We start from the raw sequence: 57,671 nt of genomic DNA, 5'->3' as shown, positions 1-57,671 counted from the left end.
ATGACCATCGACCAGCAGGCCGACGAGGCCGCCATCCACGCACTGTTCGAACGTCAGGCCAAGGCATGGCACGACGGCGATGCGGCCGCCTTCGCCTCGGTCTACGCCGAAGACGCCGACTACGTCACCTGGTTCGGCACCCACAGCACGGGCCGCGAGGAAATCCACGAGACGCACGTCCCACTGTTCGAGAAATACTTGAAGAACACCCGATTGGACGGCGAGATCACCGGCTTCCGCTTCCTCACCCCCGACGTTGCGCTGGTGCACGGCAAAGGCGCGGTGCTCAAGGGCAGGCGGCGGCGCACCCTGCGCAACACAAAAGTGCAGAGCACGGTCGTGGTGCGCACCAAAGGGGGATGGCAGATCGCCGCGTTCCACAACACCAAATATCACTGGTTGCTCGCGAAGTTCGTGAGCGCGGCGGACCAGCGCAGGAAGTCCTCGACGGCCGTCGGCTGAGGAGGTAGCCACAATCCGCTGGACGACGGCCGGTAGTCTTGGTGGCTGTTAGCAGCTGGTTGTCGATCTTGGAGGACCCTGTCGTGGCTCTCGTTGTTCAGAAGTACGGAGGATCCTCGGTGGCAACCGCCGAGCGCATCCGGCGCGTCGCTGAACGGATCGTCGAGACGAAGAAGCAGGGCCACGACGTGGTGGTCGTCTGCTCGGCCATGGGTGACACCACCGACGAGCTGCTCGACCTGGCCCAGCAGGTGGCGCCCGCGCCGCCGGCCAGGGAGATGGACATGCTGCTCACCTCGGGTGAGCGCATCTCCAACGCGCTGGTCGCCATGGCCATCCACTCGCTCGGCGCCGAAGCTCGTTCGTTCACCGGCTCGCAGGCCGGCGTGATCACCACCGGCGCACACGGCAACGCCAAGATCATCGACGTCACCCCGGGCAGGCTGCGCCAGGCCCTCGATGACGGACAGATCGTGCTGGTCGCAGGCTTCCAGGGCGTGAGCCAGGACAACAAGGACGTCACCACGCTCGGCCGCGGCGGTTCCGACACCACCGCGGTCGCGCTGGCCGCCGCGCTGGAGGCCGACGTCTGCGAGATCTACACCGACGTGGACGGCGTCTTCACCGCCGACCCGCGGATCGTGCCGGACGCCCAGCGGCTGGACCAGGTCTCCTACGAGGAGATGCTGGAGCTCGCCGCCTGTGGCGCGAAGGTGCTGATGCTGCGCTGCGTCGAATACGCGCGTCGCTACAACGTGCCCGTGCATGTGCGTTCGTCCTATACCGACAAGCCGGGCACCTACGTTTACGGATCGATGGAGGACATCCCCTTGGAGCAAGCAATCCTCACGGGCGTCGCGCACGATCGCAGCGAGGCCAAGGTGACCGTGGTCGGTCTGCCGGACGTGCCGGGCTACGCCGCCAAGGTGTTCCGCGCGGTCGCCGACGCCGAGATCAACATCGACATGGTGCTGCAGAACATCTCCAAGATCGATACCGGCAAGACCGATATCACCTTCACGCTGCCGAAGACCGACGGCGCACGTGCCGTCGAGATGCTGACCAAGCAGCAGGACGAGATCGGCTTCTCCCAGGTGCTCTACGACGACCACATCGGCAAGGTGTCGTTGGTCGGCGCGGGCATGAAGAGCCACCCCGGCGTCACCGCCAAGTTCTGCGAGGCGCTTGCCGATGCCGGCGTGAACATCGATCTCATCTCCACCTCCGAGATCCGGATCTCGGTGCTGGTCAAGGACACCGAGCTGGACGAGGCCGTCAAGGTGCTGCACCGGGCGTTCGAGCTGGGCGGCGACGAGGTCGCTGTGGTGCATGCGGGAACAGGGCGGTAAAAAATGGGCGTACGAGTAGGCGTTGTCGGCGCGACCGGACAGGTCGGCGCCGTCATGCGAAAGCTGCTGGAAGAGCGCAACTTCCCGGCCGACGAGGTGCGATTCTTCGCGTCGTCGCGGTCGGCGGGGACCACGCTGCCGTGGCGCGGCGGTGAGATCGTCGTCGAGGACACCGAGCTCGCCGATCCGTCCGGCCTCGACATCGCGCTGTTCTCGGCCGGTGCCACCATGTCTCGCGTGCAGGCCCCGCGCTTCGCCGCGGCGGGCGTGACGGTGATCGACAACTCGTCGGCATGGCGCAAGGACCCCGATGTCCCGCTGGTGGTCAGCGAGGTCAATCCCGAACAGACCCGCAACCTGGTCAAGGGCATCATCGCGAACCCGAACTGCACAACCATGGCCGCGATGCCGGTGCTCAAGCCGCTGCACGACATCGCGGGGCTGCGCAGGCTCATCGTGTCGAGCTACCAGGCGGTGTCCGGTAGCGGGCTGGCCGGGGTGGAAGAGCTTGCGACACAGGCGCGTGCGGTGATCGACGGTGTCGAGCAGCTGACCCACGACGGCAGCGCACTCGACTTCCCGGCCCCGAACAAGTACGTCGCGCCCATCGCGTTCAACGTGCTGCCGCTGGCCGGATCGCTGGTCGACGACGGCTCCGGCGAGACCGACGAGGATCAGAAGCTGCGCAACGAGAGCCGCAAGATCCTCGGGCTGCCCGAGCTGCTGGTGAGCGGCACCTGCGTGCGTGTTCCGGTGTTCACCGGCCACTCGCTGTCGGTGAATGCCGAGTTCGAGCAGCCGCTTTCGGTGGAGCAGGCCAAGGAGATCCTGGCCAAGGCGCCCGGCGTCAAGCTCGTCGAGGTGCCGACCCCGCTGCAGGCGGCGGGCGCCGACGACTCGTTCGTCGGCCGCATCCGCCAGGATCCCGGTGTGCCGGAAGGCCGTGGGCTCGCGCTGTTCATCTCCAGCGACAACCTGCGTAAAGGTGCGGCGCTCAACACCATTCAGATCGCCGAGGTGTTGCTCAGCAATCGCTGATATTGCTCCGACGCGGCCGTGCGAATCCATGGATTCGCACGGCCGCCGTCGTTGCTAGGCGTCGTAGCTGATCGTGAGTAGGCGTTCGGCGATCGAACGGCCCGCCTGGATCTCGTACGATCCCGGCACCCGCCGCCAGGCGTTGGTGTCTTCGTCCCAGATCTCGAAGGCGCGGTCCGGAATCCGGATCACCGCCTCGACCACCTCGCCGGGTTCGGCTTCGATGCGAGCGAAACCGGCCAGCCAACGCGCCGGACGGACGACCGAATCCGCAACGGGCGCAAGGTAGACCTGCACCACCTCACCGCCGCGGCGCGCGCCGGTATTGCGCAGCCGCACGGTCACCGTCGTTTCTGCCCGGTCGATCGACTCGTATGCCCATGTGGTGTAACCGAATCCGTGTCCGAACGGGTAGGCGGGCGTGGTGCCTGCGCGTTCCCACGCGCGGTAGCCGATGAAGATGTCCTCCCGGTAGACCAGCTGGCCATCGGTCGGGGTGACCTCGGAGACCGGGCAATCCGCCAGTGCGGCAGGCCAGGTGGTCGGCAGCCGCCCACCCGGCTCGACAGCGCCGAGCAGTACATCGGCGAGCGCGTTACCGGCCTCTTGACCGGGGAACCAGCTCAGCAGCACCGCGGAAACCTCGTTGCGCCACGGCATCTCCACCGGCGACCCGGCATTGACGACAACAACGGTGCGCGGGTTGACGGCGGCCACGCGGCTCACCAATTCGTCTTGGCGGCCAGGCAGTTTCAGGCTCGTGCGATCGAAGCCCTCGGACTCGACCTGCTCGGTGGTGGCCACGACGACCACCGCGACGTCCGCGACTCGCGCCGCCTCGACGGCCTCGGCGATCAGCTCGTCCGGATCCCGTCGCGGTTCTGCGTGCGCGAGCGTGAACATGATCGCGGGCAGTGGCGCGTCGGCGAACTTCAACGGCGCGTGGGTCATCGACACGTCGACCGCCGTCCCCGCCGTGAGCTCGATGGCCCCGCGCTCGCTGGTCGATCCGAAGAATGCCTCGAAAGGGTCGGTGCTGGTGAGTGTTTCGTTTCCGTCGAACAGCGTGGTGCCGTCGACGGCGAGCCGGAAGCTGCCGAATCCCTTGGTGCCGAACGTATGCTGCCCCGTCTCCTGCGGCGTGAAGGTGCCGCTCACCTCGACGGTGTGCAGTGCGTCGTAGCTGACGCCCTCGGGTAGTTCGCCGAGCCAGTTGACCGCGCCGTTGGGCAGCGATCGTTCGCCGAGCAACGCGCCGTCGGCATCGAAAACGCGGGCGCGCAGGTCGAATCCGCGCTCCGCCGCGCCGAGGTCGTCGCTCGGGGCGGCGCCGATCGAGTAGGTGAGCGCGCCTGCGGGCAGCGCGGCGGTCAGGCCGTCGAGCGGGGAGACGACGGACGCGGGGAAGACGGTGGCCGAACCGCCGCCGAGAATCCGGGCATCCCTGGCGGCGAGTCCGCTGAGCGCCACGGTGGTCGCGGCGGCGTCGATGGGCAGCGCCGGGCCCTGCTCGAGCACCTGGTTGCGGATCAGCACGACAGCGCGACTTGCGATCTCGCGGGCCAGCGCGAGGCCGTCGATGTCCTCGGGCGGGGTGGTCACCACCGGATCGACGCCGTCGAGCAGGCCGACCCGGGCGGCAAGCCGCAGCACCCGGCGGACCGCGTCGTCGACCAGCGATTCCTCGACTTCACCGTTGCGCACCGCGGCGACGAGGGGATCGCCGAAGACGCCTTGCGGCCCTGGCATCGCGATGTCGAGACCGCCGGTGATCGCGCCGACTGTCGATCGGGCGGCCATCCAGTCGGAGACGACGATGCCGTCGTACCCCCACTCGCCGCGCAGCACTCCGTTCAGCAGCGCGGCGTGCTCGGTCATCGTCGTGCCGTTGACCTTGTTGTAGGCGGCCATGACGCCCCAGGTGCCCGCGTCGTGCACGATCGCCTCGAAGGGCGCGAGATACAGCTCGCGCAGTGCGCGCGGGGAGACGACATTGTTCACGGTGAAGCGGTCGGTCTCGGCGTCGTTGGCCACGAAATGCTTGACGGTGGTGCCGATTCCGCCGTCCTGCACACCGCGCACGTAGCCGGTGCCGATCTGCGCGGTCAGATACGGATCCTCGGAGTAGCACTCGAAGTGTCTGCCGCCGAGCGGTGAGCGATGCAGGTTGACGGTGGGTGCGAGCAGCACCTGTACTTCCTTGCGGCGGGCTTCCTGCGCGAGCAGTCTGCCTGCGCGCCTGGCGAGTTCCGGATCCCAGGTCGCGGCGAGGGCGGTCGGCGAAGGCAGCGCGATGGACGGATCGTCCGCGGTCCAGTACCGCCCGCGCACCCCGATCGGCCCGTCCGACATCACCAGCGACCGCAACCCGATCTCCGGAAGGGCGGGCAGCGACCACATGTCCTGCCCCATCAACAATCTGGCCTTGCTCGGAAGATCGAGTTTCCCGAGGGCCGCCGTCACGGCGTCCTCGCGGGCCACGTCGGCTGGACTCATCATGAACTCCTTTGTCTGCCACTGCCGTTGCCGACCGAGTCGGCGGATACCACTGGTAACTCGTGAGTGCCGGCGGCGGACATGCGCAGGCCTTCGCCGCGCTCACCTAATCAATAGTAGGTGTTGTTATCTCCTCGTTACTTTTATTCGTTCGATCCGGCCGAGTGAGCGCCCGGTCCGAGCAGCGCGACGAAGTCCCGGAACGCGGCTCCCATGTCGACCTCCTCCGGGGCGAGCAACCACTGCGTCTGCAGCCCGTCCAGGACCGCGATCAACAGCGGCGCCACCTGCTCTGGTGTCCGCCCACCGGCCAGCCGATCACCGAACTCCGTCCGCAGCAGCTCGGCGAGCCGCGCCCTGGCCTGCGCGTAGCGCTCGATGAAATACTCTCGCGCCGGGTGCTCGTCGGTGACGCTTTCGCCCGCAAGAACAGTGAAAGTCTGGATAACACCGGGACGTTCGGCGTTGTAGTCGACCAACTGCTCGAGATGCGCCAGCTGCCAACTGTTCGACGGACCGGCCAGAAAAGCGGCCGCGTCCCAGCGGTCCCGCTCTTCCAGCACCGCAACCAGCAGGTGTTCTTTACTCGGAAAGTAGTGCAGCAGCCCAGGTTGGGTGAGCCCGACGCGCTCGGCGACCGCGGCAAGCGAGGTGCCCCGATACCCGCGCTCGGCGATCACCTCCCGCGCGGCCTCGAGGATCGCCGCGCGGCGTTCGGCGGCCTGCGCGGCGCGGCCGCCTCGCTGTTCCTGAGTCACGCGATCGAGCGTAGCCATGGCCGCCGCGCCGAACGGATCGCGGCTCGACACGCGCTCATCCGTCGTGCGAGGTCGCGGGTGTCAGCGGATGCCCGGTGCGCCTGGGCCGAGGCAGACCATGATCGCGCAGCCGGGGGCGGTGTCCCAGAATGGCGGGGCCAGTGGGTAATTCAGGCAGGAGAAGACGTTGCAGCCGGGATAGGCGAAGGGGCCGCCGCCGAAGACGGCGAGTACGAAATTGGCGTCGACGAATTGGCTCGGGTTCAGGCGGATCGGTGGTTCGACGTAGGGGCCCGGATCGGGCATGGGGGGTTCGTCGAAGGCGGCGAAGAGCCTGCGGAAGAACTCGTGGGGCAGTTCCGAGGTGTTCTGGATGATGCCGGTCACGCCGTACTGGCTGGCGTTGCCGTAGAAGCCGGTCCACATCACGGTCAGGTCGAGACTGGGGATGATGAAGGCGTTCTGCATGCCGAGCCCGGCCATCATGTAGACGTCGGGCGGCAGCGACATCGCGAGTTCGGCGCACCCGGGACCGAGCCAGAACAGGTAGCCGTAGCACTTGTTGGCTGTCGACGGCTGGCGCGCTTGCCGCAGGTACTGCTCCGAGACGAGCTGCTGTGCGCCCCAATGCCCTTCGTTGCTGACGAGGAGGCCGAGTTTGGCGAAGTCGTTGGGCGGGATCAGCAAATGCGCGTACCCGTAGGTGTGGCCTGCGCGGTCGCGGGCCCAGTAATAGTCGCCGCGTTCGATGCCGAGCGGGTCGAACAGTTCGCGCTGTGCGAACTGCTGCAGCGGTTCTCCGACGGCGAGTTCCATGACGTAGGTGAGCAGATCGACGTTGCGCTGGCTGTAGCTGAAGACGGTGCCAGGCGGATTGTCCAGCGGTACCCCGAGTGCCTGCACCGCGCTGTTCGGGTCGATCGGAATGACCCCGGTGGCGCCCTCGGTCAACACGCCGACCTTCATGCCCGAGGTCTCGGTGAGCAGGTTCGCCACGGTGATCGAGCGGTGCTCGGCATCGCCGAGTCCGGCGGGCAGGTACCGATCGATCGGTGCGGAGAGATCGAGTTTGCCCTGGTCCCAGGCGATCCCGGCGAGCAGCGAAACGACGCTCTTGGTTGCGCTCCAGATGTTCCACGCCACGTTGCCGGTTTCCGCGTTGCTCGGTCCGGCGCCGATCAGGCAGTTGTGCCGGAACACTTGCACGTTCAACCGGTTTCGGGTGGCGGCGAAGCTCAGCGCGTCCGCAAGCCGTGCGCTGTCCAGGCCGACTTGCTCCGGTTCGGCCGTGGCGAACTCGCGACCGGACGGCACCGCGCAGCGCACCTCGTCGGCGGTACGGCTCGGTGACGCGTGCGCACTTGCGGCGAACACATTCCCCACCACCAGCGTCAGCGCAGCAAGCCCAGCCAGGAACCCAGCAGAACGCCCCATACGCATGAGGCTAGCGCGCGTGGACGGTTCGTACGTGGACAACACTGCGCAACTCGAAATACAAACGCCGCCAGGTCGAAAAACCTGGCGGCGCTGAGCCGCCGGACGCCACGCCAGCGCCACGACTCGAGTCGACGTCCCACAAGCGCCTCTCGGCGGGTGGTCGCTCGTAGCGACAAAGGGGTGAGGCCCGGGGCTGTCCGGACGCCGACAGTGATCATCAACGACTACCCGTCCGGAAGTATTCCGCGGCACGGCAACTGGAGCTCCTCAGTGTTCTCCGTCACATTTTTCCGAGGTTGATCGTGGTGGGCGCGCCGCATCTATGCCGTTGAGCTGGGCGGACACACCCTCGATCCTTTTCTTGACTAATTCCAGAAAAGGAGGAGGATCGTCGGTATGCACACCAACCACACCGATGCGCGGGCGCAGTTGCACGCAGCCGGTCTGCGGGTCACCGCCCCGCGGATCGCGGTGTTGGACGCGGTGGCAGCCACACCGCACGCCGATGCGGATCGGGTGGCCGCCGCCGTTCGGGAATCCCTCGGCTCGGTATCGACGCAGGCCGTCTACGACGTGCTGCGGGCCTGCGTGCACGCGGGGCTGTTGCGGCGCATCGAGCCTGCCGGTTCGGCCGCGCGGTACGAGACCCGAACCGGGGACAACCATCATCACCTGGTGTGCCGCGACTGCGGCACGGTCGTCGACATCGACTGTGTCGTCGGCGCAGCCCCCTGTCTCGAGCCCGGCGACGACCACGGGTTCGCGATCGACGAAGCAGAGGTCGTGTTCTGGGGTTTGTGCCCAGCCTGCCGCAGTTGACGCGGCAGCCGTCCTGACAGCCCGGGTCAGCCCACCCGGGGAAGTGCGCGATGAGCCGAGGAGGCTTCGAGATGACCAAGCCGACAACGACGAACACCGGAACGCCGGTCGAAAGCGACAACGAATCACTCACCGCCGGTGCGCAGGGCCCGATCCTGCTGCACGACCACTACCTCATCGAGAAGCTGGCGCAGTTCAACAGGGAACGGGTGCCGGAGCGGATCGTGCACGCCAAGGGCGCAGGCGCCTACGGCGAACTGGTCGTGACCAACGATGTCAGCCGCTACACCAAGGCCAAGCTGTTCCAGCCGGGTGCGCGGACCGAGTCGCTGGTGCGGTTCTCGACGGTGGCTGGCGAGCAGGGCAGCCCCGATACCTGGCGTGACCCACGGGGTTTCGCGGTGAAGTTCTACACCGAGGACGGCAACTACGACCTCGTCGGCAACAACACCCCGATCTTCTTCATCAAGGATCCGATCAAGTTCCCCGACTTCATTCGTTCCCAGAAACGCTTGCCGGGCAACGGGCTTCGCGACCACACCATGCAGTGGGACTTCTGGACCCTGCGGCCGGAGACCGCACATCAGGTGACCTGGCTGATGGGTGACCGCGGCATCCCGAAGACCTACCGGCACATGAACGGCTATGGCTCGCACACCTATCAGTGGGTCAATGCCGCTGGTGAACGCTTCTGGGTGAAGTACCACTTCAAGACCGACCAGGGCAGCGAGTACCTGACCCAGGCCGATGCCGACCGGATCGCGGGCGAGAACGCCGACTACCACCGCCAGGACCTGTGGGAGGCGATCGAACGCGGCGAGTTCCCGAGCTGGACGCTGCACGTGCAGGTGATGCCGGTCGCCGAGGCCGAGGGCTACCGGTTCAACCCGTTCGACCTGACCAAGGTGTGGTCGCACCGGGACTACCCGCTGATCGAGGTCGGCAAGTGGACGCTCAGCCGCAACCCGGGCAACTACTTCGTCGACATCGAGCAGGCCGCCTTCGAACCGTCGAATGTCGTTCCCGGCATCGGCTTTTCGCCGGACAAGATGCTGCTCGGCCGGGTGTTCGCCTACGCGGACGCGCATCGCTACCGGATCGGCACCAACTACGCGCAGCTGCCGCCGAACCTGCCGAGGGCCGCGGCGGTGAACTCATACTCCAAGGAGGGCGCGATGCGGTACTCCTACAACGACGCCAGCGTGCCGGTGTATGCGCCGAACTCCTTCGGCGGCCCGCACGCCGACCCGTCGCTGGCCCCCGACGGTGGCCTGTGGGAGTTCGACCCGACGATGGTGCGGGCGGGCTACGTCGAGCACGCCGAAGACGGCGACTTCACTCAGGCGGGCACCCTGGTACGCGAGGTGCTCGATGACGCACAGCGAGAACGCCTGGTGAGCAACATCGTTGGCCACGTGCTCGGCGGTGTGCGGGAGCCGGTGCTCGGCCGGGTCTTCGAGTACTGGAAGAACGTCGACCCCGATCTCGGCAAGCGGGTCGAGGAAGGCGTACTGGCCGGTCGTGTGGACGGTTCGACGCCGCCGCCCGCTCAGGGCTGAGCGACAACACATTTCGACACCGAGCGGGTGTGCATCCACTGGATGCGCACCCGCTTCGTCTGTGCCGCAATCCTTTTGGCTCGGAGGCCGCAACAATCTACGGCCAAGTGTAGTAGACCTGGTCGGTGCCGACCAGGGTTTCTGTCATCCGGCTACAGCAGGCCCCACCAATAGAGCACGCAAGCGAGCATCCAGACCACCACGGTTTCCATCGTCGCTCCCACTTTCCTTTGCGCACTTGCCTTAATCATCCGCTATCCCGGCCCATGCGCTACATGATCGGCGCGTCTGTGCGGCTCAACAGTGTCTGACCTGCGGTTTTAACCCTACAAGGTGTTCTTAAGTGCGCGCTAAGCAGCGAACGGCATTGTTTGTGTCAACACCGAGCACGCCGGACGAACCGGACTTCGGTGGGCAAGCCACCACCGGGGGTGGGGAACGAGGCGCGACCTGTCTTCGAGGGGTTGACAGGTCGGGCCTCGGGGAGAGAGTGCTTGCCGGGCCGGTCCACGAGGGGTGACCGGCTCGGCAGGCAGCTCGGGACACCGGACCACGTTTCGCTGGCTCTTCCGGGGGCTGACCGGCAACGAACATCGTGTTGCCACTGCCGAAGGTAACTGCGGGGTGCGCCGCGGGATCCCGGGCTCGACAGGGGCGGCCGGACCGGTTTCGGAGGGTGATCGGTCCGGGTGGAGTCGAATGAGAACGTGTTCTAGACAGAATTGTTGATTTGTCTTACCGTCACTACATGGTGATCGATGCGTCTCGGACCGCGCCCGCCTTCGAGCTCCGCTCCGGCGCGACCTGGGTATCGCCGTGGCCGATGTATGCCGCACTGCGCGAACAGGATCCGGTGCATCACGTGGTGCCCCTCGGCCGTCCCGAGCGCGACTACTGGGTGCTCACCAGGCACGAGCAGGTGTATGCGGCGGCGCGGGACAGCGAAACCTATTCCTCGCGCGACGGGTTGACCGTCGAATACGGCGAACTCGACCAGCTCGGCCTCACCGACAATCCGCCGCTGGTCATGCAGGATCCGCCGCAGCACACCGACTTTCGCAAGCTAGTCGCGCGCGGATTCACGCCGCGTCAGGTCGCCGAGGTCGAGCCGATGGTGCGCCGGTTCGTGCGCGCCAGGCTCGACCGGATCGCCGAGGACGGCGGCGGCGATATCGTCGCGCAGCTGTTCAAGCCGCTGCCGAGCATGGTCGTCGCCTACTACCTCGGCGTGCCGGAGGCGGATCGGCAGCGGTTCGACGGCTGGACCGACGCGGTGGTCGCGGGCAGCATCGACCGCGCTTCGACCGAGGCCGCGCCCGCCTCGATGGCGATGATGGGGTATTTCGCCGAGCTCATCAAGCGGCGCAGAAGCGATCCGGGGGAGGACACGGTCTCGCTGCTGGTGCAGGCGGGCCTCGGCGCCGACGACGCGGATGTGCGTGGGCTCGTCCAGATTCTGGCCTACACCTGGACGATGGTGGCCGGCGGCAACGACACCACCACCGGCCTGCTCGGTGGGGCCGTGCAACTGCTGCAACAACATCCGGAGCAGCGGGCCGCGCTGGCCGAGGACACGAGCCGGATCCGCACGGCGATCGAGGAATTCGCGCGGCTGACCGCGCCGGTGCAGTGCCTGGCCCGCACCGTCACCCGGCCGGTGGAACTGGTCGGCACGCCGATTCCGACGGGCAAGAAGGTGTTGCTGGTGTTCGGCTCCGCCAATCGGGACGAGCGCGCCTTCGGCGCCGACGCGGCCGAGCTCGATATCGAGCGAAATCCGCAGCGCATCCTGACTTTTGGGCACGGGCCGCACCATTGTCTCGGCGCGGCGGCGGCCAGGATGCAGGCCACGGTGGCGCTGGAAGAACTGCTCGATCGGTTCCCGAACTATGTGGTGGACATCGACGCGGTCGAATACGCCACGGGCCCTTACGTCCGGCGGCCGACCACCCTCCCGTTCCGGTGCGCGGCATGACCGGGGACTGGCTGGCCGACGGCCGGGCGGAACTGGCGACCGAGCGGATCCTCGACGCGGTCCGTGCCTTGTTCATCGACAAGGGGGTGAGCGGGGTCGGTATGGCCGAAGTCGCCGACGCCGCAGGATGTTCCAGAGCGACGCTCTATCGCTACTTCGACAATCGGCAGGCGCTGTACGTCGCGTTCGCGGGACGCGAGGCGGGCAAGGTGGTGGAGCGCGTGTGGGGTGATCCGGCACTGCACGCCGCCGCCGATCCGGGCGAGCGGCTGCTCGACGGGCTCACCGCGTTGCTCGCCGAGGTACGCAAGACGCCACACCTGGCCGTCTGGTTCGCACCTGGCAATGCGGGAATCGTTGCCCAGCTGTCGAATTCGTCCGATGTCGTGGACACGCTCGCGACCGGCTTCGTCTCCGGCTTCCGGCCAGATCTCCCGGCGCCCGCCGCGCAACGCCTCGGCCAGTGGGTTGTCCGGGCGATGGTCTCGCTGCTGACCCTGCCCGGCGCCGGCGAGGACGAGGAGCGCGCCATGCTCCGGAACTTCGTGCTTCCCTTCCTCCTCGACCGCGGTACGGCGATCGAATAGCCGTCGAAAGGGTTGCGGCACAGCTTGATCCGCACAGACGACGACCGGACCCTTGCGGATCCGGTCGTTGTCGGCTGCTGGACTAGTTGGCGGTGGTCTGCGCTGAGTAGTCGGGCAGATCGTAGGACTCGGTCTTGGTCATCATCTTCATCATCAGCGGCTTCATCACCTTCGCGGTCATCAGCTTGCTGAGGGTCTGGCCCGCGCGGATGCCGAAGGCGGACTTGGGTGTCATGGCCTTCAGGCCGCCCGGCGGCAACTCCTGCGCCTTGGCGACGAAGGGCCGGAGCACCTCCTCGTACCTGGGCAGCGCGCGCTCGGGATCGGCTGCGTGCGCGGCGATCTCGCCAGCCAGCACATAGGCGCCGATCAGTGCCATCGAGGTACCTTGGCCACCGAGCGGCGAGCCGCAGTACCCCGCGTCACCGAGCAGCGCCACCCGGCCGTGCACCCAGGTCGGCATGTCGATCCGAGCAAGCTCGTCGAAGTAGAAGTCGGCAGACTCGTTCATCGCATCGAGGATGCGGCCCGCCTCCCAGCCTGCGTCGGCCAGGCGCTGCCGGATCAGGGCCTGCTGGGCCGCGACATCGCGGCGCAGCGCGGGATCGGCCTCGGTGCGGATGGTGACCAGCGCCTTGGCGGTGGTGGGGTCGGCATCGGGGCGCAGTCCGATATTGGTGGCGCCGACCACCGAATGCATCGTGAACCAGTGCGGCTCAAGGTCTTCCGGCGTCGGCACCGTGAAGAAGGACATGTACCCGCCGAGGTAGGTGGCGAACTGTTCCTCCGGGCCGAAGGCCAGGCGCCTGGTCGCCGAATGCAGTCCGTCCGCGCCGATCACGATGTCGAAACGCTCGGTCGAGCCCGACGCGAAGGTGACGTCGACGCCGGTGTCGTCCTGCTCGAGGGCGGTGATCCACTCGCCGTAGCGGTAGTCAACCCCGCCTTCGGCTGCGAGCACGTCGAGCAGCACCTGGTTGAGATCGCCACGGGTGATCTCGATGTCGGCGATGTGGCCCTTGCCGTCGAACATCTCGGCGGGCATCCGCACCACATCACGGCCCGCCGCGTCCACGAACTTCATGCCGCGCTCGTCGAGCTGGCGCTTGCGGATGCCGGGCATCAGGCCCATCCGCTCCGCGACCTCGACACTCGGGCCGCGCAGGTCGACGGCCTGGCCACCGGGACGCGGCGCCGCGGTGCGCTCGGCAACGGTGGCGCGGATGCCTGCCCGGAGCAGTTGCAGCGCAACGGCGTTGCCGCCGATGCCGCCGCCGGAGATGAGGACGCGGGGCTGGGAGGTGGCGCGGTTGGTGCTCATGGTGTGTTCCCTTGTTTAGCTCGAATGTCTTAGACATATGTCTACAGCACGTCTTGCACGTTTGTCTAGTACAAATGTGTAAGACGAACGTACAGTGGTGGCATGGGAAACAGAGAAGACCTGCTCGCCGCCGCACGCACCTGCATCTACCAGCGCGGATTCGCCGAGACGACGGCGCGCCACATCGCGAGCACGGCCGGGGTGAGCCTGGCCGCGATCGGATATCACTTCGGTTCGAAGGATCAGCTCGTCACCGAGGCGCTGACCCAGGCGATCGGCGACGGCATCGGAAACGATCTGGAAGCCCTGATGCGCCGCGCAGGCGCCGGGCGGTCGCTGCCCGAGGCGTTCGCGGAAACCTGGTCGGCCATAGGTGAGATTTTCGCGCGGCACAGGGAGGGCATGATTGCCAGCGCGGAGAACATGATTCGGCTGCGCCGCGTGCGGACCGACCGCGAATATCTGGCAGGAATGAACGAGCAGGCGGTCGGTGACATCGCCGCCGTCCTCGGCGAGGTGCATCTTGAATTGTCAGCGGAGCAGGTGCGCGCCGTCGCTCAGCTCTACTTCGTCCTGTTGAACGGGCTGTCGCTGCACTGGCTCAGCGACCCGGCGGGCGAGCTGCCCACCGGGTCCGATCTGGCCATCGCGCTCACCGCGCTCGCGCCGAGTCATTGACGCGCGAGGTAGGCCTTCCAGCCGCCGTACGACGTGATGTCGGTGGCAGTGATCGCGGCGTCATACGTGCAGGCGAAGCCGATCACCGAACGGCCGTCGGACAGCTCGATGCTGGTCAGTGCCATCGGCGCCGGGAGGGCGGCGAGAAAGCTGCCGAGCCCCGCCTCGGCGACCAGGAACAGCTCGCCGAGGATCGGTGCGCCGAGGCCGTCGCCGTGGCGGACCAGGCCGGGTTTCGCGGGCGTTGTATCCAGTGCGGTCAGGCGATAGGCGTCGGTGGTGTAGATTTCCCCGGCGAAGCGCGCGCCGATCTGCTCGAGTTGCCAGTGCAGCGGCTGGCCGCGCAGATGTGCGCCGAACACGGCGAGTTCGACGCCGCGGCCCACCAGCAGCGGCGCGGTGTCGATGCCGAGCAGGCGTGCCGCGAGGTCGACGGCGACCTGGTCGGCGAAGGCGGGCGTCACCAGCATGACCCCGAACGGTGCGCCTGCGGCGGTGGGTGCGCCGGGAATCGCGATCGCCGCCATGTCGAGCAGGTTGCAGAAGTTGGTGTAGGTGCCGAGCCTGCGATTGATGGTGATCGGATCCGCTTGTACCGCAGCGATGCTCGGATGTTCGGTGGTGGTCGGCAACAGCAGTGCGTCGAAACCGTCGAGCAGTGCGACGGCGGCCGCCCGGGCCAGTGCCAGGGTGTTCAGGTCGTCGGCGAAGCCGGGACCCGAAGTGGCACCGGCCGATTCGATGATGGCCGCGACCGTCGGGTCGGCGCCCGCGGGCCGGGTGGCGAGAAAGGCGCCGACCGCGGCATAGCGCTCGGCGACGATCGCGCCGTCGTAGAGCAGCAACGCGGCCTCGAGTAGGCCGGAGATGTCGACTTCCTCGAGCTTGGCGCCGGAATCCGCCATGGCAGCAACAGTTCTGGTGAACGCGTCGCGATAGGGCTCGCTCAGCGCGACGAGGTCGGCCGTGCGCGGGATCGCGATGCGCGGGGCGGCGGGCGCCGCCAGCCGGACATCAGCGGGCCAGCTGCGGCTGCGCGGATCGCGTGGTTCGGGCCCGGACATCACCGCGGCCACTGCCACCGCGCGGTCGAGGTCGGCGGCGAAGACGGTCACCGCGTCGTAGTCGGCGCAGGCAGGTACGACACCGTGCACCGGAATGATCCCCAACGAGGCCTTGATGCCGACAATGCCGTGCAAGGCCGCGGGCACCCGGCCGGAACCCGCTGTGTCGGTGCCGATTCCGATATCGACCAGACCGAGTGCGACCGCTACCGCCGAGCCCGAACTGGAGCCGCCGGAAATCAACGCCGGATCATGCGCGTTGCGCACCGCTCCGTACGGGCTACGGGTGCCGACCAGGCCGGTGGCGAACTGGTCGAGGTTGGTCTTGCCGAGCACGAGTGCGCCCGCCGCGATCAATCGTTCGATCGCCGCCGCGGTCGTCGTTGCGGTGTAGGCGAATTCGGGGCATGCCGCGGTCGTCGGCAACCCGGCGACGTCGATGTTGTCCTTCACCGCCACCAGCACGCCGGCCAGCGCAAGAGCTTCGCCGTCGGCAAGCCGGCGTTCGACGGCCGCCGCCTCGGCGGCGACCTCGTGCTCCGGCCGCAGCGTGATCCACACTTCCGGCCGGTCCACCGCAGCGATCCGCCGATAGGCCGCGGCAACTCGCTCGGTGGGTAGTGCGCTGTCGCCTACGGAGACAGCAGCCGGCGGGGTGGATAGGGACGGCTCGCCTGCGCCCATTCAGTCGACTCCGATCACTGCTAGTGGGGTACCCGGTGCTACTTTCGCACCCGGCGTGGCCATGACCTTCAATACGGTGCCGCTTCCCGGGCTGTGCACTGGCAGTTCGAGTTTCATCGCCTCCAGCACCGCGATCGGCGCGCCTGCCGGAATATGTTGTCCCGCCTCGACTTCGACACGCCAGACATTGCCGATCATCGGCGCCGTGACCACCGTCGCGCCCGCAGGCATGCCTGCGAGCGGATCGTCGGCCTGCGCGGCGACCGGTGCGGCCGCGACGGGACGGTCGAATTCGCCTGCCGCCCGCCACGCGGCCTTCTCCGCCTCGAACGCGGTCGCCTGCTTGGCCTCGAACGCGGCGATCGACTCGGCCTCGTCGCTGAGCAGCCGCAGGTGATCGGCCAGTGCGAAGGTGCCGTCGCTGACCTCCGCATCGAACCGGCCCGCCGCCGCGGCGGCGCGGTGCTCGAGCAGCTGTTCGGCGCTCACCGGTTCCCAGACGATGCGGTCGAAGAAGCGGAACAGCCATGGGGTGCCGCGCTCGAACGGCGCGGACTGGCGGTAGCTCGACCAGATCGGCACGGTCCGCCCGATCAGCTGGTATCCGCCGGGTGAGGCCATGCCGTACACGCACAGGTACTTGCCGCCGATGCCGACCGCATCCGAGGGCGTCCAGGTCCGCGCCGGGTTGTACTTGGTGGTCACCAGGCGGTGCCTCGGGTCGAGCGGAACCGCCAGCGGCGCACCGAGATACACGTCGCCGAGGCCGAGCACGAGGTACTCGGCGTCGAACACGGTCGCGCGCACGTCATCGACGCTGTCGAGTCCGTTGATGCGGCGGATGAATTCGGTGTTCGACGGCAGCCACGGTGCGGTGTCGCGTACTCCGCTGCGATAGCGGTCGATCGCCTCGGCGATGGACGGATCGTCGAAGGACAGCGGCAGCCGGATGGTGCGGCTCGGCACCACCAGATCGGTGGTCGCAGGCAACGCGAGTTCGAGCTCGCGCAGCGTGCCGAGCAGCCGGAACTGCGGCAGCACAGCGGGATCGAAGTGGATGTGCAGCGAGCGCACGCCGGGCGTGACGTCGAGAATGCCGGGCAGGCCGGTGTCGGCCAACGCCTCGGCGAGCGCATGCACCCGCATCCGCAGGCCGAGATCGAGCACCATCTCGCCGTATTCGACCAGGATGTTGTCGTCGCCGCCGCGCAGGTAGGCGACTCGCGGTCGATCGGACACGCCATCGATCGCACCGAGGATGCCGCGATCACGCAGTGCCGCACGCGGATTCGGGACGAGGGCGGTGGTGCGTGCGGTGTTCGATGCGCGCAGCGCGACCGCGTCGTCGTCGGTGACCGGGACGAAGCGCAGGGTGTCGCCCGGCCGCAGTTGACCGAGCTTCCAGCGGTGCGCCGAGACCACGGTCAGCGGGCAGGCGAAGCCGCCGAGGCTCGGTCCGTCCGGGCCGAGCAGGATCGGGGTGTCACCGGAGACGTTCAAAGCGCCGACGCTGTACGGGTTGTCGTGCAGGTTCGACGGATGCAACCCGGCGTCGCCGCCGTCGGTGCGCGACCAGGTCGGCGCGGGGCCCTCCAGCCGGATGCCGGTGCGGTTGGCGTGGCTGCCGACGCGCCAAGGGTGCGTATAGAACTGGGTCATGTCGGCGTCGGTGAAGTAGGCGGGGGAGGTCTGCGGACCCTCGCCGACCGCCAGCTGCCAGTCATGGGTGAAGTCCGGCCGATCCTGCGGCGGCACCTCGGCGGGTACGCCGAGCGCGTCGGGCGCGGTCGGTGCGATGCCGAGCACGTCGCCCGCCTGCACGGCCTTGCCGGTGGCGCCGCCGAAGCCGCCGAAGCCGAACGTGGCGGCGCTGCCGTGATAGTGCGGGGCGTCGATGCCGCCGCGGACCGCGAGATAGGTGCGCAGGCCCGCGTCGTCCGGCGTGCCGATATCCAGCACCGCCCCGGCGGCAACGGTGATCGGTCGCCACATGTCCACTGGCAGATCGTCGACTGTGATCGGTGTCGGAGCGCCGGTCACGCACACCACGGTGGTTTCGGAGAAGCGCAGTCGCGGGCCGTGCAGCGTGCACTCCAGCGCGGGCAGGCCGACCGGGTTGCCGACGGCCGTGTTGGCGAGGGTGAAGGACAGATCGTCCATCGGCCCGGACGGGGGAATGCCGACCTGCCACAGGCCGATTCGGCCCGGATAGTCCTGGACGGTCGTCATCGTCCCTGCGCGCAGCACGTCGAGGCGATGGCCGACCGGACGGATGTCGGCGAGGGTGGTCGTGCTGTGGTCGGCCCCGAGCACCCGGGTGTCCCGCGCTGCTTGGCGCAGCTGCGGCAGGTTCGTCTGCACGCCGTAGATCCGGGAGGCCGCCAGCGCCGTGGTGAGCCGGGCGAAGGCGTCCGCACGGCTGTCGCCGACCGCGATCACCTTGGCGAGCAGCGGGTCGTAGTACGGGCTGACCTCGCTGCCGGTGCCAACCCAGGTGTCCACGCGGACACCGGCGGCCTGCGCCTGCGCGGCGATGTCGGCCCCGGTCCGCGTCTCGACCGGGAAGGTGGCTGCCGTGATCAGCCCGGCGCTCGGCCGGTAGTCGTGTCCAGGATCCTCGGCGTAGACCCTCGCTTCCACCGCCCAGCCGGTGATCGGCGGTCCGCTCTCCGGCTGTTCGTCGACCATCGACGTGTCGCCGCCTGCCAGCCGCAGCATCCACGCGACCAGATCGACACCCGTGACCGCCTCGGTCACCGGATGTTCCACCTGCAGACGGGTATTCATCTCCAGGAACGACGCGGTGCGGTGCTCGGTGTCGTAGACGAATTCCACCGTTCCGGCCGACCGGTAATCCACCGACCGCGCGAGTTCCCGAGAGGCCGAAAGCAATTGATCGGTCAGCGCGGTGCCGAGGCCGGGTGCAGGCGCTTCCTCGACGACCTTCTGGTTGCGCCGTTGCAGCGAACAGTCCCTGGTGCCGAGGCTGACCACGCGGCCGTTGCCGTCGCCGAACAATTGCACTTCCACATGCCTGGCCCGCGCGACGAAGCGCTCCAGGAAGACCCCGCTCGACGCGAAATTGGTGGCGGCGAGCCGCTGGACACGCTGGTAGGCCGCCCGCAGCTGGTCGGCACCGTGGCAGGCCTGCATGCCGATGCCACCGCCGCCGCCGACCGCCTTGAGCATCACTGGATAACCGATCCGCTCGGCCTCGGCCACCGCATGCTCGGCCGACTCGAGCAGGCCGCTGCCGGGAATGAGCGGAACGCCGACCGCCCGTGCCGCTTCCCGCGCGGTGTGCTTGTCGCCGAAGATGCGCAGCTGTTCCGGTGTCGGGCCGGCGAACCGCACGCCCGCCGCACCGACCGCGGTGGCGAATTCGGCGTTCTCCGAGAGGAATCCGTACCCGGGATGGATGGCGCCAGCGCCGGTGGCCAACGCCGCCTCGATCACCAGATCGGCGCGCAGATAGGACTCTGCCGCCGGCCCCGGCCCGAGACGCACTGCGACATCGGCGGTTTCGACGTGCGCCGCTCCGGTGTCGGCGTCCGAATAGACGGCGACCGTTTTCAAGCCCAATGCCTGCGCCGACCGCATGATTCGGCACGCGATCTCGCCACGATTGGCGACGAGCACAGTATCGAATTCCAGTCTCACTGCTTGCCCCTATTCAGTTGAGTGTTATTCGGCGGCCATCGCCGCGATGGCGCGGGTGACCCGTTCGAGCACCACATCCAGCGATTCGCCGATATGGGTGTGTAGCAGCCGATAGGCGAGTGAAAGATCTTCGGCCAGTACGGCTTCCAGAATGCCGAGATGTTCGGCGATGGTGGTTTCGATGCGATTGTTGACCATGAAGTCGTACATTCGGACGTGCCGGATCCGGGAATTCACCGCCTGCAGCGCCCGCACCATTTCGGCGTTGCCCGCCGCGGTGAGCAGCGTGACGTGGAATTCCTCGTCGCGAACCACGAATCCCGGCTCCTGGACCGGCGGGTCGTCGCGCAGTGCCAGCCACGCGGTGCGCTCGCGCTCGAGCAGCGCGCGGTCGTGGGTTACCGCTGGATTGGTCATTGCCCGCTGTATTCCGCCGAGCTCCACCGTGATTCGCAGTTCGTACAGATCGCGGATCAGTGGAATGCTCGGGCGCACCGGGCTGAACCCGTAGTCCTCGCGCTGCAGCAGACCGTCGGAGCAGAGCACCGTCAGTGCCTCCCGAATCGGCGTGCGCGATATGCCGAATCGCGTCGACAGTTTCGGCTCGGTGAGGCGCTCGCCGAACTTGATATCGCCGTTCATCAATTCGCTGCGCAGTGCCGCGTACACGACGTCGCGGAGCGGCTTTCCCGCGGCTTCTTCCAGGGTGGTCGCCCGTGTCGACATGCCTGTATACGCTATGGAGCTTGCGTTTCAGCGATGTGACGAGATGTTAGCAAGGCGTAAGGGTCTGCTCACCGTGCAGGCATCGCGCCCGTCATCGGCCAGCTTCCCCCGCTCACCACGTTCTGCGAGGTCAAGACCGGTAGGTACGTGCGAGCCACATCGATCATGTTGTCGGCCAACCCCCCTTGGTAAACGGCTGGAACGGGCGCACACTCGTATTTATCGGTGTTCGTAGTAGGAACGGGGGGCTGATGAGGATCCAACCGCGACAACAGCTTCTAGAACTCTGGCGCTCGGTGCTCGCCGCTTGCTATGACAAGGGGACCTGGCACTGGGGCGGTCGCGACGGCACCAATTCGATCAGCGACACCGAACAGTTGCTGTGCCTGCTCTATCCGGCCACCGAGATTGGTGCATTTGCACTAGACCAGCCCGATGATATGGCCGACGATATTCGCGCGGTGCTTGCTCCGCTCGGTGAGGCGACGCGGATCGGCGGCGCCCTCGTCGGTGTGCTCGAGGATTACTTCTCCCGCCACACCAGCACCGAGGGGGAACCGATCTTCGCGGCGGGCAGCTATCTGCGCTCCGCCGACGGCCGGGAACCGAGCGCCGAACAGTACGAGCTGGAAGTCGTCGACGCGTACTCCATGTCGCTCACCCTGTGCATCGCGGCGCTGAGATTCCTGCGGATCTTCAAGCGATTCATGGACAAGGAGGTGCGGCGCGAGGCCAAGGACCTCTCCGCCCGGATCCGGGTGCTGACGCCGCAGGTCAGCGTGCGGCTGACCGCCGCGATGACCGGCCTCGTGCGCAGCTTCGTGGTGCATACGCCGAACCCGAAGTCGGCGCAAGGCCAGGCCATTCTCGGCATGCTCAATCAGGTCGGCGCCGCCGACGAGACGGTGATCGACGGCATCGCCCGCAGGCTGGACCGGGTCCGGGTGCAGATGGCCAACGACGTGAAGCTCGGCCAGACTCCCGATATCGACCTCGCGGACGAGCTGTTGCTGTTCGAATGCGGCTGGAGCTGGGGCATCGACCAGAAGGCCTCGCCGATCGACTTCGTCCGGTCCAAGATCGGTGACCAGCCCGGCTACGCGGCCTCCAGACCCGACCTGTACTTCACCATCGTCGCGCTGGACGGCATCAACGACCTCACCTCCCGCCGCACCAGAGAAATGGACCTGCTCAACGACGAGCAGCGCCAACTCGCGGACGCGCTCGAACTGCGCTGGGACCTGACCCAGCGGTACTGGTCCACCGTCGCGCGGTACGGGCCAGGCCGCTGGCCGCTGGAGGATCTGCCGTGGCGCACCTCGGATGGTGAAGAGTCCGACTATTACACGCTCGCGGTCTCGGCAATGGTGTTGCAGGACTTCGTGAATCGGCAGGCTACCGACGAATTACCGCAGGTGGTAGCGGTTTTCGATCAGCTGGCCAGGCGTGGGCGGATCATCAGCAGGCTCACCTCGGGTGACCCCGCCGCGGTGCTGCACTATCCGGGCGTCCGGGTGCCGATGCCGGGCAGCGCGGACATCGGTGGCGGTCCACCGCTGGTCTGGGTGGTGCCCGACTTCGCGACGATGCTGCTGAAGCGGTCGCTGCAGGCCTGGCAGCTCTCCGGCGACGTCGCCATGCGGGACCGCTTGATGTCGATGGCCGAGCTCACCATGGACCACCTCAGCAGACGTCAGATCGGCTTCGGCGCGGCGACCGGGCTGTGGGACGACGCGGAGCAGGTGGCGAGCACGCAGTGGCCAGGCATGCTGGCGACCGAGGACGTCGGCCCGCGCGACGGCGCGGTGCAGGCCTCCTGGTATCTCACCGAACGCATCGTCGAATGCCTGGTCTCGGCCGATCGAAACTTCCGTGAGCCACCGCTGGCGATGCCGTCGATGATCAGCCGAGCCATCGAAATGCGCAGTGAGGCAGAACATCTGCTCAATCAGGAAATGCTGGAGGTCGGCGACCCCGATGTCTCACAGGCCATGCTTTCGCGGATCGAACAGCAGCTCGACGAGGCGCGCAGGCTGCTGAACGAGCAACCAGCCACCGCGTTCAGCCTGGCCGAACAGGCGCTGCTGCAGTTGTACGAGCTAGCTTATGCGCGACGCGACGCGATGAGGTCGTGAGCCGATGTTGGTGTTCTCGACCTCGGACAAGGGTGGCACCGGACGCTCGGTGACCAGCTGCAATCTCGCGTACCGACTATGCGTGAGTGGCCGCAATGTCGCCTACGTCGACTTCGACTTCGGATCGCCGACGGCAGGCGCGCTGTTCGAGATCAGCGCCGTGGAACGCGGCACGGCGCACCAGGACGGCCTGCATTCGTATCTGCTCGGCGAGACCGGCGTCGCCACCAGGATCGACGTGCGGACGGCGTCGGACCGGCCCGCGCTACGCCGGTTGGGTCCGCGGGCGGGCAAGCTCGTGTTGTACCCGGGCGACGAGGGTGGCGCCGAATTCTTGACGGCCGAAAACGCGGTCGTCACCCGGTGCGCCGAACTGCTGCTCGCGCTGGAGCAGGAATTCAAGGTGGTGCTCGTCGATCTGAGCGCGGGCCGCTCGGTGGCGTTGGAGCTGGTGTTGAAGGCCACCGCGATGCCGCAGCTGCGCTCGTTCACCGCACGCTGGTTGATCTTCCACCGCTGGACCCGGCAGCACATTCTGGCGGCAAGTGGGCTGGTGCACGGACCGCACGGGCTCACGCAGGCGGGCAAGGAGTGCGGGCACGATCCGCTGGAGTTGCTGGAATCGGTCCGCTATGTCCGCACCGCGGTGCCGAACCCGACCCCGGCCGCGCCCGGCGGCGTCGGCAGGCCGGCACAGGCTGCCTGGCTGATGGAACAGAACGCCGCGCTCAAGCGGCTGGCCTCGGCGAACCAGCTCGGGGCGAGCAGCCTGCTCGGCGAGACGCCGATGGAGCCGGTTCTGCAATGGCGTGAGCAGGTGATCATGGATATGGACGTGGACGCGAAGATTGCCAATCCGGCCACCACTGCGGCGTATACCGAGCTGGCCAGGCGCCTGCTGGACGCCGCGACCTGGGAGAGGTTTTGACCGCTGTGAGGGACGTCGTCGGGTATAGCGAGGAGACCGAGCGGGTACGGATCGATCAGGTGCCGCTGTCGCACCTGTCGATCGAGGTCGGCCATTTCTACATGAACGAGATCGCCAACGACATGGATCAGGTGGTCCGGGAGTTTCGCCGGATCGTGCCGCTGGTCGAGGCGTTCATCGCTTCTGCCCGTGTGCAATTCGGTCCGCGGGCGCGGGTGAGTACGTGCTACCTGATCGACGACTACTTCCAGCCGGACACCGACCCGCGCGAGATCCTCGGCAAGTTGCTCACCGCGGCGGACGAAACTGGTTTGCGCATCGACTATTTGGCGCGCGAGTCGGGCTGCTGGGAGACCGATCCGTTCGTCGACGGCGTGCCGTTGGACGAGCCGATCCGGCTCGCCGAGATGGTGGCCGCCAGAATCGTTGCGGAGCCGGAGATTTCGTCGTCGACCGGCCGCAGGCCGCCGACGGCGGAATCCGGGTGGCTGTGCAACGGGCGGCGGTCCTCGCTGGACGAACCGGCACAGGCGATGCGGGTGCAGCCGTATCGGCCGCCGGAGGAGTTCGGCAGGCGCGAGCATTCGATCTTCCTCGACGTGCAGTTGTGGAGTAAGCGCACCGAGATCGTCAACGGGCACAGCGAGACCTACACCAAGTGGTCGTGTGCATTCCTCGCCTCGGTCTGGCATCTGCTCCGGCTCGGCATGCTGCGCTACAACGGTGCGTCCGTGGTGGTTCCGCAGCCTTGGCAGGCCGGAGACGGCTGGCCGACCCGGTGGCGCGAGGTACCCGCTGTGGTGCAACTGAATCCGCGCGCCACCCCGTTCGCCGCCTACAAGACGCTGTCGATGCTGCCGAAACGGTATCTCGGCATTGAGCATTCGGTCCGGGTGATCCTTGATCACATCGATCTCGACGGCGATGTGGTCGATCAGATCATCACTCTCGGCGCCTACGACGAGGTACCGGTGACGGTGTCGCGCAAGGTCACCGAGCGGCTGAATCACCTATTGCTCGACGGATCCTGAGTGATGGGGCCGTCCACCACTCCGCTGATCGCCCTGGGCGAGGTGCGTACCTGCTTGGTACCCGCGTCCGCCACCCTGCACCGAGCCGAAGCGAGTGAACTGCTGGCATTGGTCCCCGGTCGGCGCGTGTTATGGCGGCAACGCCCTGGGACGCTTGCCGTTTCGCCCGCTTCGCCGGTCGGGGTCGACTGCGAACTGGTGCTGCCCGACGCCGCGCCTGCCAGGGTGGTCGGCACGGTGGCGGGCCGAGCCGTCGTGACCGGCGGCCGGGTGCTGCAGAGTTCGGTACGCACCCAGGTGATTCGAGCGGCCGAGCGACGGCGCCAGACCTGGTCGCACTATCTCAGCCGGGTCGGGGTGACCGAGGTGATCAGCAAGATCGGCGACCGGGTCGAGGCCTGCGACGCGCTCGCCGACGGCTATCTCGACGGCAAGCCCTCGTCGGACACCCTCGACCTGGCCTCGATCAGCGAGCGCCTGCTCGCCCGCCTGCGCGCCGACCCGAAGCTAGATCAGCAGGCGCCGCTGCAGGCGGCCACCACCCGGCTGCGGTGGGCGGCGAAGATCGGCGGCGCGGTCGGCCCGAAGCTGCGGCTGCGGCTCGACGACGAATCGGTGCGCTCCGCGTGGATCATCGTGCGCACCGAGAAGGATCTCGAAGCCGCGCAACGTTTTTGCGAGGATCTCGCGGTGCACGACTGGCTGCTGACGGTCGGCGACGCGGCCATCGAGGAGGCGGACCGGTTCCCCGCGTCCAGCCGGGAGCAGCTGGAGATCCTCGCTGCGGTGCTCGAGCACCTGGGCCACCTGTGGATGCCAGGCGCGCACACCCCGGCCGACCTGCGCGGGCTGTGGAAGGACCTGCAGTCCGATCCCGGCTTCTCCCGGCAGTGGACCGCGCTGATGGGCCAGGTGCGCGACCGGCTCCGGGTGGCGCAGTGGGACCACCTTGCTCGAGGCGTGCGGGTCAGCACCACCGAATGGTGACCGAAAACCCTTGTCCAGCAGCGCTATAGACGGAACCAGCGGCGGACAAGCAACGCGAAGAACACCGAGAGCGACACCGTGCCGACCCACGATTCGGTGGCGAGCAGGGCCCGCCCGCCCTCGGCCAGGTCCGCGGTGTCGCCGAGCCCCATCGGATTCAGATAGCTGGTCATGCTCATGTACAGCGTGTCGCTGACCGAGCCGTGCTCGAACAGCAGCAGCGCAACGCTGAACAGCGCCAGTTGTACGGCGATCCAGCCGAGCAGCCGGAACGGCTTGTATCCGTAGCCGCACAACAGGTCCGAGAGTTGCGGGCCGATGCGCCGCCAGCCGGGCGGGGTGGCCTGGCAGCGGGCTCGTGCCTGCCACAGCCCGCAGCGGTCAACGGCATCCATGTCTTCGTTCAACCGGTGCAGTGACGCCGCCCGACGGTAGGCGAGCACCGCGTGCGCGGGCAGTCCCAGCTCGCGCAGTTGCGCGCCGAGCTGCTCGTATACCCCTGCCAGCAGGGTGTTCTGGGTGCGGCTCAGGCGCAGCGGCCCGCGGGATTCGACCTCGGCAGCGAGCAGAGCGGCGATGACGTCGACCACCGCGCGCCCGTCCTCGTCGAGGGCGGGACTCGGTGGGGCGGCGTCCTTGGCCTCGGCGTAAAGATGGCTGAACACCAGGCTGTCGCCGCGGCGCCGGGTGCTCGGCGGGTCGTATCGGCCGAGCACCGCTTCGACATCGGCGTTGAGCGAATCCAACAGCGCCTGCTCGCCCGGCGCGCCATTGCGGCGATGCACGACGCGGTACTCCGCATCGGCGTATTTGGCCGCGCGCCGGACGATGCGGGTGGCGGTCGACTCGACGAACTCCGAACGGGGTTCGGGTGTTTCGTGGTCGGTCATCAGCTCCCCCCGCGTTTCGGGCAACGCGCCTGGGTCAGCGTGCCCCAAACACCTTGGTGGTGGTCAGGCACCGCCCTTCTCGGGCGTCGTCGGTTCACGCCGTGTGGGCGGCGTGGACGTCGGTTCTCGCGTCGTTCGGGCCGGTTTCACCGACACCGCCAGGGTATCGGTCAGCGCCTTCCCGTCGGCGAGCATTGGTAACCCGGCCTCCTGCTTGGGGGTCCGGGGATCGAGGAGGATCTTCAGGCTGGATGATCGGCCATGCGGCGAGGTTGACCGCTGCGTTGTGGTCGCGGTCGGCGCGAAACCCGCACCCGCAGGCGAATATTCGATCTGCGAGAGTCAGCCCGGTGTTCACTGCCGTACATGCCGAACAGCGTCTGCTCGACGCGTACCAGCGGCCAGCAGTGACGATCGTGCCGCTGCGCCACTGTTGTTTGTAACGCAACAGGCGCGCGAACTCAGTCCATCCGGCATCGCTGATCGCGCGTGCCAGAGAGCGGTTGCCGAGCATGCCTGCCACATTCAGGTCCTCGATGACCAGCCGGTCGTGGGTTTTGACCAGCTGATTGGTGACCTGATGGAGGAAGTGACGGCGAATATTGGCGACACGGTGATGATGGCGGCCCAGCGCTGCGGCGGCATCCCTGCGGTTGGTGGATCCTTTCTGCTTGCGCGACAACGATTTCGCCAGTCGCCGTTGCTTGCGCAACCCGACAGCTAGGGGCTTGGGCGGGTTGTCGACCCGGGCGACTTCGGTGCCTTCGGCGGTGGCGGCGACCAGAAACGCCGAGAGCCCGCGGTCGATCCCCACCCAGCCACCCTCATCACTCACACGGGGTGCATGGTGGTGTGCGGGGTGCAGGTCGGCAGCCTGCGTGGTCACGCTGATCTGCCAGCGACCTGCCCGATAGATGAGGGTGGTGTAGAGGATTTTCGCGCGCCCGCTCACGAGCAGGCGCCGCAGGCGGCGGGTGTCTTCCCGTACCCGGATGGTGCCCAGACCGGGCAGAGTCACCGATCGGGCAATCCCATTACTGCCGACACGGATCGCTGCGCGCCCGGACTTAGCGGTCTTGCTACGCAACCGAAACGATACAGTGGCGATGTTCTTCTTCTTGAAACGAGGAAACCCGACCTTCTTGCCTCGGCGTTTGCCGGAGCGGGAGTTGAAGAAGGCAGTCAATGCGCGGCCGCAGTCGACAGCGGCTTCCTCGAACACCTGCTGGCACACTTCATTACGCCACACCAGACCAGTCACCTCGATCTCGGCGACCCCGCCTCGATCGACGGCGATCGCCCGGCCCGCCGCCTCGGATTTCTTCCACGCGTTGAAGGCGTTGATGAGGCTGAACCCGGTCCACGGTACCGGCAGTTCAGGATCGGTTTTGCGTTGATCTAACGCGGTTTTCACCAAGTTCAGGCACTTGTTGAACGCGAACCGCGCGGCCCCGGCGTGCCGGGCAAGCACCTGCTGCTGCTCGACGGTGGGGTCGAGGCAGTACCGGAAGGTGGTGTGACGGCTCATCACCGCGGAGTGTGGCACAGGCCACCGACAATAACGACCACCTCAGCAACCGATACCAGCTACGACAACTGAAATTTCCAGACACGCTGTCAGACGACGTTGAGCTTCGGTGCGGGCGTAGATTCGCGCCGCCGCAGTCTTGGACAGTGGACAACGCCTCAGTGGCCGAGCTTGTACTCGAGCACGTCGCGCGGTTCGCCCTTACCGAAGTAGTGCTCCTCGTGGGCGGTCCACTGGAAGCCGAGCCGCTTGTACAGGTTGTAGGCGGACTGGTTGGTCGGGCGCACAGTGATGAGCACACTGTGCATCTCGTGCCGCTTGCACAGGTCGATCGCTTGTTCCAACAGGGTCGAGCCGTAGCCGCGGCCGCACCGGTTCGTGGTGACCGCCAGGCTGAGCAGCCACGCGCGCCGATCCGGGGTGAGCGCGACGAGCACGTGACCGAGCACGACGCCGTCGACCTCGGCGATCAACCAGTTGGCGCCATGCAGATCGAAGAGTTGGCGCAGCGCGAAGTAGGGATAGGACTGAGCGCCGAAGCGTTCGGTTTCGATGGCGGCGACGTCAGCGAGATCGGACAGCGCTGCGGTCCGGTACACAGGTGTCGGTGACGTCGTCGCGATGTCCAATGTGCTCCCTTGTGCGGTGACACGGGTCATGACCACAGAGTAGGCGTTTGCTCGCGCCGTTGAGGCACGTCGCCACGCACTGTCCGGATCGGGGTAGTTTAAGCCGCTTCGCGGGGTTGTGGCGGCCGTACGCCGCACCTGCCTGCACGAGTCAACTCCGGCAGCGTCCGCCCAGCTCGGTTGCCGATCATTTGCCATCGGCCGTTGGCTGCGTCAGGGCTCAGCTGGCCGCGCTCGGTACCCGAATATGTTGCGCCGTCACCGTATCGGCGTCGGCGCTCGCCAAGATCCCCACCACTTCGGTGATCTCTTTCGCGTCGTTGAGCCGCCCGAGCGCGCTGTCCGCCGCCTGCTCATTCGGATCGTTGGCGCCGACACTGACCGCGTTGACGGTGATCCGTCTCGAGCCGAACTCCGGCGCCAACCCGAGCGTGAATTCCGCGATGGCACCCGTTGCCGCATCGTGCACAGCACTGCCCGCGGCATCCACGCCCGCGACGGTGATCACGCGTCCGCCGTCCGCCAGCTGCGTCGCCGCCAGCTGCGCACCGTGAAAGACCGCCTTGACCGGTGTCGTCACGCCGAGCTCGAACTCCTCGTCGGTGATCTCGCCCAATGCCGTGCTGATCGCCGCGGCAGGGGTGTGCACCAACACGTCCCAGTGCCCGTACTCCTCGAGCACCGCCTGCACCAACTCCTCGTACTCGCCGCGGTCCCCGAGGTCGGCCGCCAGCGCCACCGCTTGCCCACCCGCCCCGGTGATCGCCTCGACCACGTCGGCCGCCCACTCCGGTGCATGCGGATGCTGGACAACCACCTGCGCCCCCTGCGCCGCAAGCGCGACCGCAATGGCCTTCCCGATCCCGGTGTGCGCATCGGTGACCAACGCCGTCTTCCCCGCAAGCGGACCGGTCGAGTGCATGCCATGCCTTCCCGTTGTGCGGAAATCGACTACCGCGGACCCACATTCGCCGCTCAGCGACCGGCAGAGCCAGTATGCATCCCGTTGCCCACCCGCCGATACAAGAAAGGCCCCTGGTGTGGACCAGGGGCCTTTCTGTTCGTCTCAACCACGAGTCGGGGTGACAGGATTTGAACCTGCGACCTCTTCGTCCCGAACGAAGCGCGCTACCAAGCTGCGCCACACCCCGTGAATCGAACCTGGAGTAGCTTACAACAGGGTGGGTGTAGACGTTAAACCGGCTGTTCAGAGGGGTATCGCGACGCGATACCGCTGGGCAGGCTAGTTGTCGTGGGGGCGGATGCTTGTGAAGATGCGCTTGGCGGTCTCGGCGTCGACGGCGTTGGGGACACCGGTGTCGGCGGTGATCACCATGACGAAGCTGCCGTTGTCGGTGGGGTAGGCGACGGTGTAGACCGAGTACGTGGTGGCGCAGCCGGGCTTGGCCTGGGGGACGGTGCCCTTGGTCTCCACGAACATGCCGTGCTGCGAACCGTCCAAGGAGTTGAGCGGGACAGGGGCGGACGGGTGGCCGTCGGTGGAGGCGAGGTAGGCCAGCTGGGCCGTCTTGGTGCCGAGATCGGTTGCCGCCGCGCCGGTATTGCTGTCCTTCGAGCCGGTGAGGAACGAAGAGGTGCGGGTCGAGCCGGGGCAGTAGCCCTTGCCCTCGCTGGCATACCCCTTGCCCGCCACCGCGTTCGGTGGCTCACCGAATCCGCCGATGACGGTCTCGGGCGCCACCGTCCAGCTCGCAGGCACGTCGTAGGCCGCGCCGCGGTCAGGCGCGACCACCACCTGGTAGCCGGGGATGGTCGGAGTTTCGTTGCGGCCGTTCGCATTCGTGGGCGGCGCGGCCGAGGTGGTCTTCGACGGTGTCGGCGCCGCGCTCGCGCTCGGGGTCAGCGCGCTCACCATGGACGGCGAATTCCGTTGCGAGTCAGAGTTGTCCGAGCCACGGTTGGTCAGCAGTACCGCGGTCACCGCGCCGCCCGCCACCAGCAGCACGACCAGTCCGATCAGCAGCAGCGCCTTGCCGCGCCCACCCGAGGGTGGTGTGCCGCCCTGCGGCAGCTGCTGGGGTGGCACACCGTAGGCGCCCTGCTGTGCATACCCGGGTGCCTGGCCATACGGCTGCCCGTATTGCGGTGCGGCGTAAGTGGGTGTCTGCTCGAGCGGCGGAACCTCGCCGTAGTGCTGCCCGGGTGCCTGCTGCCATTGCGCAGCCGGATCGGGCTGGCCTAGTCGAGTGGCGTTGGGATATCCGAGCAGCGTCGGTGCGGCATTGCCCGGTTGGTTCGGCTCCGGCGTCCCGAGGCTCGGCTGCCACAGGGCCGCCGGGTCACCGACGGTGGGACGCGGCTGTGCCAGCAGCGTCGGATCCGCCTGTGCGGGTGCCTGCCACTGCGGTGCCTGCCCGCCGGGCTGCTGCCACTGTGCGGTCGGAGCGGGCTGCCATTGATAGTTGGGGGCTGGCGCTTGCCCGCCCGGCGGAGCTTGCCCAGGCGGGACCCCTGGCGTCTGCGCGTGCCCGCCGACAGCCCTCGGAGCTTGTCCGCCAACGGTTCCGGGTGTTTGTCCACCGACCGGCCCTGACGGTTGGCCACCGAGCCCGCCAGCGGTCCCCGGTGCTTGTCCGCCAACGGTTCCTGGTGCTTGCCCACCGGCAGCCCCTGGCGCCTGAGCGCTCGGCTGCCACTGCAAGGTCGGGTCCGGGATCGCGGAACCCCCACTCGGCTGCCACTGCAGCGTCGGGTCCGGAGTCGCGGCACCCGCGCTCGCACCCCACTGCTGCGGCGTCGACTCGCCCACGCCAGGCCACGCGACCTGCTGGTGAAATCCCGAGTCCCGCTTCCACGGTCGCTGGGATGCGGACTCAGCGCTCTGCGTGGCCGACCCGTCGGGATCGGACGACTCTGCGCCGGATGACTCTTGCTGGTATGGGTGCGTCGCACGGGGCTGACCCAGAACGGTCGGGTCGTTGCGCCGGTCGTCGAATCCACTCACAGTTGTCCCCTGCCTGACACACGTCTCGGCACGCGACCTTAGCGGGCGACGGCCTCCGATGTGGACACGCCCTGGCCGGTGTCGGCCACAGGCCGCTGCGGGGGAGCCGCGACCAGCGTCAACAGCGTCGCCTCCGGGCGGCAGCAGAAACGGTAAGGCGCCCACGGCGAGGTTCCGATGCCCGCCGACACGTGCAGCTGGGTGTGCTCGCCCCACATCGACGGGCCCTTGACCCGGGACCGATCGATGCCGCAGTTCGTGACGAGCGCGCCGTATCCGGGCAGGCACAGCTGACCGCCGTGCGTGTGCCCCGCCATGACGAGGTCGTAGCCGTCCTCGGCGAAGCGGTCGAGCACGCGCGGTTCGGGCGAGTGGGTCAGGCCGATGCGTAACTCGGCCAAGGGGTTCGGCGCACCGGCGATCGTGTCGTAGCGGTCCCGGTTCAGGTGCGGGTCGTCGACGCCCGCGGTGGCGATCCGGATGCCGGACACCTCGAGATCGCGGCGCACATGCGTCAGGTCGAGCCAGCCGCGCTCGGTGAAGGCCGCGCGCAGGTCCTTCCACGGCAGCGGGGCGCCGTAGGTGCGACGGTGGTCCTTCTTGAAGTACTTCATCGGGTTCTTCGCCACCGGCGCGAAGTAGTCGTTGCTCCCGAAAACGAAAAGCCCCGGGCGGGAAAGCAATCCGCCGAGGGCCTGGACTACCGCGGGAACCGACTTCATGTGCGAGAGGTTGTCACCGGTGTTGATGACCAGATCCGGCTCCAGCCGGTCCAGCTCGCGCAGCCACTGCTGCTTGCGCTGCTGGCCGGGCGTCATGTGCAGATCGCTGATGTGGAGCACCCGCAGCGACGTCGACCCCGGTGCGAGGACCGGCATGGTGGCTTCGCGCAGAACGAAGGCGTTGCGTTCGACCAGCGAGGCGTAGCCGATTCCGGCCACCGCCGCCCCGGCGGCTCCCAACGCGGTCGTGCGGACAGCAGCGGTCGAGATCACGGGCATTTGCCCAGCATAGGTGACCCCGTTGCGGAACGCCGAGTGTGTTTACGCACAGGCGCCTGGACAAGGCCTGACCAGCGCGTGCGCCGGGACGTGCGCCGGCGCCCGGCACGCCGAGTCGGCACTGCCGTAATCGGCAGTAGGTGCGCAAATGTGGTGGGCGCGGCCGAATGAACCGGCTACCGTGACCTCATGTCGGAACTCAAAGCGCAACTGCGGACGGACATGACCGCCGCGATGAAAGCCAAGGACACGCTGCGCCTTTCCACGCTGCGGATGCTGCTTGCCGCGATCCAGACCGCGGAGGTCGCCGGCGCGCAGGCGCGTGAACTCTCCGATGCCGACGTGATCGCCGTGCTGCAGAAAGAGGCGAAGAAGCGCAGCGAGTCGGCCGAGATCTACACCCAGGCCGGGCGCGGTGAGCTGGCCGCCAACGAGCACGCCGAGGCGCGCATCATCGACGAATACCTGCCGACCCAGCTCAGCGAGGCCGAGGTGGCCGACGTCGCCGACACCGCGATCGCCCAGATCGCCGAGGAACTCGGTGAACGCCCCGGCATGCGCCAGATGGGTCAGGTCATGAAGGCCGCCACCGCGCTCGCCGAGGGCAAGGCCGACGGCTCCAGGCTCTCCGCGGCCGTCAAGGCCCGGCTGTAGCCGCCTCTCCGAGTTTTCTGGCCAGACTCAGGTGCGGTAACGGCGCCGTTGGCGACCGGCGGCAAGAGGGGACTGCGTTAGCCCGTACCCGACGAGTTACCCATGTTCTTGCGAGATCAGTGGGCTGAAGAACCACCGACCCGGGTGCAGTGGCACCCGGGTCGGCGGCATTTTCAGCGGGGGATGGGGATCGGAATGGGGATGGGCGGCAACAACGGTGGCGGTGGCAGCCCCGGGATGCCTGGCAGTGGTGCCGGGCCGGGCGGCGGTGCGGCGCGTTGGGTGCCGTCACTGACGTAGAGCGTGATCACCGAGCCAGGGATGGCCGAACCGTTCGGCGCCGTGCCCATCACGGTGCCCTTGGCTTGCGCGCCTGGTCCGGTCACCGGCGTCACCTGGAAGCCTGCCCCGACCAATGCCGCGGTCGCCGCGCCCTGCGTCATTCCGACGACATCGGGCACCTGGGCGTTGTTCGAGCCGCGCACGTACTTGTCGTCCAGCGGTGGCAATCCAGGCGGCGGGAACCGCCCGATCACCGGTTTGATCGCGTTGAACCAGCTGCGCGCCGGTTCATTACCACCGAAAAGGGTGCCGTCGCCGCAGTTTCGCAGCGGGAACGAGCAGATCTCGGCAGGCGTCGGGCTGTCGCCGTAGATGTAGTTGGCCGCGGCCAGCGAGTTGGTGAACCCGACGAAGGCCGAGGAGCGGTGGCTTTCGGTGGTGCCCGTCTTGCCGGACAGCGGGAGGTTCCAGCCGGTCGACTGGGCCGCGCCGGCTGCGGTGCCGCTGATGTCGTCCTTGCTCATCGCGTTGGCGAGCGTGTTGGCGAGACCGGGCTCGACGACCTGCTCGCAGGCCTGCTGGGTCAGCGGCACCTGCTTGCCCTGGCGATCGACCACCTCTTTGATCGGGTTCGGCGGGCACCATTTGCCGCCGGAGGCGAGGGTCGCGGCCACGTTGGACAGTTCCAGCGGGTTGATCGCGACCGGTCCGAGGGTGAACGAGCCGAGGTTCTGTTCCTTGATCATGTCGGCGAGGCTCTGGTTGCCGTGGCCCGAGCTGCCCGCCTCGGTGTAGGAGCGCATGCCGAGCCGCACCGCCATGTCGACGGTCGGCGTCACGCCGACGGCCTGAATCAGCTTGACGAACGCGGTGTTCGGCGAGGTCGCCAGCGCCTCGGTGACCGACATCGGCGACTTGTACTTGCCAGCGTTCTCGACGCAGTAGGTCGCGGCCGGGCAGCCGCGCGCGCCACCGTTACCCATGCCCTTGGCCTCGAAGCGGCCCGGCACATCGAGTTGGGCGTTGATGCCGAGGCCCTTCTCCATGGCCGCGGCGGTGGTGAAGAGCTTGAAGATCGAGCCTGCGCCGTCACCGACCATCGAATACGGCTGCGGCTGCACGGTCTCGTTGGCGTCGCGGTTCAGGCCGTAGGTGCGGCTACTGGCCATCGCGATCAACGGGTGCGAGTCCTGACCGGGTGCGACCACGGACATCACCTGGGCGATGTTGTCCAGGTTCGGATTGGCCGCGTCGGTCACCGACCGCTTCACCGAATCCTGCACCGCGGGATCGAGGGTGGTCCTGATCAGGTAACCGCCCTTATCGATCTGCTCCCTGCTGATGCCAGCGTTGGCCAGGAACTGCAGCGCGTAGTCGCAGAAGAAGCCGCGGTCCATGGCGGCGATGCAGCCGCGCGGCAGACCCTTCGGCTCCGGCAGCACCCCGAGCGGCTTGGTCTTGGCCTCGCGGAATTCGTCGGCGCGGCTCGGGATGTTCTGGATCATCGTGTCCAGCACCGTGTTGCGCCGGGCAAGCACGCCTTCGGTGTTGGTGTACGGGTTGAGCTTCGAGGAGCTCTGCACCATGCCCGCGAGCATCGCGGCCTGCGAGATGTTCAGCTCGGACGCGTCGACACCGAAGTAGGTCTGCGCGGCGTCCTGGATGCCGTAGGAGGAGTTGCCGAACGGCACCAGGTTCAGATACCTGGTGAGGATCTCGTCCTTGGTCAGCTCCCGGTCCAGGGTGAGCGCCATCCGGATCTCGCGGATCTTGCGGGCGGGCGTCGTCTCGATCGCGGCCCTGCGCTCGGCGTCGGTCTTGGCGACGACCAGGAGCTGGAAGTTCTTGACGTACTGCTGGTCGAGCGTCGATGCGCCCTGCTGCACCTCGCCGCTGCTGGTGTTGGTGAGGAACGCGCGCAGCGTGCCCTGCCAGTCGACACCTTCGTGCTCGGCGAAGCGCCGGTCCTCGATGGAGACGATCGCCAGCTTCATGTCGTTGGAGATCTTGTCGCTGGGGACTTCGAAACGGCGCTGCTCGTAGAGCCAGGCGATCGGTGAACCACTCGCGTCGACCATCGTCGAAACGGCGGGCACGGTGCCCTCAACCAGTTCCGAGGACACGTTGTCGACGGCATCGGCGGCACGGTTCGAAACGAACCCGAAGCCACCGGCGAGCGGGAACAGCAACCCCGCGATAAGCACGGCGGCCAGCAGGCAACTGCCGGCCAGCCGCGCGAGCGTATGTGTGATCGGCACGAACCCCAGACTACGGGGTGGGCTTCGCGCGTTCTCTTCAGCGTTTAACCCGAGTCGATTCATCCGAGCGAATGGGCGTGTCGCGCGGGCGAGTCTGGCGTGTCGCGGGACGGCACGCCGCGAATCCCCCGGACCGGCCGCCGCTCGAGCGATTTTGCAGGGACGGACGTACCAAAAAATCCGGGGACGGTCTTGCGCTAGCCCCATACCTTTACCTAGATTGAGAACCCAGTGTGATAGAGCTAACACTCAAAGTGGAATGTGGTGCAGTTCGCAGCGGGGTTTGGGTTGCTGCGACGCTGACACGCGATTCTGGAGCGCCGTTGACCCGGTGTTCGGACTGCAAAGGGGCACACCAAATGCACATGACAACCCCCATCGCTCGATTGGACGTGGAGCAGGCCGAAGCAAGGATTGCCTGGGTAGCCCAGGCCCGATGCAAGGAAGTAGATCCCGATCAGTTGTTCGTCCGCGGCGCTGCGCAGCGCAAAGCGGCGACGATCTGCAGGCACTGTCCAGTGCTGATGCAGTGTGGTGCCGACGCGCTCGACAATCGAGTGGAGTTCGGCGTGTGGGGCGGTATGACCGAGCGGCAGCGTCGCGCTCTGCTCAAGCAGCATCCGGAGGTGACCTCCTGGGCCGATTTCTTCCAGGCTCAGCGCCAGCATCAGGTGGCTATGTAAAACCTACCGAAATTCGGAACTGAGCCTGCGAAAGCGGGCTCAGTTCCGTTTTACGCCGTTATTTCCGTATGGACATATAGCCGATGCGTCTATGTATCAAGCAGATTTTCGGTGCGCGGCGAGCTGTTCGCCGACCACGCGGAGCGCGGACAAATCCGACACTTCGAACGGCAACGCGGTCACCGCGACGATCGGCACCCGCGGGTGCGCGCCGGTGAACCGGTGCAGCAGATGCTGTTCGCGCTTGTCGGTCGCGACGCGGCGGGCGTGGATGCGCAACACCGCCGCGGTGAGCGGATCGGTGTCGGCCATCTGCTCGGCGGCAGTCAGCGCGTGATCGGCCGAGAGCGAACTCAGCGCCGGATGAGTTCGGTTGAGCACCAACCCCGCCAGCGGCATCCGCTCGGTCGAGAGCCGGTCCACGAAGAACGACGCCTCGCGCAGCGCGTCCGGCTCCGCGGCAGCGACCACCAGGAAGTGGGTGCCCGGCTTGGAGAGCATCGCGTAGGTCCGGTCCGCCCGATCCTGGAAGCCGCCGAACAGCGAGTCCAGTGACTGCAGGAAGTTCGATGCGTCCTTGAGCATCTGGCCGCCGACGATGGTGGAAACACCGCGCACCGCCAGGCTCATCGCGCCGGTGACCAAGCGGGTGACGCCGCGGCCCGGCGCCATGATGACCCGGATCATCCTGCCGTTCAAGAAGTTCCCGAGCCGCTTCGGCGCATCGAGAAAGTCCAGTGCGTTGCGTGACGGGGGAGTGTCGACCACGATCAGGTCCCACTCCTTGCGCCCGGCCAGCTGCCCGAGCTTCTCCATCGCCATGTATTCCTGCGTGCCGCCGAACGAGGACGCGACGGTTTGATAGAAGGGGTTGGCGAAGATCTGCTCGGCCTTGTCCGGACTGGTGTGCTCGAGCACCATGTCGTCGAAGGTGCGCCGCATGTTCAGCATCATCGCGTGCAGCTCGCCCTTGGCCTCCGGGCCGAGTGGCACCCGCTGCGGAGTGTTGCCGAGGTCCGCGACGCCGAGTGACTGAGCCAGTCGCCGGGCCGGATCAATGGTGAGTACCACAACCTTGCGGCCGTACTCGGCCGCCCGCAACGCGATCGCGGCGGCGGTGGTTGTCTTGCCGACACCGCCGGAGCCGCAGCAGACCACCACCTTGGCCGTGCGGTCCTCGATGATCTCCGAGATGTCGAGCGGCCCCGCGACTATCGGTGTACTCACTTCACTTCACTCCCTGCGTACTGAGGTGCTCGGCAAGTTCGTACAGCCCACCGAGATCCATGCCCTCGGGCAGCGCGGGGAGATACATGCGGGACACGTCGACCTTCGAGAGCTCGCTCGCGCTGTCGTCCTGCGCCTGCAAAGTCGCAGCGTGCTCGACAGTTTCGGTGATCAGGCCCTGGAAATCGTTGTCCGGCAGTGTGATTCCCGCCGCAGCGAGTCCCGCGCGGACGGCGTCGGTGTCCAGCTCGCCCTGCGCCGCCTCGGCCCGCAGTTCGGCGGGCAGCTGGCCCTCGGTGGCGCGATTCACGATCACCGTGCCGATGCGCAGGTCCGCCGCCTTCAATTCCGCGATGGCGTCGGCGGTTTCCTGCACCGGCAGCGCCTCGAGCAAGGTGACCAGGTGGATCATCGTCTGATCCGAGTGCAGCAGCTTCGAAACGCCTTCGGCCTGGCCTGCGATCGGCCCGCCCTTGGCCACCTCGAGCATGGCCTGGGTGACATCGAGGAAGCTGGCGATCCGGCCGGTCGGCGGGGCGTCGACCACGATCTCGTCGTAGACCCGCTTGCCCGCCTTGTCCACCCGGACCACGGTCTCCTTGATCTTGCCGGTCAGGATGACGTCACGCAGACCAGGCGCGATGGTGGTGACGAACTCGATGGCGCCCATCCGGCGCATCGCCCGCCCCGCGAAGCCGAGGTTGTAGAACATGTCCAGGTATTCGAGGAACGCATGCTCGATATCCAGCGCGAGCGCGACCACCTCGCCGCCGCCGTCCGCGGTGGCGATCCTGGTCTCGGTGGGCGGCAGCGGCGGCAGATCGAACAGCTGGGCAATCGACTGCCTGCTCTCCACCTCCACCAACAGCACCCGGCGGCCACCGGCGGCCAGGGCGAGTGCCAGCGCGGCGGCCACCGTGGACTTGCCTGTGCCGCCCTTTCCGGAGACATAGTGCAAGCGAGCCTTTTCCGCGCGCTTCGGCCACCCTGTTTCCAGCCCTGGCTCGGCTGAAACAGGCACTGCTGTTGGTACTCCCACGCTCGCGAGCCTATAACCCGTTCTGAGATCGCGCCCGAGGGATCCGGTTGTCGACCGGATTTGCGGGCGATCTGTACCAGACAGTGAGACGGTCGCCGTCGTCGCCCGACCGAGGGGGCCGCGAACCACGCCGCGCCCGCGCGGCCAATAAGCTCACCCCATGAGTGATGCGAGCTTGTGGGAGTACGCGACCGTGCCGCTGTTGACGCACGCGACGAAGCAGATTCTCGATCAGTGGGGCGCCGACGGCTGGGAGCTGGTGACCGTGCTGCCCGGCCCGACCGGCGAACAGCACGTCGCCTACCTCAAGCGCCCGAAGTAAGGAGACGGCGATGACCGCAGTGACCAACTGGGAGAGCAACCTAACCCGCCTCGGACTGACCCTGCCTCCGGTCGCGGCACCCGTGGCCGCCTACATTCCGGCGATCCGGACCGGTTCGCTGGTCTACACCTCCGGCCAGCTGCCGTTCGTGAACGGTGAGCTGTCGGCCGTCGGCAAGGTCGGCGCCGAGGTGAGCACCGAGGACGCGAAGGAAGCCGCGCGCCTGTGCGCGCTCAACGCGCTGGCCGCGGTGCACGCACTGGTCGGGCTCGACGCGGTGGTGCGCATCGTGAAGGTGGTCGGATTCGTCGCTTCCGCACCGGGATACAACGATCAGCCGATCGTCATCAACGGCGCGTCCGAATTCCTCGCCGAGGTCTTCGGCGATGCGGGCGTGCACGCCCGCTCCGCCGTCGGCGTCTCCGAACTGCCGAAGAACACTCCGGTCGAGGTAGAAATCATCGCCGAAGTGAAGTAATTGCTTGCCGGGCCCGCGGCACCCTTGGCGCCGCGGGCGTCGGCTCGCTGATCGCACGCGAGGAATATGGGCATGGCTCTTGAACATCCCGCCTACGGGCAGCTACGACAGGTAACCCCGACGGCAGCGGTGCTGCTCGCGAACAATCCAGGGCAGATGACGCTGGATGGCACCAACACCTGGATTCTGCGCGCGCCGGGCCGATCGGACTGTGTGGTCATCGATCCCGGGCCGAAGGACAAGAAGCACAGCGCGCGGATTGCCGAGGTCACCGGCGGCGATATCGCGCTCACCCTGATCACGCACCGGCATCACGATCACACCGGCGGCATCGACAAGCTGGTCGAGCTGACCGGAACTCCGGTGCGCGCCAAGGAATCCGGCTTTCTGCGCGGTTCGGACACGGTACTGGTCGACGGTGAGGTGATCGAGGCGGCAGGCCTGCGGATCACCGTGCTCGACACTCCGGGCCACACGGGTGATTCCGTGAGCTTCGTGCTCGACGACGCGGTGCTGACCGGTGACACGATCCTCGGCAGCGGAACCACCGTGCTCGATTCGACCGACGGCACCCTGGCCGACTATCTGGTCTCGTTGGATCGACTGGTCGAGGCCGGTGCGGGGAAAGCGCTCCTGCCCGCGCACGGTCCGGACCATCCCGATCTGGAACCGGTGGCCCGCTACTACATCGCACACCGTCACGAACGTCTCGATCAAGTGCGGGAAGCGCTACAGGTGCTCGGCCCGAACGCGGGCGCGATGGCCGTGGTGCGCCGGGTCTACGCCGATGTCGACAAGCGACTGTGGCTGGCTGCCCGCAGTTCGGTGCAGGCCCAACTGGAGTACCTGCGCGCCGAGGGTTAGCGGGCGTATCGCTGGCGAACCAGCACTGCCGGATTCAGCGCCTGATGGCGATGAGCGCAGGCCCTGGGCGGTGACGCGGCGCTACCGCCTCCGGGCCTGACGCGCTCATGGCAGTGCAGCGCTGAATCCAGCAGTGGTTCGGGGAATCAGCGAGCGCGCCGGGCGAGGCGCTCGGAGTCGGAGATGAGCACGCTCTTGCCCTCCAGCCGCAGCCAGCCGCGATGCGCGAAGTCGGCGAGCGCCTTGTTCACGGTCTCGCGAGATGCGCCGACGAGCTGGGCGATCTCTTCCTGGGTGAGGTCGTGGGTGACCCGAAGCGCGCCGGCCTCCTGGGTGCCGAACCGCTGCGCGAGCTGCAGCAGCGCCTTGGCGACCCGGCCGGGGACGTCGGTGAAGATGAGGTCGGCCAGGTTGTTGTTGGTGCGACGCAGGCGCCGGGCGAGGACGCGGAGCAACTGCTCAGCGATCTCGGGGCGCTGGTCGATCCACGACTTCAAGGCGTCCCGATCCATCGTGACGGCGCGGACCTCGGTCACCGTTGTCGCGGTGGAGGTACGCGGGCCTGGATCGAAAATCGACAGCTCACCGAACATGTCCGACGGGCCCATGATGGTCAGCAGGTTTTCCCGGCCGTCCGGGGACCGGCGCCCGATCTTCACCTTGCCCGAGGTGATGATGTACAGCCGATCACCCGGTTCACCTTCGTTGAAAATGACATGACCACGTGGAAAATCCACGGGCTGCAATTGCTTGGCGAGGGCGGCCACCGCAGTGGGCTCGACGCCCTGGAAGATGCCTGCTCTGGCGAGGGCCTCGTCCACTTATGTGCTCCTTATGGGAAATGGCTCTGTACTGGACCGAAAGCGACTCGGCCAACAGCGCAGTCTACGCGGCATGATGACAGCGTAGTGACAGACACCACGGAACGTGTGGATTGCGTGGCGCAGCGAGAAACCGTACCAGTATCGCCGCTGCGATGTTTGCGGGTCCCTTGCTGGTCACCGGAGCGACCGACCGTCTCGTCGATCAGCTCGCGCGTGCCACATCCAGCTCCTCGCCGCGGGCACGGCGCTTGCGCATCCGGGCGACGGCGGCGGGCAGGCCGAGCCTCGTCAGCTCTTTCACTTCTGCGTTGCTTGCTTTGTCCAGGTACTGCTGAACCTCTTCGTCGGGTTCGAGAAGTTTGCGGAGCCGGTTCTCGACCCGCTCCATACCCAGTGCGAACAGCATCAACAGCACTGGGAAGAGCACCACAGCGAGTCCTTGCATACGGAGGAGTAAACACGGTCTAGGTCTCAGATGGAACACGGCAACCGAACTGGACGGGCAACGTTGGCCCGCCGTTCCGTATGGTGGACAGGTGCGTGTCACCCCCTCCACAGCCGCCGGGAACGGGCGGGCGCCCGCCGTCGAGGCGACCGATGCGCAACCTGCCGTGGTTGCCGCTCCGAAACGGAAATCCCGCGCGCGACAAGCGGAAACTCAGCTCGGACTAGTCCGGCGAGCGCGCCGGATGAACCGCACTCTTGCCGCCGCTTTCCCGGACGCGCACTGTGAGCTGGACTTCACAACGCCGCTCGAATTGGCGGTCGCGACAATACTTTCCGCGCAGTCCACGGATGTGCGGGTGAATCTCACCACGCCTGCCCTGTTCGCGAAGTACCCCGACGCCCGCGCCTACGCCGAGGCGAACCGCGCGGAGCTGGAGGAATACATCCGATCGACCGGCTTCTTCCGAAACAAAGCAACCTCGCTGATCGGCCTCGGACAGGCACTGCTGGAACACCACAACGGTGAGTTGCCTCACACCATGGACGAACTCGTCAAGTTGCCCGGCATCGGACGCAAGACCGCGAACGTCATCCTCGGCAACGCGTTCGGTGTGCCCGGCATCACCGTCGACACCCATTTCGGCCGCCTGGTGCGCCGCTGGGGGTGGACCACCGAGGAAGATCCGGTGAAGGTCGAACACCTCATCGGCGAGCTCATCGAGCGCAAAGACTGGACGATGCTGTCGCACCGGGTGATCTTCCACGGGCGCCGGGTGTGTCATGCGCGTAAGCCGGCTTGCGGTGTCTGCGTGCTCGCCAAGGACTGCCCGTCGTTCGGGGCAGGGCCGACCGATCCGGATACCGCGGCCGAGCTGGTGAAGGGTCCCGAGAAGGAGCATCTGCTCGAGCTGGTGGGCCGGTGAGGCAACTGCCGGTTGCTTGGCGATGGGCGTTGGCGGGGTTGATCGCGGTGGTAGCGCTCGCGGCGGCGCTGTGGCCGCGCGGCCGTGACGCCGAGACCCCCGTCGAAGCGACCGCGGCGGATACCGCAGTGTCCGGCCAGCAACGCGCTGCGGCCGGGCTCGCGGCCTGCCCGCAGCCTGCAGCAGGCAGCACCGGCGCGGGACCGCTGGCGGGACTGGCGGTGAACTGCCTGGCAGACGGCGGATCGCTCGATCTGTCCGCCGCGCTCGCCGGTAAGCCGGCGCTGCTGAACCTCTGGGCGTACTGGTGTGCGCCGTGTGCAAAGGAATTGCCGTATTTGCAGCAGTTCGCCCAACGGGCCGGAAACGCGATTACCGTGCTGACCGTGCACAGCGACCCCGAGGAGGCCAAGGCGATATCGCGGCTGGTGGGACTGGACGTGACACTGCCCGGCGTGCTCGACGCCGCCGCGCGGGTGCGCACGGCCGTCGGTGCGCCTGCGGTGCTGCCGATCTCGGTGCTGGTGCGGGCGGACGGTTCGGTGGCCAAGGTCGTGGTTCGCGCGTTCAGCGGGGTGGACGACATCACGGAAACGGTCGCGCAGGAGCTGGGGGTTGCTGCGTGAGCATCCCTGTGCCGCACGATATTCCGAAGTGGTTGAGCCGGGCCACCGAGCCTGCCGCCGACGCGTCGGACACGCTGACGTTGGCGCGGGCGCTGCGCCGTGCCATGTCCCTGACCTCGACACCACGCCAGGCTGCGGTCCTTGTGCTGTTCGGCGGTGCCGCTGAGGCCGATCCGGATGGGCTCGGCGGGCTACCCGCCGACGCGGAGGTGCTGCTCACCCAGCGCGCGGCCACTCTGCGCCAGCATCGCGGCCAGATCGCGTTTCCCGGCGGCGAGGTGGATCCGGGTGACAACGGACCGATCGACACCGCGCTTCGGGAGGCGTGTGAGGAGACCGGGCTCGATCGGTCGGGCGTGGAACCCCTCGCGGTGCTACCGAAGTTGTTCGTGCCGCCGTCCCGTTTCGACGTGACGCCGGTGGTCGCCTACTGGCGCACGCCGAGCGAGGTGCGGGTGGTGGACGAGAGCGAGACCGAACGGGTGGTGCGGGTGCCGCTGGCCGAGCTGCTCGATCCGGCGAACCGCTTCCTGGTCCGCGGCAGCCTCGGCTACCAGAGCCCGGCCTTCCTGGTCGACGGCATGTTGGTTTGGGGACTCACCGGCGGTATCCTCGCAGGCATCTTCAAAACCGCTGGCTGGGAACAGGATTGGAACCACGACGACGTCCGTGATCTGGAGACCGCGCTTGGCGACCTCGGAATGACCTTATGAGCACCGAACCGAGCGAGGTGGATTCGTGAGTTCGTCTGCCTGGCTCGATATCGCGGTGGTGCTGCTCGCACTGCTGGCCGCGTCCTCGGGATGGCGTCAGGGTGCGGTCGCGTCCGCACTCGCGTTCCTCGGCGTTGTCCTCGGTGCGGTCGCAGGCATCCTGATCGCGCCGCACATCCTGGTCCACGTCGACGAGGGCCGTGCGCGCGTGCTCACCGGCGTGCTGCTGATCGTGCTGCTGGTGATCATCGGCGAGGTCGCGGGCATGGTGCTCGGCCGCGCCGCGCGCAGCGGCATGCGACATCCGTTCACCCGCAGTGTGGACAGCGTGGTCGGCGCCGCGTTGCAGGCGGTGGCCGTGCTGGTCACCGCGTGGTTGCTCGCGTTGCCGTTGGCCACCTCGTCGCAGCCTGCGATCGCCACCGCGATCAACGGCTCGCGTGTCCTCGCCGACGTCAACGAGGTCGCGCCGAACTGGCTGCGCAGGCTGCCCAACGAATTCTCCAAGCTGCTCAACACCTCCGGCCTGCCGGACGTGATCGGCCCGTTCGGGCGGGCCCCGATCGCGGCCGTCGAGCCGCCGGACGGCAGCGTGCTCGCCAGCCCGGTCGCCGCCTCGCTGCGGTCGAGTGTGCTGCGCATCCGTGGTGTCGCGCCGAGTTGCCAGCGGGCGCTGGAGGGTTCGGGCTTCGTGATCGCACCCGAGCGGATGATGACCAACGCCCACGTGGTGGCAGGCACCACCAGCGTGCAGGTGGACAGCGCACAGGGCGCGCTGGATGCGACCGTGGTGTTGTTCGACCCGTCGAAGGACGTGGCCGTGCTCGCGGTGCCCGGCCTCGCCGCCCCGGTGGTGCCGCAGGCGCCGACGCCTGCCCGCTCCGGTGACAGCGCCATCGTGCTCGGCTACCCCGGCGGTGGTCCGTACACGGCCAGCGCGGCGCGCGTGCGGGAGACGCTGGATCTCACCGGTCCGACCATCTACCGCAACGGCACGGTGGAACGTCAGGTGTACACCGTCCGCGGTCAGGTCCGCGCGGGCAATTCCGGTGGGCCACTGGTGGATACCAAGGGCGAGGTGCTCGGCGTCGTGTTCGGCGCCGCCGTCACCGACGACGACACCGGCTACGTGCTCACCTTGAACGAGGTGCGCGCCCAGCTCGACGCCGCGGCCGGATCGAACGTTCCGGTCGGCACCGGAGCCTGCGTGCTCAGCTGATGATCGAAGGCGGCCTGCTCATCGCGGGCCGTCTTCGACTCAGGGCTACGCCGATCGCTCGGAATTGTCGGCTCGCACAAGGACAGTCGAACCGGTCGAGTCGTCAGCGGAGGGCGTTCAGGCCAGCAGCTTCGCCAATTCCGCCGTCACCGCGTCCGGATTCTCCTGGTGCGCATAGTGGCCCGCGTCAGAGATGGCGACCAGGCGGCGGTCCGGCGAGAGGTGATGTCCACGCCGGAAGGTGCCGTTGAGCACATAGCCGTCGAGATCGCCGCGCATGGCCAGCACCGGAATGCGGATCGGCTCCCGCATGGTCGCCATGAAGCGGCGGCCGTCCGGGCGCCACTGGCTGCGAAACGCCCAACGCTGATACTCCAGCGCACAGTGCGCGGCGCCGGGAATCTGGATGGCCGAACGCATCCGCCGCGCCGTGTCGACGAATTCGGCGGTGCCGGACCAGGATCCGCTCACCCGCTGGCGCAACAGCCGCTCGACCTCGAAGCCGCCGCCGGCGGTGAGCAGGTGCTCGCCGTAGCGGGGCAGCTGATAGCGCAGGAAGTTCGGCAGCCAGACCGCGCGCTGGCGCCGGTTGCGCAGCACCGCGCTCTTGAGTGCCGCCGGGTGCGGTGAACTCACCACGCCGATCGAACTGACCAGTCGCGGGTGCAGCACGGCGGTCGCCCAGCAGACCAGTCCGCCGTCCGCATGCCCGACCAGCGTCGCGTCGGCATAGCCGAGGGCGCGGATGAGCCCGGCGATATCGCCCGCCAGCGTCCAGCCGTCGTAACCGCGCGGCGGTTTGTCACTGTCGCCGTAGCCGCGCAGGTCGACGGCGACCGCGCGGTAGCCCAGGTCGGCGAGCCCGGTCAGCTGATGCCGCCACGTCCACCAGAAGTCGGCGAAGCCGTGCAGCAGCACGACAAGTGGGGCGTCGGTGCGGTCGGGCGCCGCGTCGACGACGTGGAATCGGATGCCGTTGGCATGAACGTCCCGATGCGCCCATGGGCCGTCGTAACGGACGCTGGAGGGATCAGGAATGAAGTTCGACGACACGCCGAGGCAGCCTAATAGTCGAGGTATCCGCGCGCGAGCGAGCGGTTACGAGGTGGGCTTTTCCAATGCGGGCCGCTCGTGCGCCGCGGCGCCGAAGCCGTGCGGCAGCACCGCCGCGGTCGCCTTGAGCGAATCGATCGTCTTCTCGGGTGCGCGCAACTTCTTCACCCGCAGATAGCCGAGGAACGCGAGCAGTGCCGTCGCGAGGATCATCAGGCCGAACACGATCAGGAACGCCGCCCAGCGAGCCAGCCACACATCGAGCAGTTCGCCGAGGAAGAAGAAAAAGAAGAAGGTGCTGAACAGCAGGACGGTCAGGGCGAGGATGAAGTAGACGCTGCCCTGCAGGCCCTTCTTGATCTCGCCGGTCACCTCCGCCTTGGCCAGCGCGACCTCGGCACGGACCAGGGTCGACATCTGTTCGGTGGCATCGCGCACGAGGCTGCCGATGCTGGCGCTGCCTGCGGGATTGGCGTCGGACAAGGGAATGGAGGTCACCGTACGACCGCGCTGCGCGTCGTTCCCGTTACCGCCGTGTGTGAAACTCACTTGGTCGACCCTTCTCCCTGTCCCGGCACTGCTTCGGCTCCGTTCGATGTGCGGCGCTCTCGGTCCCGCAGGCTACTGCCTGCCGGTATCTCGATCACGCCGTTGTCTTCCCGTTCTAGCGCACGCGCGTCCTGCCGTGCCTGGTGGACACGCCCACGCCGCAACAGTAGCGCCGAACCGGCGAGCGACGCCGCCATTGAGGTGACCAGCACGGCGGCCTTCGCCAATTCGACTGCGGAGCCATCTCCGACGTCGGCCAGCGCGAGCTCTGCCACCAGAAGGCTAACGGTGAACCCGATCGCGCCGAGCACCGACAGGGCGAACATGTCGCGATAGCCGAGTCCGGCGGGCCGCTTCGCGATGCCGAACCGGATTGCGAGCCAGCTGATCCCGAAGATGCCGAGGGTCTTGCCGAGCAGTAGCCCGAGAATTACTGCGAGCGCTAGCCTGTCGCTGAACAGCTCGCCGAACACCCTGCCGTCCAACGGAACTCCGGAGGCGAACAGCGCGAACAGCGGCACGCACAGTCCGGCCGAGATCGGCTGGATCAGGTGCTCCAGCCTGGTGGCGGGCGCCTCGTCCTCGCCTGGGTCGGGCCGCACCCTGGTGAGCAGGCCGAGCACCACGCCTGCCATGGTCGGGTGGATGCCTGCCTCGTGCAGCGCGTACCAGGCCACCAGCGCGATCGGGAGATAGAGCCACGGCCCCCTGATCCGCTTGTGCTGGGCCAGTGCCCATCCGGCGAAGCAGGCGAGCGCCGCGAGCAGCCACAGCAGCGACACCGTGGTGGTGAACAACACGGCGATCAGCACGATCGCCATCAGATCGTCGACCACCGCGAGGCTGAGCAGGAAGACCCGCGCGCTCGCCGGAATGCGTGAGCCGGTCATGGCGAGCACGGCCAGCGCGAACGCGATATCGGTGGCCACCGGAATGGCCCAGCCCCGATCCATCCCTTCGACGCCGACGCCGACCGCCATGGCGATCAGCGCGGGAGTGACCACGCCGCCGACCGCGGCGATGATCGGGAGCGCGGCCCGCTTCGGGTCGGCCAGCTCGCCGACGACCAGCTCGCGTTTGAGCTCCAGTCCTGCGACGAAGAAGAAGATGGCGAGCAGGCCGTCCTTGGTCCAGTCGGCCAGCGTGAGGTCGAGGTGCAGCGGCGGGACGGCGAGGACGGTCTCGGTCATGGTCACGTAGCTCGCGCCCCACGGCGAGTTCACCCACAGCAACGCCGCGGCGGCCGCGATGAGAAGGAATGCACCGCCGACAGTTTCCGTGCGTAGATAGCGGGAGAGTTCCGAGCGCACTTGCGTGATCACGGGGAACCTTTCGGCAGGGTCGGTCATGGCTGCGACCGCACCTGCCACCGATTCGGCGTTCATGGACACGACCGCATGCCGACCAGACTTCCCGGCACACCTTACGCAATCCTAACGGGTAAGGCCGGTGACGAATCACGCCACCGGCCTTATTCTGTCGCGCAGCTGTGTCCGCGCCCCCTGCCAGGGGTTACGCCTTGGTTGCCCGAATCGCCTCGAAGACATTGGGGTCGACCAGGGTCGAGGTGTCGCCGAGCTCGCGGCCCTCTGCGACGTCGCGCAGCAGGCGACGCATGATCTTGCCGCTGCGCGTCTTGGGCAGCTCGGGCACCACGTGGATCTCCCTCGGCCGTGCGATCGGGCTGATCTCGCGGGATACTTCCGCCTTCAGCTCGTCGACCAGTGCCGCGCCGGTGTCCTCGGCCTCCGCGGTGAGGATGACGAACGCGACGATGCCTTGACCGGTGGTGGCGTCACTGGCCCCGACGACCGCGGCCTCGGCGACGCCGGCGTGGCCGACCAGTGCCGACTCCACCTCGGCGGTGGAGATCCGGTGCCCGGACACGTTCATCACGTCGTCGACCCGGCCGAGCACCCAGAGGTCGCCGTCGGTGTCGAGCTTGGCGCCGTCACCGGCGAAGTACCAGCCTTGGCTGGCATAGCGTTCCCAGTAGGTGGCCCGGTAACGGTCCATGTCGCCCCAGATGCCGCGCAGCATCGACGGCCACGGCTGGTCGAGCACCAGGTAGCCGTTGGCCTCGGTTTCGCCGCGCTGCACCGGCTTGCCCTCTTCGTCGACGACGAGCGCCGAGATGCCCGGCAGCGGCGTCATCGCGGCACCGGGCTTGGCCGCGGTGACACCGGGCAGCGGCGAGATCATGATCGCGCCGGTCTCGGTCTGCCACCAGGTGTCCACCACCGGTGCGGTGCCCGCGCCGATCGTGTCGCGGTACCAGCGCCAAGCCTCCGGGTTGATCGGCTCGCCCACCGAGCCGAGCAGCCGGATGCTGGACAGGTCGTGCGCGGCCGGAATCTCCTTGCCCCACTTCATGAATGTGCGCACCAGTGTCGGGGCTGTGTAATAGATGGAGACGCCGTATTTTTCGATGATCTGGAAATGACGGTGTTCATCGGGGGAATTGGGGGTGCCTTCGTAGACGACCTGGGTGGCGCGGTTGGCCAATGGTCCGTAGACGATATAGCTGTGTCCGGTGACCCAGCCGATGTCGGCGGTGCACCAGTAAATGTCTTGTCCGGCTTTGTGATCGAAGACGTTGTGGTGGGTGTAAGCGGCCTGCGTGAGGTAACCGCCGGAGGTGTGCAGGATACCCTTGGGCTTCCCGGTGGTGCCTGAGGTGTAGAGGATAAAGAGCGGGTGCTCGGCGTCGAACGCCTGCGCCTCGTGTTCGGGGGCGGCCTGTGCGACCGTTTCGTGCCACCACAGGTCGCGGCCCTCGGTCCACGGCACCTCGATGTTGGTGCGGCGCACCACGAGCACATGCTCGACGCTGTGCGGCACATCGCCGTTCGCGTACAGCGCCTCGTCCACGGCAGCCTTGAGCGGTGCCGCCTTACCGCGTCGCCACTGGCCGTCGGTGGTGATCACCAGCCTGGCTTCGGCGTCGTCGACCCGCTGGCGCAGCGCGGTGGGGGAGAAGCCCGCGAACACCACGGAGTGGGTGAGCCCGAGCCGGGCGCAGGCCAGCATCGCGACGATGGCCTCGGGCACCATCGGCATATAGAGGGCGACGCGATCGCCCGCTTCGAGGCCGAGTTCGGTGAAATAGTTTGCGGCACGGCTGACTTCGGCGAGCAGCTCGGCGTAGGTGATATCGCGCGAGTCGCCGGGTTCACCTTCCCAATGGATGGCGACCTGGTCGCCGTGCCCGTCGAGCACGTGCCGGTCGACGCAGTTGTAGGCGACGTTCAGCTTGCCGTCGACGAACCACTTCGCCACCGGCGCGTCGTTCCAGTCCAGCACCTGGCGCCACGGCTGATGCCAGTGCAAACGACCGGCCTGCTCGGCCCAGAACGCGTCGCGATCGGCCGTGGCCTGCTCGTACAGCGCGGCACCAGCGTTCGCCGCCGCCGCGAACTCCGCGGTCGGCGGGTACGAGTCCCTGTGGTCGGCGGTTTCGGTCATCTCGTTTCTTCTTTCCACGTAGCCTGAGTCCACGAACCAAACGCAGCAAGTTCGACAGTAAACAACTGTGACCTACGCCGCGTCCGGTGTGTCCACCGGGTTTCGGAACTGTCACGCCGTTGCGCGATCCGCGACGGAGCGGCCGATCCGGCGGACAGACTGGATGGCCTCTTTGAGACAATGTTCCGGCGGATAGGTCCTTTTCGCGCGATGTTTTTCGTGTTTCGGTCATGTTGCCGGATTGGTAACAAGTGGAATGAACCTTGGTCAATCCGATGACATAGCCCTGTTCGGTGGTTACTCTCCGAGTCACCCAAGGCGGTTTGTGCCGGCATGCGCCTGGTGACCTCACGCGCGTGCCGTCTGTTCCGCCCTTGTCGAAATCGGGAGAACGCGTTGAGATTCAACAGAGCAATGGCGCTGACCGCAGCGGTACTGTTGGCCACAAGCCTCGGTCTGGCGGCGTGCTCGTCGGGCGATAGTGCCGACTCGAGCATCGTCACCACCGGCGGTGGTGAGCCGCAGAACCCGTTGGTGCCCACCAACACCAACGAGAACATGGGCGGCCGCGTCGTCGACCGGTTGTTCGCTGGGCTGAAGTACTACGACGCCAGCGGTGTTCCGCACGACGAGATGGCCGAAAAGATCGAGACGACCGACCGGAAGAACTACAAGATCACCATCAAGCCGGACTGGAAGTTCTCCGACGGCACCCCGGTCAAGGCCAAGTCCTTCGTCGACGCGTGGAACTACGGCGCACTCGGCACCAACGCTCAGTTGCAGAGCTACGTGTTCACCCCGATCAAGGGCTTCAAGGAAGTCTCCGCGGAAAAGCCGACGGCACAGACCTTGTCGGGCCTGAAGGTGGTCGACGACCGCACGTTCACCGTCGAGCTGGAGTCGCCGTCCATCGACTTCGAGACCGGCCTCGGCTACGCGCCGTTCTACCCGCTGCCCGAGGCGGCGTTCAAGGACATCAAGGCGTTCGGCGAGAACCCGATCGGCAACGGCCCGTACAAGTTCGCGAGCAACGGTGCCTGGCAGCACAACGTGCAGATCGACCTGGTGCCGAACCCGGAGTACAAGGGCGGCCGCCCGGCCAAGAACAAGGGCCTGCGGTTCGTGATGTACCAGTCCTTCGACACCGCCTACCAGGACCTGCTTGCCGGCAACCTGGACTCGCTCGACACCATTCCGGACAGCGCGCTGGCGTCGTACGAGAAGGACCTCGGCGATCGCGCGATCACCAAGCCCACCGCGCAGAACCAGAAGGTCGGCATCCAGCAGAACGTCCCGCACTTCGCGGGCGAAGAAGGCCTGCTGCGGCGTAAGGCCATCTCGATGGCCATCAACCGGGAACAGATCTGCCAGAACATCTTCCACGGTTCCCGCGTCCCGGCCAAGGACTTCACCGCAAGCACGTTGCCCGGCTTCAACGGCAACCTGCCCGGCTCCGAGGTGCTGAAGTACAACCCGGAGGAGGCGAAGAAGCTGTGGGCCCAGGCCAACGTCATTTCGCCGTGGTCGGGCACCTTCGAGATCGCCTACAACTCCGACGGCGGCCACCAGGCCTGGATCGAAGCCACCGCGAACAGCATCAAGAACACCCTCGGTATCGAGGCCATCGCCACCGCGTACCCGACGTTCAAGAACATCAGGGACCTGGTGAACGCCAAGACCATCGGCAAGGCCTTCCGCTACGGCTGGCAGGGTGACTACCCGACCATGCTGCAGTTCCTCACGTCGAACTACTACAGCTACTCCGACACCAACAACGTCGACTACAAGAGCCCCGAGTTCGACAAGCTGCTCGATGACGCCCTGGCCGCGCCGACCCTCGAGGAGTCCTACAAGATCGTCGCCAAGGCGCAGGCCCTGATGCTCAAGGACATGTCCGACATCCCGATGTTCGAGTACATCGCCAACGCCGGTCGGTCGGACAAGGTCAAGAAGGCCGAGCTCGCCTGGAACGGACTGTTCGACTTCGAGAACATCGAGAAGTAGCCGCTGATGCGCCGCGCCTCGAGCCGAGGCGCGGCGCATCACTGACTCAGGAGGCGAAATGGCCTGGTATGTCGTGCGGCGTCTGCTCCAGATGATCCCTGTGTTCCTCGGAGCGACGCTGCTTATTTATGCCCTGGTCTTCCTTGTTCCCGGCGACCCGATCTCCGCGCTCGCAGGCGACAAGCCGATGACCCCCGCGGTGGAAGCGCAGCTGCGTGCGCGCTACCACCTCGACCAGCCCTTCTTCATGCAGTATCTGCTGTATTTGAAGGGCATTCTGACGTTCGATTTCGGTACTGCCTTCTCCGGAAGGCCGGTTCGCGCGGAGCTGGCTCGGGCGTTCCCGATCACGATCAAACTCGCCTTCATGGCGCTGTTCGTCGAAGCCGTCTTCGGCGTGATCTTCGGCCTGATCGCCGGCCTGCGCAAGGGCAAGCTGTTCGACTCGTCGATGCTGGTGATCAGCCTGATCGTGATCGCCGTCCCGATCTTCGTCGTCGGCTTCCTCGCGCAGTACCTGCTCGGCGTGAAATGGGAGATCGCCCCGGTGACCGTCGGCGGCAACGCGAGCTTCGGCGCGCTGATCGTTCCCGCGTTCGTGCTCGGCTCGCTGTCGTTCGCGTACGTGCTGCGGTTGACCCGAAACTCGGTGGCGGAGAACATGTCCGCCGACTACGTCCGGACCGCGACGGCCAAGGGACTCAGCAGGCGCCGGGTGGTCACCGTGCACATCCTGCGCAACTCGATGATCCCGGTGATCACCTTCCTCGGCGCCGACCTCGGGGCGCTGATGGGCGGTGCGATCGTCACCGAAGGCATCTTCAACATCCCCGGCGTGGGTGGCACGCTCTACCAGGCGATTACCCGCGGCGAGCCGCCGACCGTCGTCTCGTTCGTGACGGTGCTGATCGTCATCTTCCTGATCTCGAATCTGTTCGTAGATCTGCTCTACGCCGCACTCGACCCGAGGATTCGCTATGCCTGACCTCGACAAAGGACAAGGAATCGACCTCGCGGAGAGCGCGGCCCGCGGCAGGCAGACCTACTTCGTCGCCCCACCCGACGAGGTCGAGGTGCTCGCGACCGACATGGTCGTCGACGCAGGCTCGCCGACCAGCATCTGGACCGATGCGTGGCGGCAGCTGCGGCGCAACCCGATCTTCATCGTCGCGGCGTTGATGATCCTGTTCGTCCTCGTGGTTGTCATTTGGCCAGGGCTGTTCACCAGCCAGGATCCGCGCTACTGCAACGGCGATTTCAGCATGCATCCGAGCAGCGCGGGTCATCCGTTCGGCTACGACAAGCAAGGCTGTGACATCTACGCCCGAACCGTCTACGGGGCAAGGGCTTCGGTGATGGCAGGCGTCGGCGCCACGATCTTCTTCGTGCTGATCGGCGGCGTCCTCGGTGCACTTTCCGGTTTCTACGGCGGGCTGCTCGACTCGATCGTGTCGCGCGTCGCCGAGATCTTCTACGCCATCCCGCTGATGCTGGCGGCGATCGTGGTCATGCAGCTGCTCGATTCGCGGACCATCTGGACCGTGATCATCATCCTGTCCGCGTTCACCTGGCCGCAGGCCGCGCGGATCGCCCGCAGTGCGGTGATCCAATCGAAGAACAGTGATTACGTCACGGCCGCAAAGGCATTGGGCGTCTCGCGAATACGCACGCTGATTCGGCACGTGCTGCCGAACTCGGCGGGTCCGCTGATCGTGGTCACCACGCTCTGGCTCGGCGTCTTCATCGTCACCGAGGCGACGTTGTCCTACCTCGGTGTCGGACTGCCGCGCACGATCGTGTCCTGGGGCTCCGATATCGCGTCGGGGCAGAAGGAGATTCGCACCTCCGCGATCCTGTTCTACCCCGCAACGGCGTTGGCGCTCACCGTGCTGAGCTTCATCATGCTCGGCGACGCGGTGCGCGACGCCCTCGACCCGAAGGCGAGGAAGCGATGACCGCGCCACTGCTCGAAATCAAGGACCTCAACGTCTGTTTCAGCTCCGAGGGCAAGAAGATCCCCGCGGTTCGTGACGTGAACCTGTCGGTGTATCCGGGCCAAACCGTCGCGATCGTCGGCGAATCCGGGTCGGGCAAGTCCACCACCGCGCACGCGATCATCGATCTGCTGCCCGGCACCGGGCAGGTCACCTCGGGCAACATCCTGTTCGACGGCAAGGATCTCGCGAAGGTGTCCAAGAAGGACGTCATCGCGGTCCGCGGCAGCGGCATCGGATTGGTCCCGCAGGATCCGATGTCGAACCTCAACCCGGTGTGGAAGATCGGCTTCCAGATTCAGGAAACGTTGGAGGCCAACGGCATCGCCAAGGGCAAGGCGGCCAAGCAGCGCGCCATCGAACTGCTCGAGGAAGCGGGCATGTCCGACGCCGCGCGACGGGTGAACCAGTATCCGCACGAGTTCTCCGGCGGTATGCGCCAGCGTGCGCTCATCGCCATCGGCCTGGCTTGCCGGCCCAAGCTGCTGATCGCCGACGAACCGACCTCGGCGCTGGACGTGACGGTGCAGCGTCAGATCCTCGACCATCTCGACGGTCTCACCAACGAGCTCGGCACCGCGGTACTGCTGATCACCCATGACCTCGGACTTGCGGCCGAGCGGGCCGAACACCTGGTGGTGATGTATCGGGGCCGGGTGGTGGAATCCGGTCCTGCCCTGCAGATTCTGCGCGAACCGCAGCACCTGTACACCAAGCGGCTGGTGAACTCCGCACCCTCGCTCGCCTCGCAGCGGCTGTCCTCGGTGAAGCAGCGCATCGAGATCCGCGAGCAGGCGGTGCAGGTCGCCGAGCAGCTGGTGGCATCGGACGCGGAGCTGGCCGCGGCTCCCGACGACGTCGTGGTGACCGAGAACCTGACCAAGGCCTTCAAGATTCGCGGCAACGCGCCGTGGCGGTCGACGGATTTCACTGCGGTGCAGGACGTCTCGTTCCGGCTGCGGCGTGGCACCACGACCGCGATCGTCGGCGAATCCGGCTCGGGCAAATCGACGGTCGCCAAGATGATCCTCGGCCTGCTCGAGCCGACGTCGGGCAAGGTGGTGTTCGACGGCAAGGAAGTGGCGAAGCTGGATCGCAAGGGCGCCTTCGCGTTCCGGCGCCGGGTGCAGCCGATCTTCCAGGACCCGTACGGCTCGCTCGACCCGATGTACTCGATCTACCGCACCATCGAGGAGCCGTTGCGCACGCACGACATCGGCTCCCCGAAGGAGCGGGAGGCGACGGTTCGAGAGCTGCTCGACAAGGTGTCGCTGCCGTCGACGGTGATGCGGCGCTATCCGAACGAGCTGTCCGGCGGACAGCGTCAGCGCGTGGCCGTTGCACGTGCGCTGGCACTTTCGCCCGAGGTCGTGGTGTGCGACGAGGCGGTCTCCGCGCTCGACGTGCTGGTGCAGGCGCAGATTCTGCGGCTGCTCAACGACCTGCAAGCCGAGCTCGGCCTGTCGTATGTGTTCATCACGCACGACTTGGCCGTCGTCCGGCAGATCGCCGACGACGTGCTGGTCATGCAGAACGGCAAGGTGGTCGAGGCGGCCTCCACCGAGCAGGTCTTCGACAATCCCCGCGAGGAATACACCCAGCGTTTGCTGGATGCCATTCCCGGCCGGGATCTGTTGGCAGGCTAGCGAGTCGGTGGGCTCAGCAGCCTACCGAGTAGTGACGTGGCAAGCCCCGGCCCGCTGGGTCGGGGCTTGCCGCGCATTCAGGACGATGGGCGCCAGGGCGGGCAATGGCCGATCATGCGACGCGGGCCAGGTGCGCGAGGATCGCGGGGATCACGTCGTCCCACTGATGGGGCGGCGGGACCTCGTGTCCCGCCTGCGCCATCGGCAGGAATCCGGCACCGGGAATCGCTGCGGCCAAGGCCTTTCCGTGTTCGATCGGGAACAGCGGATCCTCCGCGCCGTGCAGCACCAGGGTCGGTGCGGTGATGGTGCCGAGCAGGTCGCGCCACGGTTCGCCCGCATCGACCAGATACGGATTGGTCAGCTGGGCCGCGATATCGGCGGCCCGATCGAAGACCAGGCCCGCCGCCTCGGCGCGGTGTTCGGCGTCGAACGGGTAGCTGCTCGCGGCGAACGGGCGCTCGGCCTCGACCAGGTACTCGATGACCGCCGCGCGATCCGCCCAGTCCGGCACGGGCGGCTCGTTCGTGAAGAACGCGCTCAGCTCTGCGGAAATCCCTGGCAGATCGGGGCTTTCGTGGCCGGGACCGCCGGGTGTCGACGCCGTCAGCGTCAACGAGGCGACCCGATCGGGGTGGTGGATGGCGGTGAGCTGGGACACCGCAGACCCCTGGGACATGGCGATCAGATGTGCCCGCGGCGCCTCGAGCGCATCGAGCAGTCCGATCGTATCGGCGACCATGTCGGTGAGCCCGTAGCCCGGCGCGCCGACCGGGAAGGTGCTCGACCGGCCCGCGTCCCTGCTGTCGATCCGGATGGCCTGCCAGCCGTCGGCGACCAGCCGCCCGATGAACTCGGCGTCCCACGCGAGCATGGATTCTCCAGCGCCGTGCAGGAACAGCACCGGTGTCCCACCCGATTCGCCGAAAGTTTCGGTGCAGAGACGGATTCCATTGACCTCGAAAATCCGCTCGTTACTGCTCATCTCGCACAACCTCCCGCTAACTCAGATGTGACGCGAACCGTATCCGGACATTCGTTACATGTAAATAGAACCCCCTAGACTTGGGGGCATGCCAGAAACCTCGGCGCACCGGCGTTCTGACGACGGCTGGGCGGCCTACCGACGACTACGCCTGCTCGTTGATGCCGAGATCGCCCGAGACCTGGAGCGGGACACCGGGCTTTCGATGCCCGACTACGAAGTGCTCACCGCTGTCGCGGAATTGGCGGCCACCGAGGCGTGTGTGCGAGTGAGCGGCCTTGCCGCGCACATGTATTGGCCGCACAGCAGGCTGTCCCGTCAGCTCGGCCGGATGGAACGGCGCGGCCTCATCGCTCGCGAGCCGTGCGAACGCGACGGCCGCGGCCAGGACGTCCTGCTTGCCGCAGCAGGGCGGCAGGCGCTGGACGCGGCCACCCCGGCGCACCGCGAGTCCATTCGGCAACGATTCACCGACCTGCTGACCCCCGCACAGCTCACGGCCATTGCCGGGATCGAGCAGACCATCGAGCGGCACCGCACCGCGGGCTCCTGACCTCCGGAGTCGACGAGCCCCTGGGTTACCTGCGGGTGCGCGCAAGTAGCCTCGTATGCCGTGACCGATCCGCTCCAGCCTCTCGTCGATCTCCCCGGTGTCCGCGCCGCCGCCGACCGCGCCCGCGACGCGCTCGCCGAGGTGCACCGGCACAAG

At 67.2% G+C, this 57,671-nt stretch carries 49 protein-coding genes, 1 tRNA gene and 1 pseudogene; 27 read left to right on the top strand and 24 right to left on the bottom strand.

Annotation, left to right across the window (positions count from 1 at the left end; translation table 11 throughout):
- The 3 genes from NA11_RS31215 (at position 1) to NA11_RS31205 (ending at position 2,849) form a co-directional block, all read left to right on the top strand.
- Positions 1-462 carry an SgcJ/EcaC family oxidoreductase gene (locus NA11_RS31215; protein ID WP_069165622.1) on the top strand — a complete coding sequence of 154 codons (462 nt, stop codon included), beginning with the start codon at positions 1-3 and terminating at the stop codon, positions 460-462.
- Positions 463-545: 83 nt separating this feature from the next.
- Positions 546-1,811 (top strand): aspartate kinase, encoded by a 1,266-nt coding sequence (locus NA11_RS31210; RefSeq protein ID WP_069165621.1) that lies wholly within the window; start codon positions 546-548, stop codon positions 1,809-1,811.
- A gap of 3 nt (positions 1,812-1,814) precedes the next feature.
- Complete coding sequence (locus NA11_RS31205) at positions 1,815-2,849, top strand: aspartate-semialdehyde dehydrogenase (RefSeq protein WP_069165620.1); 1,035 nt, start codon at positions 1,815-1,817, stop codon at positions 2,847-2,849.
- Between the two features lie 54 nt (positions 2,850-2,903).
- On the opposite strand, the gene NA11_RS31200 is transcribed toward NA11_RS31205, so the two are convergent.
- The 3 genes from NA11_RS31200 to NA11_RS31190 all read right to left on the bottom strand — a co-directional run bounded on the left by NA11_RS31200 (position 2,904) and on the right by NA11_RS31190 (position 7,537).
- Positions 2,904-5,345, bottom strand: a complete 2,442-nt coding sequence (locus NA11_RS31200) for a glycoside hydrolase family 3 protein (RefSeq protein WP_069165640.1) — start codon at positions 5,343-5,345, stop codon at positions 2,904-2,906.
- A gap of 143 nt (positions 5,346-5,488) precedes the next feature.
- Entirely contained in the window at positions 5,489-6,103 is a 615-nt protein-coding gene (locus tag NA11_RS31195) for a TetR/AcrR family transcriptional regulator (RefSeq protein ID WP_245746288.1), read from the bottom strand.
- An 81-nt stretch (positions 6,104-6,184) separates the two neighbouring features.
- The gene (locus NA11_RS31190; RefSeq protein WP_069165619.1) at positions 6,185-7,537 is read right to left on the bottom strand and encodes a serine hydrolase domain-containing protein; all 1,353 of its coding nucleotides are present in this window, start codon (positions 7,535-7,537) and stop codon (positions 6,185-6,187) included.
- Positions 7,538-7,936: 399 nt separating this feature from the next.
- On the opposite strand from NA11_RS31190, the gene NA11_RS31185 reads away from it, so the two are divergent.
- The 4 genes from NA11_RS31185 (at position 7,937) to NA11_RS31170 (ending at position 12,480) form a co-directional block, all read left to right on the top strand.
- Complete coding sequence (locus NA11_RS31185; protein ID WP_069165618.1) at positions 7,937-8,359, top strand: Fur family transcriptional regulator; 423 nt, start codon at positions 7,937-7,939, stop codon at positions 8,357-8,359.
- Positions 8,360-8,430: 71 nt separating this feature from the next.
- Entirely contained in the window at positions 8,431-9,918 is a 1,488-nt protein-coding gene (locus tag NA11_RS31180; protein WP_069165617.1) for a catalase, read from the top strand.
- Positions 9,919-10,666: 748 nt separating this feature from the next.
- The gene (locus tag NA11_RS31175) at positions 10,667-11,893 is read left to right on the top strand and encodes a cytochrome P450 (protein ID WP_069165616.1); all 1,227 of its coding nucleotides are present in this window, start codon (positions 10,667-10,669) and stop codon (positions 11,891-11,893) included.
- Positions 11,890-12,480, top strand: a complete 591-nt coding sequence (locus NA11_RS31170; protein ID WP_069165638.1) for a TetR/AcrR family transcriptional regulator — start codon at positions 11,890-11,892, stop codon at positions 12,478-12,480. Before NA11_RS31175 ends, NA11_RS31170 begins: the two co-directional genes overlap by 4 nt.
- An 82-nt stretch (positions 12,481-12,562) precedes the next feature.
- Here the strand turns inward: NA11_RS31170 and NA11_RS31165 are convergent, their stop codons facing one another.
- Positions 12,563-13,801, bottom strand: coding sequence for an FAD-dependent monooxygenase (locus NA11_RS31165; protein WP_069165615.1), 1,239 nt, complete (start codon positions 13,799-13,801; stop codon positions 12,563-12,565).
- A 102-nt stretch (positions 13,802-13,903) separates the two neighbouring features.
- Here NA11_RS31165 and NA11_RS47090 point away from each other — a divergent pair, with 102 nt between their 5' ends.
- Complete coding sequence (locus tag NA11_RS47090; RefSeq protein WP_069165614.1) at positions 13,904-14,479, top strand: TetR/AcrR family transcriptional regulator; 576 nt, start codon at positions 13,904-13,906, stop codon at positions 14,477-14,479.
- Here NA11_RS47090 and atzF read toward each other — a convergent pair.
- From atzF to NA11_RS31145, 3 genes are all read right to left on the bottom strand, one after another.
- Entirely contained in the window at positions 14,473-16,227 is a 1,755-nt protein-coding gene (atzF, locus tag NA11_RS31155) for an allophanate hydrolase (protein ID WP_069165613.1), read from the bottom strand. The genes NA11_RS47090 and atzF overlap by 7 nt on opposite strands.
- The gene (gene uca / locus NA11_RS31150) at positions 16,228-19,827 is read right to left on the bottom strand and encodes an urea carboxylase (protein ID WP_069165637.1); all 3,600 of its coding nucleotides are present in this window, start codon (positions 19,825-19,827) and stop codon (positions 16,228-16,230) included.
- 84 nt (positions 19,828-19,911) lie between these two features.
- Positions 19,912-20,613: a GntR family transcriptional regulator gene (locus NA11_RS31145; RefSeq protein ID WP_069165612.1), complete on the bottom strand. Its 702-nt coding sequence runs from the start codon at positions 20,611-20,613 to the stop codon at positions 19,912-19,914.
- Between the two features lie 251 nt (positions 20,614-20,864).
- On the opposite strand from NA11_RS31145, the gene NA11_RS31140 reads away from it, so the two are divergent.
- The 4 genes from NA11_RS31140 to NA11_RS31125 are packed head-to-tail and all read left to right on the top strand — an operon-like array spanning position 20,865 to position 25,694.
- Positions 20,865-22,748 carry an SCO2524 family protein gene (locus NA11_RS31140; protein WP_069165611.1) on the top strand — a complete coding sequence of 628 codons (1,884 nt, stop codon included), beginning with the start codon at positions 20,865-20,867 and terminating at the stop codon, positions 22,746-22,748.
- A 4-nt stretch (positions 22,749-22,752) separates the two neighbouring features.
- A complete protein-coding gene (locus NA11_RS31135; protein ID WP_069165610.1) occupies positions 22,753-23,676 on the top strand; it encodes an SCO2523 family variant P-loop protein in 924 nt (307 codons plus the stop codon).
- Positions 23,677-23,681: 5 nt separating this feature from the next.
- Positions 23,682-24,707 (top strand): SCO2522 family protein, encoded by a 1,026-nt coding sequence (locus NA11_RS31130; protein WP_084655217.1) that lies wholly within the window; start codon positions 23,682-23,684, stop codon positions 24,705-24,707.
- Between the two features lie 3 nt (positions 24,708-24,710).
- Positions 24,711-25,694 (top strand): SCO2521 family protein, encoded by a 984-nt coding sequence (locus NA11_RS31125; RefSeq protein ID WP_069165609.1) that lies wholly within the window; start codon positions 24,711-24,713, stop codon positions 25,692-25,694.
- Positions 25,695-25,717: 23 nt separating this feature from the next.
- Here NA11_RS31125 and NA11_RS31120 read toward each other — a convergent pair whose 3' ends face one another.
- From NA11_RS31120 to NA11_RS31090, 7 genes are all read right to left on the bottom strand, one after another.
- Entirely contained in the window at positions 25,718-26,584 is an 867-nt protein-coding gene (locus NA11_RS31120) for a hypothetical protein (protein WP_069165608.1), read from the bottom strand.
- 94 nt (positions 26,585-26,678) lie between these two features.
- Entirely contained in the window at positions 26,679-28,112 is a 1,434-nt protein-coding gene (locus NA11_RS31115; protein WP_141717937.1) for an RNA-guided endonuclease TnpB family protein, read from the bottom strand.
- Positions 28,113-28,270: 158 nt separating this feature from the next.
- Complete coding sequence (locus NA11_RS31110; protein ID WP_167837767.1) at positions 28,271-28,771, bottom strand: GNAT family N-acetyltransferase; 501 nt, start codon at positions 28,769-28,771, stop codon at positions 28,271-28,273.
- Between the two features lie 190 nt (positions 28,772-28,961).
- Positions 28,962-29,663 carry an SDR family NAD(P)-dependent oxidoreductase gene (locus NA11_RS31105; RefSeq protein ID WP_069165605.1) on the bottom strand — a complete coding sequence of 234 codons (702 nt, stop codon included), beginning with the start codon at positions 29,661-29,663 and terminating at the stop codon, positions 28,962-28,964.
- A gap of 155 nt (positions 29,664-29,818) precedes the next feature.
- Positions 29,819-29,892, bottom strand: a tRNA-Pro gene (locus tag NA11_RS31100).
- A gap of 92 nt (positions 29,893-29,984) precedes the next feature.
- A complete protein-coding gene (locus tag NA11_RS45110) occupies positions 29,985-31,511 on the bottom strand; it encodes a DUF8017 domain-containing protein (RefSeq protein ID WP_141717936.1) in 1,527 nt (508 codons plus the stop codon).
- A gap of 233 nt (positions 31,512-31,744) precedes the next feature.
- The gene (locus tag NA11_RS31090) at positions 31,745-32,707 is read right to left on the bottom strand and encodes a metallophosphoesterase (RefSeq protein ID WP_069165603.1); all 963 of its coding nucleotides are present in this window, start codon (positions 32,705-32,707) and stop codon (positions 31,745-31,747) included.
- Positions 32,708-32,896: 189 nt separating this feature from the next.
- On the opposite strand from NA11_RS31090, the gene NA11_RS31085 reads away from it, so the two are divergent.
- Complete coding sequence (locus tag NA11_RS31085) at positions 32,897-33,361, top strand: GatB/YqeY domain-containing protein (protein ID WP_069165602.1); 465 nt, start codon at positions 32,897-32,899, stop codon at positions 33,359-33,361.
- 173 nt (positions 33,362-33,534) lie between these two features.
- On the opposite strand, the gene NA11_RS31080 is transcribed toward NA11_RS31085, so the two are convergent.
- Positions 33,535-35,901, bottom strand: coding sequence for a penicillin-binding protein (locus NA11_RS31080; protein ID WP_069165601.1), 2,367 nt, complete (start codon positions 35,899-35,901; stop codon positions 33,535-33,537).
- Between the two features lie 359 nt (positions 35,902-36,260).
- On the opposite strand from NA11_RS31080, the gene NA11_RS31075 reads away from it, so the two are divergent.
- Positions 36,261-36,584 carry a WhiB family transcriptional regulator gene (locus tag NA11_RS31075; RefSeq protein ID WP_014981178.1) on the top strand — a complete coding sequence of 108 codons (324 nt, stop codon included), beginning with the start codon at positions 36,261-36,263 and terminating at the stop codon, positions 36,582-36,584.
- A 96-nt stretch (positions 36,585-36,680) separates the two neighbouring features.
- On the opposite strand, the gene bagB is transcribed toward NA11_RS31075, so the two are convergent.
- Both bagB and bagA read right to left on the bottom strand, forming a co-directional pair.
- Positions 36,681-37,799, bottom strand: a complete 1,119-nt coding sequence (gene bagB, locus NA11_RS31070) for an ATPase BagB (protein ID WP_439957118.1) — start codon at positions 37,797-37,799, stop codon at positions 36,681-36,683.
- A 13-nt stretch (positions 37,800-37,812) separates the two neighbouring features.
- Positions 37,813-38,832 (bottom strand): ATPase BagA, encoded by a 1,020-nt coding sequence (gene bagA, locus NA11_RS31065; RefSeq protein ID WP_069165599.1) that lies wholly within the window; start codon positions 38,830-38,832, stop codon positions 37,813-37,815.
- A 178-nt stretch (positions 38,833-39,010) separates the two neighbouring features.
- On the opposite strand from bagA, the gene sp36 reads away from it, so the two are divergent.
- The 3 genes from sp36 to NA11_RS31055 all read left to right on the top strand — a co-directional run bounded on the left by sp36 (position 39,011) and on the right by NA11_RS31055 (position 40,514).
- The gene (gene sp36, locus NA11_RS45105) at positions 39,011-39,172 is read left to right on the top strand and encodes a Sp36 family protein (protein WP_141717935.1); all 162 of its coding nucleotides are present in this window, start codon (positions 39,011-39,013) and stop codon (positions 39,170-39,172) included.
- A 10-nt stretch (positions 39,173-39,182) separates the two neighbouring features.
- Positions 39,183-39,650, top strand: a complete 468-nt coding sequence (locus NA11_RS31060; RefSeq protein ID WP_069165598.1) for a RidA family protein — start codon at positions 39,183-39,185, stop codon at positions 39,648-39,650.
- 72 nt (positions 39,651-39,722) lie between these two features.
- Positions 39,723-40,514, top strand: coding sequence for an MBL fold metallo-hydrolase (locus NA11_RS31055; protein ID WP_069165635.1), 792 nt, complete (start codon positions 39,723-39,725; stop codon positions 40,512-40,514).
- Between the two features lie 146 nt (positions 40,515-40,660).
- Here NA11_RS31055 and NA11_RS31050 read toward each other — a convergent pair whose 3' ends face one another.
- Both NA11_RS31050 and NA11_RS31045 read right to left on the bottom strand, forming a co-directional pair.
- Positions 40,661-41,335, bottom strand: coding sequence for a Crp/Fnr family transcriptional regulator (locus tag NA11_RS31050; RefSeq protein ID WP_011206875.1), 675 nt, complete (start codon positions 41,333-41,335; stop codon positions 40,661-40,663).
- Positions 41,336-41,540: 205 nt separating this feature from the next.
- Positions 41,541-41,768 (bottom strand): hypothetical protein, encoded by a 228-nt coding sequence (locus NA11_RS31045; RefSeq protein WP_014981184.1) that lies wholly within the window; start codon positions 41,766-41,768, stop codon positions 41,541-41,543.
- 181 nt (positions 41,769-41,949) lie between these two features.
- On the opposite strand from NA11_RS31045, the gene nth reads away from it, so the two are divergent.
- From nth to NA11_RS31025, 4 genes are all read left to right on the top strand, one after another.
- On the top strand, positions 41,950-42,708 hold the full coding sequence (gene nth / locus NA11_RS31040) for an endonuclease III (RefSeq protein ID WP_069165597.1): 759 nt from the start codon (positions 41,950-41,952) through the stop codon (positions 42,706-42,708).
- A 5-nt stretch (positions 42,709-42,713) separates the two neighbouring features.
- Positions 42,714-43,334: a TlpA family protein disulfide reductase gene (locus tag NA11_RS31035; protein WP_141717938.1), complete on the top strand. Its 621-nt coding sequence runs from the start codon at positions 42,714-42,716 to the stop codon at positions 43,332-43,334.
- 74 nt (positions 43,335-43,408) lie between these two features.
- Positions 43,409-44,047: an NUDIX hydrolase gene (locus NA11_RS31030; protein ID WP_069165634.1), complete on the top strand. Its 639-nt coding sequence runs from the start codon at positions 43,409-43,411 to the stop codon at positions 44,045-44,047.
- Between the two features lie 25 nt (positions 44,048-44,072).
- On the top strand, positions 44,073-45,266 hold the full coding sequence (locus NA11_RS31025; RefSeq protein WP_069165595.1) for a MarP family serine protease: 1,194 nt from the start codon (positions 44,073-44,075) through the stop codon (positions 45,264-45,266).
- A gap of 117 nt (positions 45,267-45,383) precedes the next feature.
- On the opposite strand, the gene NA11_RS31020 is transcribed toward NA11_RS31025, so the two are convergent.
- The 4 genes from NA11_RS31020 to acs form a co-directional block, all read right to left on the bottom strand.
- Complete coding sequence (locus tag NA11_RS31020; protein ID WP_069165594.1) at positions 45,384-46,319, bottom strand: alpha/beta fold hydrolase; 936 nt, start codon at positions 46,317-46,319, stop codon at positions 45,384-45,386.
- A gap of 45 nt (positions 46,320-46,364) precedes the next feature.
- On the bottom strand, positions 46,365-46,868 hold the full coding sequence (locus NA11_RS31015) for a phage holin family protein (protein ID WP_069165593.1): 504 nt from the start codon (positions 46,866-46,868) through the stop codon (positions 46,365-46,367).
- Entirely contained in the window at positions 46,865-48,217 is a 1,353-nt protein-coding gene (nhaA, locus tag NA11_RS31010) for a Na+/H+ antiporter NhaA (protein WP_439957117.1), read from the bottom strand. Before nhaA ends, NA11_RS31015 begins: the two co-directional genes overlap by 4 nt.
- A gap of 163 nt (positions 48,218-48,380) precedes the next feature.
- Positions 48,381-50,333 (bottom strand): acetate--CoA ligase, encoded by a 1,953-nt coding sequence (acs, locus tag NA11_RS31005; RefSeq protein ID WP_069165592.1) that lies wholly within the window; start codon positions 50,331-50,333, stop codon positions 48,381-48,383.
- 414 nt (positions 50,334-50,747) lie between these two features.
- Here acs and NA11_RS31000 point away from each other — a divergent pair, with 414 nt between their 5' ends.
- The 4 genes from NA11_RS31000 to NA11_RS30985 are packed head-to-tail and all read left to right on the top strand — an operon-like array spanning position 50,748 to position 55,977.
- Positions 50,748-52,337 (top strand): peptide ABC transporter substrate-binding protein, encoded by a 1,590-nt coding sequence (locus tag NA11_RS31000; RefSeq protein ID WP_069165591.1) that lies wholly within the window; start codon positions 50,748-50,750, stop codon positions 52,335-52,337.
- A gap of 58 nt (positions 52,338-52,395) precedes the next feature.
- Positions 52,396-53,322 carry an ABC transporter permease gene (locus NA11_RS30995; protein ID WP_069165590.1) on the top strand — a complete coding sequence of 309 codons (927 nt, stop codon included), beginning with the start codon at positions 52,396-52,398 and terminating at the stop codon, positions 53,320-53,322.
- Positions 53,315-54,292, top strand: a complete 978-nt coding sequence (locus NA11_RS30990; RefSeq protein ID WP_069165589.1) for an ABC transporter permease — start codon at positions 53,315-53,317, stop codon at positions 54,290-54,292. The genes NA11_RS30995 and NA11_RS30990 overlap by 8 nt, the downstream gene beginning before the upstream one ends.
- Entirely contained in the window at positions 54,289-55,977 is a 1,689-nt protein-coding gene (locus NA11_RS30985; protein ID WP_069165588.1) for a dipeptide ABC transporter ATP-binding protein, read from the top strand. Before NA11_RS30990 ends, NA11_RS30985 begins: the two co-directional genes overlap by 4 nt.
- 112 nt (positions 55,978-56,089) lie before the next feature.
- On the opposite strand, the gene NA11_RS30980 is transcribed toward NA11_RS30985, so the two are convergent.
- On the bottom strand, positions 56,090-56,962 hold the full coding sequence (locus NA11_RS30980) for an alpha/beta fold hydrolase (protein WP_069165587.1): 873 nt from the start codon (positions 56,960-56,962) through the stop codon (positions 56,090-56,092).
- Between the two features lie 88 nt (positions 56,963-57,050).
- Between NA11_RS30980 and NA11_RS30975 the strand changes: the two genes are divergently transcribed.
- A complete protein-coding gene (locus tag NA11_RS30975; RefSeq protein WP_069165586.1) occupies positions 57,051-57,515 on the top strand; it encodes a MarR family winged helix-turn-helix transcriptional regulator in 465 nt (154 codons plus the stop codon).
- 60 nt (positions 57,516-57,575) lie between these two features.
- A pseudogene (locus NA11_RS46770) lies at positions 57,576-57,671 on the top strand (oxidoreductase); the annotation flags it as partial.

It is taken from the genome of Nocardia altamirensis NBRC 108246, from assembly GCF_001612685.1.
GTDB classification, from domain to species: domain Bacteria; phylum Actinomycetota; class Actinomycetes; order Mycobacteriales; family Mycobacteriaceae; genus Nocardia; species Nocardia altamirensis.
The sequence above is the reverse complement of the archived record's forward strand: the minus strand, read 5'-3'. Positions and strand labels throughout refer to the sequence as shown.

What these genes read in the sequence shown, in the direction of transcription:
- NA11_RS31215 (WP_069165622.1), top strand. Translation starts at nt 1, where the DNA reads ATGACCATCGACCAGCAGGCCGACGAGGCCGCCATCCACGCACTGTTC.
- NA11_RS31205 (WP_069165620.1), top strand. Translation starts at nt 1,815, where the DNA reads ATGGGCGTACGAGTAGGCGTTGTCGGCGCGACCGGACAGGTCGGCGCC.
- NA11_RS31200 (WP_069165640.1), bottom strand. Translation starts at nt 5,345, where the DNA reads ATGAGTCCAGCCGACGTGGCCCGCGAGGACGCCGTGACGGCGGCCCTC.
- NA11_RS31190 (WP_069165619.1), bottom strand. Translation starts at nt 7,537, where the DNA reads ATGGGGCGTTCTGCTGGGTTCCTGGCTGGGCTTGCTGCGCTGACGCTG.
- NA11_RS31185 (WP_069165618.1), top strand. Translation starts at nt 7,937, where the DNA reads ATGCACACCAACCACACCGATGCGCGGGCGCAGTTGCACGCAGCCGGT.
- NA11_RS31180 (WP_069165617.1), top strand. Translation starts at nt 8,431, where the DNA reads ATGACCAAGCCGACAACGACGAACACCGGAACGCCGGTCGAAAGCGAC.
- NA11_RS31175 (WP_069165616.1), top strand. Translation starts at nt 10,667, where the DNA reads ATGGTGATCGATGCGTCTCGGACCGCGCCCGCCTTCGAGCTCCGCTCC.
- NA11_RS31170 (WP_069165638.1), top strand. Translation starts at nt 11,890, where the DNA reads ATGACCGGGGACTGGCTGGCCGACGGCCGGGCGGAACTGGCGACCGAG.
- NA11_RS31165 (WP_069165615.1), bottom strand. Translation starts at nt 13,801, where the DNA reads ATGAGCACCAACCGCGCCACCTCCCAGCCCCGCGTCCTCATCTCCGGC.
- NA11_RS47090 (WP_069165614.1), top strand. Translation starts at nt 13,904, where the DNA reads ATGGGAAACAGAGAAGACCTGCTCGCCGCCGCACGCACCTGCATCTAC.
- atzF (WP_069165613.1), bottom strand. Translation starts at nt 16,227, where the DNA reads ATGGGCGCAGGCGAGCCGTCCCTATCCACCCCGCCGGCTGCTGTCTCC.
- uca (WP_069165637.1), bottom strand. Translation starts at nt 19,827, where the DNA reads ATGCGGTCGGCGCAGGCATTGGGCTTGAAAACGGTCGCCGTCTATTCG.
- NA11_RS31145 (WP_069165612.1), bottom strand. Translation starts at nt 20,613, where the DNA reads ATGTCGACACGGGCGACCACCCTGGAAGAAGCCGCGGGAAAGCCGCTC.
- NA11_RS31140 (WP_069165611.1), top strand. Translation starts at nt 20,865, where the DNA reads ATGAGGATCCAACCGCGACAACAGCTTCTAGAACTCTGGCGCTCGGTG.
- NA11_RS31135 (WP_069165610.1), top strand. Translation starts at nt 22,753, where the DNA reads ATGTTGGTGTTCTCGACCTCGGACAAGGGTGGCACCGGACGCTCGGTG.
- NA11_RS31125 (WP_069165609.1), top strand. Translation starts at nt 24,711, where the DNA reads ATGGGGCCGTCCACCACTCCGCTGATCGCCCTGGGCGAGGTGCGTACC.
- NA11_RS31120 (WP_069165608.1), bottom strand. Translation starts at nt 26,584, where the DNA reads ATGACCGACCACGAAACACCCGAACCCCGTTCGGAGTTCGTCGAGTCG.
- NA11_RS31115 (WP_141717937.1), bottom strand. Translation starts at nt 28,112, where the DNA reads ATGAGCCGTCACACCACCTTCCGGTACTGCCTCGACCCCACCGTCGAG.
- NA11_RS31110 (WP_167837767.1), bottom strand. Translation starts at nt 28,771, where the DNA reads ATGACCCGTGTCACCGCACAAGGGAGCACATTGGACATCGCGACGACG.
- NA11_RS31105 (WP_069165605.1), bottom strand. Translation starts at nt 29,663, where the DNA reads ATGCACTCGACCGGTCCGCTTGCGGGGAAGACGGCGTTGGTCACCGAT.
- NA11_RS31090 (WP_069165603.1), bottom strand. Translation starts at nt 32,707, where the DNA reads ATGCCCGTGATCTCGACCGCTGCTGTCCGCACGACCGCGTTGGGAGCC.
- NA11_RS31085 (WP_069165602.1), top strand. Translation starts at nt 32,897, where the DNA reads ATGTCGGAACTCAAAGCGCAACTGCGGACGGACATGACCGCCGCGATG.
- NA11_RS31075 (WP_014981178.1), top strand. Translation starts at nt 36,261, where the DNA reads ATGCACATGACAACCCCCATCGCTCGATTGGACGTGGAGCAGGCCGAA.
- sp36 (WP_141717935.1), top strand. Translation starts at nt 39,011, where the DNA reads ATGAGTGATGCGAGCTTGTGGGAGTACGCGACCGTGCCGCTGTTGACG.
- NA11_RS31060 (WP_069165598.1), top strand. Translation starts at nt 39,183, where the DNA reads ATGACCGCAGTGACCAACTGGGAGAGCAACCTAACCCGCCTCGGACTG.
- NA11_RS31055 (WP_069165635.1), top strand. Translation starts at nt 39,723, where the DNA reads ATGGCTCTTGAACATCCCGCCTACGGGCAGCTACGACAGGTAACCCCG.
- nhaA (WP_439957117.1), bottom strand. Translation starts at nt 48,217, where the DNA reads ATGACCGACCCTGCCGAAAGGTTCCCCGTGATCACGCAAGTGCGCTCG.
- acs (WP_069165592.1), bottom strand. Translation starts at nt 50,333, where the DNA reads ATGACCGAAACCGCCGACCACAGGGACTCGTACCCGCCGACCGCGGAG.
- NA11_RS31000 (WP_069165591.1), top strand. Translation starts at nt 50,748, where the DNA reads ATGGCGCTGACCGCAGCGGTACTGTTGGCCACAAGCCTCGGTCTGGCG.
- NA11_RS30995 (WP_069165590.1), top strand. Translation starts at nt 52,396, where the DNA reads ATGGCCTGGTATGTCGTGCGGCGTCTGCTCCAGATGATCCCTGTGTTC.
- NA11_RS30990 (WP_069165589.1), top strand. Translation starts at nt 53,315, where the DNA reads ATGCCTGACCTCGACAAAGGACAAGGAATCGACCTCGCGGAGAGCGCG.
- NA11_RS30985 (WP_069165588.1), top strand. Translation starts at nt 54,289, where the DNA reads ATGACCGCGCCACTGCTCGAAATCAAGGACCTCAACGTCTGTTTCAGC.
- NA11_RS30980 (WP_069165587.1), bottom strand. Translation starts at nt 56,962, where the DNA reads ATGAGCAGTAACGAGCGGATTTTCGAGGTCAATGGAATCCGTCTCTGC.
- NA11_RS30975 (WP_069165586.1), top strand. Translation starts at nt 57,051, where the DNA reads ATGCCAGAAACCTCGGCGCACCGGCGTTCTGACGACGGCTGGGCGGCC.